Here is a 56,769-nt window from a genome sequence, read left to right as displayed (position 1 = left end):
GAGGTAGTTGGTGGCGCCGGGGACCTGGCGCGTGGACAGCGAGAACGTCGCTTCGTCCTTGTCGCCCGGGATCCACGCGGTGAAGAAGTAGTGCTGCAGCAGCGCGATCCAGCCGCCGGTGACTTTCTTGTCGAGCGTGCCGTCGTCGACGAACTTGTCGTACTTGCGCTTCTCGTACTTGTCGGTCGGGCTGTACCAGGCGGCGCCGTGGAAGGCGAGCGCTTCGGGATTGGTGTAGCCGGACTTCTGCGGCGGCGGGTTGCGCTCGAGCTGGCGGTACACGTAGCCCTGCCACGGCGCGCTGCCGTTGTTGGTGACGTCGTCGCGCACCTGGATGGCGTAGTTGCCGCGGGTGAACGTGTACGTGCGGCGGATGGTCACGCCGTTCGCACCGGTCCAGGTGAACGGCACGCTGAGCGTGTTCGCGCCGGGCTGCATCGTGTAGCTGCGCGCGGCTTCGGCGGGCACGAATCCGTCGACGTGGCTCGGCGCGGGGCTGTTGCCGGTGGCGACCCAACCGCTCTGCGCTTCGAAGAAATTCTCCGGGCGCGCGTCGAGCAACTGCACGCTCTCGCTGCCGGCCTTCGCTTCGGTCGGATAACGCAGGAGCTGCGCGGTGTGCACGCTGCCGCCATCGAGCGTGAGGCGCAGCAGGTCGGTGTTGACGGTGACGATCGGCGCGGCGGAAGGCGTCGCGGTGGTCACGGCGCCCGGTGCGGTCGGCGTGGCCGACGAGAGGGCGGTCGACGCGCTCGGCGCGACGGGAATCGCGGGTGCGGCGGTGGCGGCCGAGGCGGTCGTGGTGGTCGGCACCACGCTCGGGGCGTGTTCCTTCGTCCACTCCATGTAGAGCAGCGTCGCCACGGCGATCCAGGCGAAGAGGAGGAACATGCGGGTCTGGTTCATGCAGGCACTCGGGCAGCAATCGGAACGGCGCGGCGCCAGGCGCAGCGCGCGAAGTTCAAGGGGATGGGGGCGGAGCGCCCGGTGGGCAAGCGGCGGGCATTGTGCCGGTGGGGCCGGCGGGCGGCAACGCGCCTGCGCGGCGCAGCAGCGAGGAAAACGCGGTGCGCAGCGCTTCCGCGTTCGCATTGCGCGCGGACGGGCGCGCGACGAGCACGTAATCGCCGCCCGGCAGCAGCAGGCGGCAATGACGGAATTCGCTGCGGAGCAAGCGCTTGATGCGGTTGCGGCCGACGGCGCGCGGATCGACCTTGCGCGACACGGCAAGCCCGAGCCTCGCAGGCGATTCGCTGCGAAGCCAATGGAGGCTCATGAGGGGATCTGCGTTGCGAAGACCGTCGGCGAAGACCCGGTCGAAGTCCTTCCCGATGCGGACGCGTGCGCTGCGCGGCAGGCCGGCGTCCACGGGAGTTGTCACGCTGAAGCGAACACGGGCGGCCGCGAAGGCCGACGCGTCAGACAGTCAGGCGACGGCGACCCTTCGCGCGACGACGCGCGAGGACCTTGCGGCCGTCGGCGGTCTTCATGCGCGCACGGAAGCCGTGGTCGCGCTTGCGCTTGAGGTTGCTGGGCTGGTAGGTGCGCTTGGTGGCCATGATTCGACTCGCGAACGAGTTTTCGGCAGAAAAGAGGCGGGAGTCTATGGGGTTGCGCGGGGTCGGTCAACCTCGGCGAACGATTGCGTGCGTGATGCGCGGGCTGCCGACGATCGCACTTGCCATGCCTCGGGGCGGTGGTAGTCTGCCTCGCCCCCCAACTTATCCACAGCGCGATCCCCGTGGTCGCGCCGCTGGGTCGTCGACGAGATCCGCTGCTTTATGGAAGCCTGGCCACGTTGTCTCGAGCGTCTCGAAGCCGAATTCCCGGCCGAGGACGTGCACACCTGGCTCAAGCCCCTGCAGGCCCGGCTCAATGACGAGGGGCTGGTGCTCTACGCGCCCAACGCCTTCGTGATGGAGGAAGTGCGGGAGCGTTACCTGCCCCGCATCCGCGAGCTGGTGGCCCATTTCGCCGGCGACGCCGGGGTGAGCCTGGAAATCGGTGCGATCAAGCGCGCGCCCACCGCCGGCGCCATTTCGATGGGTACGGCGCCGACGATGCGCACGCCGATGGCCGAGGCCTTCCAGGGCAATCTGGATTCGCATTACACGTTCGACAACTTCGTCGAGGGCCGCAGCAACCAGCTGGGCCGCGCGGCCGCGTTGCAGGCCGCCAACAAGCCCGGCGACCGCGCCCACAACCCGTTGCTGCTGTACGGCGGCACGGGCCTCGGCAAGACGCACCTGATGTTCGCCGCCGGCAATTTGATGCGCGAGAACAATCCGCAGGTGCGCGTGATGTATTTGCGCAGCGAGCAGTTCTTCAGCGCGATGATGAAAGCGCTGCAGGACAAGGCCATGGACGGATTCAAGCGGCAATTCCAGCAAGTGGATGCGCTGCTGATCGACGACATCCAGTTTTTCGCGGGGAAAGACCGCACGCAGGAAGAGTTCTTCCACACGTTCAACGCGCTGTTCGACGGCAAGCAGCAGATCATCCTGACGTGCGATCGGTATCCGCGCGAAGTGGAAGGCCTGGAGCCGCGGTTGAAGTCGCGCCTGGCGTGGGGCCTGTCGGTCGCCATCGAACCGCCGGACTTCGAGACGCGCGCGCAGATCGTGCTGTCGAAGGCGCGCGAGCGCGGCGCCAACCTGCCGGAAGACGTGGCGTTTTTGATCGCCAAGAAGATGCGGTCGAACGTGCGCGACCTCGAGGGTGCGCTCAACACGCTGTCGGCGCGCGCCAACTTCACGGGCCGCGCGATCACGCCGGAATTCGCGCAGGAGACGCTGCGCGACCTGCTGCGTGCGCAGCAGCAGGCGATCGGCATCCCCAACATCCAGAAGACCGTGGCAGACTACTACGGCTTGCAACTGAAGGATCTGTTGTCGAAGCGGAGGACGCGTTCGCTGGCTCGTCCGCGCCAGGTGGCCATGGCGCTGACGAAAGAGCTGACCGAACACAGTCTTCCGGAGATTGGCGACGCGTTCGCCGGTCGCGACCACACGACCGTCCTGCACGCCTGCCGGCAGATCAAGGGGCTGATGGAGACCGACGGCAAGCTGCGGGAAGACTGGGACAAGCTGATCCGCAAACTCAGTGAATGAGTGCGGGGGAAGCTGTGGATAAGGCAGGGTGCGACCCAGGGCCTGAAACTTTATCCACAGCTTGTCCCGGAACCGCAGGATCAGTTGTACACGCTTTGCTCACGTCGATAAACGCAACAGGATCAACGAGTTAAGCGAGTTCCACCCAGATTTTCGAAACACCAAGCACCACCAGTTTTTGATTTATCCATCCTTCCAGAGCTTGGATCCGGGGAACCAGACCGCATGCGTTTCAGCCTGCAACGCGAAGTCTTCCTGAAGCCGTTGGCGCAAGTCGTCAATGTCGTCGAACGTCGCCAGACCTTGCCGGTCCTTGCCAACCTGCTGGTGCAGGTCAAGCAGGGCCAGCTCTCGCTGACCGGCACCGACCTGGAAGTGGAAATGGTGGCGCGCCACGCCGTCGACGATGCGCAGGATGGGGAAACCACCATCCCGGCACGCAAATTGTTCGAGATCGTCCGTGCCCTGCCCGATGGCAGCAAGGTCACGGTCTCGCAGTCCGGCGACAAGATCACAGTGTCGGCGGGTCGCAGCCGGTTCACGCTGGCCAGCCTGCCGGCCAACGATTTCCCGTCGGTCGATGAAGTCGAAGCCACCGAGCGCGTGCGCGTGCCGGAGGCCGGGCTGAAGGAACTGATCGAACGCACCGCGTTCGCGATGGCCCAGCAGGACGTGCGCTATTACCTCAACGGCTTGCTGTTCGACCTGCGCGACAAGTCGCTGCGCTGCGTGGCCACCGATGGCCATCGCCTGGCGTTGTGCGAGTTGCCGCTCGAGGGCGGTGCGCAGTCCAAGCGCCAGATCATCGTGCCGCGCAAGGGCGTGCAGGAATTGCAGCGCCTGCTGGAAGGCGGCGACCGCGAGCTCGAACTCGAAGTCGGCCGCAGCCACATCCGCGTCAAGCGCGACGATGTGACGTTCACCAGCAAGCTGATCGACGGCCGTTTCCCGGATTACGAAGCGGTGATCCCGATCGGTGCGGACCGCGAGGTCAAGGTCGATCGCGAAGTCCTGCGTGCGGCCCTGCAGCGCGCAGCCATCCTGTCGAACGAGAAGTACCGCGGCGTCCGCGTCGAGGTATCCCCGGGCCAGCTGCGCATCAACGCGCACAACCCGGAGCAGGAAGAAGCGCAGGAAGAGATCGAAGCCGATACGCGCGTCGACGGCCTGGCGATCGGTTTCAACGTCAATTACCTGCTGGATGCGCTGTCGGCATTGCGCGACGAGCAGGTCGTCCTCCAGCTGCGCGACGCCAACTCTTCCGCCCTCGTCCGCGAGGCGGGCAACGAGAAGTGCCGCCACGTGGTGATGCCGCTCCGGCTCTGATGCGGACGGTTGTGTTCCACGTGGAACGGATGCGAACGCCCGGCCTGGTCCGGGCGTTCTGCTTTGCGCGGGGTGATGTGTGCGCGTGACCCGGCTCGACATCGGTGGATTGCGCCGGTTCGGCCAGGTCACGCTGGCCCCGGGCCCCACGCTAAACCTCATCACGGGCGATAACGGCGCCGGGAAGACCTCGATCCTGGAAGCCATGCACCTGATGGCCTACGGGCGCAGCTTCCGGGGCAGGGTGCGGGATGGGCTGATTCGCGAAGGCGCGCCTGCCGTCGAAATCTTCGTGGAATGGATCGAAGCGGCCGGGCGGATCCGCCGCGCCGGGCTCCGGCATTCCGGCCAGTCGTGGGAAGGCCGCCTGGATGGCGCCTCCGTGGGGCATCTGGGCGAACTCTGCGCGGCCTTGGCCGTCGTGACCTTCGAACCCGGCAGCCACGGCCTGGTGACGGGCCCGGCCGAAACCCGCCGCCGCTTGCTCGATTGGGGCCTGTTCCACGTGGAACTTGATTTCCTCCGGGTCTGGCGGCGGTATGCACGGGCCCTGAAGCAGCGGAACGCTTTGCTAAAGGCCGGCGCAAGGCCCGCTGAACTCGACGGTTGGGAGGCGGAACTCGCCGACAGCGGTGAAACCATCACCCGCAGCCGCGAGGCCTACCTCCAGCAATGGCAGCCGTTGTTCGCCACGGAGGCTGCTTCGCTGGCGCCGGCACTGGGCACGACCTCACTGACCCTCCAGCCCGGGTGGCGCCACGAAGAGATGCGCCTGGCGGATGCGCTGCTGCTGGCCCGCGGCCGCGACCAGCTGGCGGGCTTCACGAGCGTCGGCCCGCATCGCGCGGACTGGAAGATCGGGCTTTCCGCGCTGCCAGGTCGCGAAGCGCTCTCGCGCGGACAGGCGAAGCTCACCGCGCTGGCGCTCCTGTTGTCGCAAGCCCGCCTGCACGCCGAGCTCGCCGGCGAGTGGCCCGTGATCGCGCTCGACGACCTGGCCTCCGAACTCGATCGCCACCACCAGGCCCGCGTCGTGCAGGGCCTCATCGACACCGGCGCGCAGGTCTTCGTCACCGGCACCGAAGCGCCCGCGGCCTTCGAACACCTCACCGAAGCCGGCGGCCATCCGATCGCGCGCTTCCATGTCGAACAGGGCCGGCTGCGCGCTGAAGGCGACGCGCGCTGAGGCGCAGCGGGACGGCCTTGGCGGCCTGCGTTTGGTAGACTGCACGCCATCCATAGCTAATGTGTCTCGACGCGCGCCACGCGCGTCGCGGGAGCCCCAAGCCGAATGTCGCAGCAAGAGCACGATGCGGGCGAAATGCCCAGCGTTCCGAACAGCACGTACGACTCCAGCAAAATCACCGTCCTGCGCGGCCTCGAGGCCGTTCGCAAGCGTCCCGGCATGTACATCGGCGACGTGCACGACGGCACCGGCCTGCACCACATGGTGTTCGAGGTCGTCGACAACTCGATCGACGAAGCGCTCGCCGGCCACGCGACGGAAGTCAACGTCACGCTGCACGAAGACAACTCCGTGTCGGTGTCAGACAACGGGCGCGGCATTCCCGTGGACATCCACAAGGAAGAGGGCATTTCCGCGGCGGAAGTGATCCTCACCGTGCTGCACGCGGGCGGCAAGTTCGACGACAACAGTTACAAGGTGTCGGGCGGCTTGCACGGCGTGGGCGTGTCGGTCGTCAACGCGCTGTCCGAGCACCTGTGGCTCGACATCTGGCGCGACGGCCACCACTACCAGCAGGAATACGCACTCGGCGAATCGCTGTATCCGCTGAAGCAACTCGAGGCCTCGCCCAAGCGCGGCACGCTGCTGCGCTTCAAGCCGGCCAGCGCGATCTTCACCGACGTCGAATTCCACTACGACATCCTGGCCAAGCGCCTGCGCGAACTGTCGTTCCTCAACTCCGGCGTGCGCATCACGCTGACCGACCTGCGCGTGCGCGAGGACGGCAGCGAGGGCAAGCGCGACGTGTTCGAGTACGAGGGCGGCATCCGCTCCTTCGTCGAGCACCTGGCGCAGCTCAAGACGCCGTTGCACCCCAACGTGATCTCCGTGTCCGGCGAAATGAACGGCATCACGGTGGACGTCGCGCTGCAGTGGACGGACTCGTACCAGGAAACGATGTTCTGCTTCACCAACAACATCCCGCAGAAGGATGGCGGCACGCATCTCATCGGCTTCCGTGCCGCACTCACGCGCACGCTGTCGAACTACATCGAACAGAACGGCATCGCCAAGCAGGCCAAGATCACGCTGTCGGGCGACGACATGCGCGAAGGCATGATCGCCGTGCTGTCGGTGAAAGTGCCGGATCCCAGCTTCTCGTCGCAGACCAAGGAGAAGCTGGTCTCGTCCGAGGTTCGCCCCGTCGTTGAGAGCACGTTCGGTGCACGTTTGGAGGAGTTCCTGCAGGAACACCCCAACGAGGCCCGCGCCATCGCCGGCAAGATCGTCGACGCCGCCCGCGCCCGCGAAGCCGCCCGAAAGGCCCGCGACCTGACGCGCCGCAAGGGCGCGCTCGATATCGCCGGCCTGCCCGGCAAGCTCGCCGACTGCCAGGAAAAGGATCCCGCGCTCTCCGAACTCTTCATCGTCGAGGGTGACTCGGCGGGTGGCTCGGCGAAGCAGGGCCGCAACCGCAAGACCCAGGCGATCCTCCCGCTGAAGGGCAAGATCCTCAACGTGGAACGCGCGCGCTTCGACCGCATGCTCGCCAGCGCGGAAGTCGGCACGCTGATCACCGCGCTCGGCACCGGCATCGGCAAGGACGAATACAACCCGGACAAGCTGCGCTACCACCGCATCATCCTGATGACCGACGCCGACGTGGACGGCTCGCACATCCGCACGCTGCTGCTGACGTTCTTCTATCGACAGATGCCGGAGCTGATCGAGCGCGGCCACATCTACATCGGCCTGCCGCCGCTGTACAAGATCAAGCAGGGCAAGAACGAGTTGTACCTGAAGGACGATGCGGCGCTCGACGTCTACCTGGCGAACAACGCGGTCGACGGCGCAACGCTCATCCCCGCCGACGGCGAACCGCCGATCGACGGCGCAGGCCTCGAGAAGTTGCTGCTTGCCTACGCCGGCGCGCGCGATGCGATCTCCCGCAACGCGCATCGCTACGAGTCCGCGCTGCTGGAATCGCTGATCGATTTCGTGCCGCTGGATGCCGCGCAACTCGCCGATCCGGACGCGCTGCGCCCGCAGCTCGACGCGCTCGAACAGCGCCTCAACAAGGGTGGCCTGGGCAAACCGCGCTATCGCCTCGAAGTGCACGGCGCCACCGAAGCGCGTCCGGCCGCGCTCGTCATGCGTCGCATGCACATGGGCGAAGAGCTGGTGCAGATCCTCCCCGTCGCCGCGTTCGAAACCGGCGAGCTGCGTTCGGTGCGCGAAGCCGCGACAATGCTGCACGGCCTGGTGCGCGACGGCGCGCAGATCGTGCGTGGCAATCGCGCGCAACCGATCGCGCGCTTCGCCGATGCGCAGGCATGGCTGATGGACGAAGCGAAAAAGGGTCGCCAGATCCAGCGCTTCAAGGGCCTCGGCGAAATGAATCCCGAGCAGTTGTGGGACACGACGGTCAATCCGGAAACGCGTCGCCTCCTGCAGGTGCGCATCGAGGACGCCGTCGCCGCGGACCAGATCTTCTCGACGCTCATGGGCGACGTTGTCGAACCGCGTCGCGAGTTCATCGAAGACAACGCGTTGAAGGTCGCCAACCTCGACGTGTGATCGCTCGAACCGGGGCCCGCAAGTGGCCCCGACCTGACCGGCCCCCCAACGGGGCCGCTGTCGAAGCGGCGGTTTGACACCGACTTCAGGCCCGTTGGCCTATTAAGCTCCGCATCCCACACTGGAACGGAGTCCCCGACGCCCATGCCGCAGCGCCTGAAGCTTGCCGTCCTCGCCGGTGCCATCGCGATCTCCGTCGTCGCCTGCGCCACCACGACCTCGCCCACCGGGCGCACCCAGTACGTCGGCGGCGTCTCGCAGGAGCAGCTCAACGAGCTCGGCGCGCAGGCCTTCAATGAGGTGAAACAGCAGAAACGGCAGAGCACCGACGCACGCCAGGTGCGCTACGTGCAGTGCGTCGTTTCCACGATCACGCGCCAGCTTCCGCCGAACTGGCAGGGCGGTTGGGAAAGCGCGGTGTTCGTCGATCCGGAACCCAATGCCTTCGCGCTGCCCGGCGGCAAGGTGGGCGTGTACACCGGCATCTTCACCGTCGCGCGCGACCAGGATCAGTTGTCGGCCGTCATCGCGCACGAGATCGGCCACGTCGTCTCGCGCCACCACGACGAACGCATCACGCGCCAGATGGGCGCGCAAGGTGCGGTGCAACTCGTCGGCGCATTGTTAGGTTCCCGTTACGGCGAAGGCGCAGGCAACGCCGCGATGCAGGGCGGCAGCGTGCTCGCGCAGACGGGCTTCCTGTTGCCGGGTTCGCGCGAACAGGAATCGGAAGCCGACATCGTCGGCCAGCAACTCATGGCGCAGGCGGGCTTCGATCCTCGCGGCGCCATCGCGCTGTGGCAGAACATGATTGCGGCCACCAATGGCCAACGACCGCCGCAGTGGCTGTCGACGCACCCGAACCCCGAAAGCCGCATCCGCGAGTTGCAGCAACGCGCTGCGTCGTTGATGCCCGTGTTCGAACAAGCCCGCGCGGCAGGACGTCGTCCCGCCTGCGGGTGAATCTTTCCACCCCCGTCGCGGGCATGGTGCTGTAACTCCGCGACGGCTTTCTGCTAGCGTGACGCCCCCCCGGCCTTGCGCCCCCACCAGCAGCGTCGCTGCCGCATGAGGTTTTCGCCATGACCCGATCCTTCCGCCATCGTCCGCTCGTCATCGCGGCTGGTGTTTTCCTCGCCGCTTCCTTCGTCGCCCCCGTGTTTGCGCAGAACAGCGGCGCCGCCGCGCCGACCATGCGCGAGCAGCGCGAAAAGCGCATGCAGGAACTGGGCAAGGCCAAGGAATCGAAGAAGGAAGCTGCAGCCGAAGCCCAGATGTATCCCAACGCCACGCGCCAGTCGCCGGAAGCGAAGGCGAAGGGCAAGAACCTCAAGGCCCTGCAGGAATTGCAGGACCTTTACGCGAAGGAAGACCACGCCGCCGTGCTCGCGAAGGCCGACCAGATCGCCAACGCGGCCGACGCCAATGCGTACGAGAAGTCCTTCTCGTGGCAGCTCGCCGCCGCCACCGCCGCCGACATGCACGACGACGCGAAGGCCGCCGACTACTTCAAGAAGTCGCTCGACGCCAACGGCCTCGAGAACAACAGCCACTACCAGGTGATGTACAACCTGGCGGTCGAGCAGTACCAGCTCAAGCAGTACGACGCCGCGCTCGCCACGCTCGATCGCTTCTCGGCGGAAACCAAGTCGGACAAGCCGGAACTGCAGCAGATGCGCGCCGGCATCCTCGCCAACCTCGGCCGTACCGATGACGCGGTGAAGGCGTACGAAGACCAGTTGGCGAAGAATCCGAACGACAAGAAGGCGCTGATGAACGCCGTCGCCACGTACCAGCAGGCGAACCAGTTCGACAAGGCGAACGCGTTGCTCGAAGGCGCGTACAAGAAGGGCATGCTCACCGACGCGAAGGAAATCCGCGCGCTGTACGTGGGCTACTTGAACGCCGAGCGCTTCAAGGATGCGCAGGCCGTGATGGAAGAAGGCCAGGCCAAGGGCATCCTCACGCCGGGCCCGGAATTGGCGAAGGATTACATGGTCCTGGGCCAGAACGCTTATTACAAAGGCAGCGACAGCGACGCGATCGGTTTCTACAAGAAAGCCGCGTCGATGGCGAAGGATGGCGAGGCCGATCTCAACATGGCGAAGATCCTCCGCGACCAGGGCAAGACGGCCGAAGCGAAGGCTGCTGCTCAGGCTGCGCTCTCCAAGGGTGTCCAGAAACCGCAGGAAGCCAAGGAAATCCTCGGCGGATGAGCACCATCACAGACCGCGGGTTTGGCATTGGTGTCAGCCCGCGGAGTTGGTATATCCTTGGAAATTCCCGCGGCCGCCTACGTGACGGCCTGCATTGCAATCCGGCGCGACCATGGCGTCGGGCCCTCACCCCCGAGCCTCGCGCATGACGGAACACTCGCCGCATACCGACAAGAGCGACCGCCAGTCCCTCAACTGGCCTCGCATTGCCGGCATCTCTTTCGTGATCGCACTGCATGTGGCGGCGCTGATGCTGCTGCTCATGCCGGTGGCCCCCCCGGGCGCCCAGGTGGAGGAGGAGGAAGTGACCCTGGTCAACTTCATCAAGCCGCCGCCGCCGCCCCCGCCGCCGCCGCCGCCGCCGCCGGAACCGCCCAAGACGATCCAGCTCAAGCCGCAGACCGTGCCGAAGCCGAGCCCGTTGCCGCCGCCGCCGGAAGAGCCGCCGGTCGTGTTCGACGAGCCCTCGCCGGTCGACGTGCAGGCCCCGCCGCCGGCGCCGCCCGCGCCGCCGGCCGCGCCCGCAGGTCCTGCACGCGATTCGAGCGACTTGCGTGCGAGCATCTGCGTGATGCCCCCGCTGGCACCGTTGCAGGCCGCAGTCGGCCGTGCGCGGATCCAGGGTTCGATGAAGCTGCTGCTGGCCTTCCAGGCCGACGGCACCGTCACCAGCGCCGAAGTCCAGCAGAGCAGTCGCGACCGCAACGTGGACCGTGCCGCACAGAGCTGGGCCCGCCGTATCAAGTTGTGCCCGGGCGCTCCTGGCTCGGGTGTGTTGCCGCTGGACCTCAAGTAACTTTGCTCCCCTCGTAATTCCATTCTTTCCAGACAGAAGGTAAGCGTCATGCTGCAGGAAACCACCAACGCCGTTGCTGCGACCGGAAGCAACGCCGACGCGCTCAAGCAGATGGGCGTCGACCATCTGGCCCGCGAGATGCTTGCGCATCCGGGTGACTACGTCGTCCAGCTGGTCGTGGCCACCACCCTCGTGATCATGTCCGCGATGTCGTGGTACTGGATCGTGATCAACCTCATCAAGAACGTCCGCCTGCGTGGCAGCGCCGATCGTGTCGTCACCACGTTCTGGGAAACCCCGAACGCGCAGGACGCGATCCGCTTCATGGAAGAGCAGAACAAGAGCGAACCGTTCTCGAAGATCGCGCTCGACGCTGCCCAGGCCGCCGCGCACCACCAGCGTCACGAAGGTTCGCGCCTCGTCGAGTCGCTGAACCGCTCGGAGTTCGTTGACCGCGCGCTGCGCCAGGGCGTGACCCGCGAATCCTCGCGCCTCGAGAACGGCCTGACCGTGCTCGCCACCGTCGGTTCGACCGCGCCGTTCGTCGGCCTGCTCGGTACCGTGTGGGGCATCTACGGCGCGCTGATCAAGATCGGTGCCACCGGCCAGGCGTCGATCGACGCGGTCGCCGGCCCCGTGGGTGAAGCGCTGATCATGACCGCCGTCGGTCTGTTCGTCGCCATCCCGGCGGTGCTCGCGTACAACTTCTTCGTGCGCCTCAACCGCGTCACGAACAGCAAGTTCGACACGTTCGCGCATGACCTGCACGACTTCTTCGCCACCGGCGCGCGCGTCGGCGAAATCCCGGTCAAGCGCTGAGCAGTCGAGCAACCTGACGGAGTACGCCCATGGCCTTCAGTTCTGGCAACGAAAGCGGCGGCCCCATGGCCGAAATCAATGTGACGCCCCTCGTGGACGTCATGTTGGTGCTGCTGATCATCTTCATGATCACCGCGCCCTTGATGTCGCATAAGGTCAAGGTGGAGTTGCCCAAGGCGACGCTCAACAACATCGAGACCAAGCCGATTGTCGTGCAGCCGATCACCATCACGGTGACGGAGGCCGGCAACCTGTACTGGAACGATCAGCCGACCACGAAGGACCAGGTCGAGAGCAAGCTCTCGGTCGAGGCCCAGAAGACCCCGCAGCCGCCCATCAACGTGCGCGGCGACCGGACCACGAAGTACCGCGTGGTGCAGGAAATCGTGCAGATCGCCCAGAACCAGGGCATGCGCAAGGTCGGCTTCGTCGCCGAGAAAGAACGGCAGTGAGCCGGGAGGAATAAGACATGGCATTTAGTTCCGGTGGCGGCGGTGGCCCGATGGCCGATATCAACGTCACGCCGCTCGTCGACGTGATGCTGGTGCTGCTGATCATCTTCATGGTGACGGCGCCCACGTTGTCGTACCCGATCGACATCGACCTCCCGCAGAAGTCGACCAACCCGCCGCCGCAGACCAAGGAACCGCCGCCGCCGATCGCCCTGCGCATCGACGCTTCGGGCCAGGTGTTCTGGAACGAAGCGGCGCAGCCGATCTCGGCGCTCGAAAACCTGATGGAGGTCGAAGTGAATCGCGACCCCACCAACCAGCCGCAGCTTGAAATCGATACGAGCCCGGACGCCGATTACGGCGTGCTGGCCAAGGTCCTGGCCTCCGCGAAGAACGCGGGCATGATCAAGATCGGTTTCGTGCAGAAGGGCTGACGCACCAAACACAGACGCATACGCTTTACCTATCTGGTTTCGACGCCGCCGCAAGGCGGCGTCTTTTTTTGTGCGCGCGACGGAATCCCGTGTCGCACAAGCGCACGCGCCTCACCCGTGCGCGATCGCTTCCAGGTAACGTCGCACTGTCGCATCCAGCCCGGCATACAAGGCATCGCCGATCAGCGCGTGCCCGATCGACACCTCGAGCACGTCCGGCACGCCCTGCAGGAACGCCGCGAGATTCCCTTGGCTCAAGTCATGCCCGGCATTGACGCCAAGCCCCACGGCCTGCGCACGCCGCGCCGTTTCCGCGCACAACGCGATCGCCGCGCGCGCATCGCCGCCCGCATGCGCCGCCGCGAACGGCCCCGTATACAACTCGATGCGCTGCGCGCCGACTTCAGCGGCGCGCTCCACGTCCGGGCATCCCGCATCGACGAACAAACTCACGCGACATCCCAACGCACGCAGCTCCGCGACGCGTTCGCGCAACGCGCCCAGGTCGCCTGAAAAATCGAACCCGTGGTCCGACGTGATCTGCCCGTCCGAATCCGGCACCAACGTCGCCTGCGCCGGGCGGACATCGCCGCACAAGGCCGCGAACCCCGGATATCCCACGCGCGGCGGCGCGAACGGATTGCCTTCGAGATTGAATTCCACGCCGCGCGATTGCGTGAGCACCGCGAGCGCGTAGACGTCTTCTGCGCGGATGTGCCGCGCATCGGGCCGCGGATGCACCGTGATCCCGTGTGCGCCCGCATCCAGGCACGTGCTGGCCGCACGCACGACATCCGGCTCGTCGCCGCCGCGCGAATTGCGCAGCACCGCAATCTTGTTGACGTTGACGCTCAGCTGGGTCGGCATGGCGCGGAGCTTACCGCGCCGCGGAACTCACGACGCGGGCGGCTCGGCCTGCGAGGCGGCGGCCTTGCGCGCTTCGGCCTGCTCGCGCAGTCGGCGCAGTTCGACCGGATCGATCATCGCGATGTCGTCGCGGCTGCGGGCGCCGGCGCGCGCCGCGTACAGGCCCAGCACCCACGCGACCATCAGCAGCAGCGCGGCCAGCAGGCACACGCCCATCAGCACGCCGGAGCTCGTCGTGGCAGCGACCGCCATGGCCCCGATCGCCAACGCCAACATCAGCCAATGCATGTGGTGACCCCTCGTCTGGACGGGTCGGAGTTTACGCCGCTCACAGCAGGGGCGACACCAGCCGGGCGAGCGCTTCCGGCAATCGTGACCGCCATAACGGACGCGCCCGGTCGTCGCGCACGCGGGGCGCCAGGGCGAAATCCAGTTCGATCACCCGTTCCAGTTCCGAGGCCACCCGCGCGTCGTGGAACAGCAGCGACACCTCGAAGTTGAGCCGGAAACTGCGGTGGTCGAAATTGGCGCTGCCGATGATGGCCAGCGTGTCGTCGACCAGCAGCGTCTTGCTGTGGAGCAGGCGCGGGCCGTATTCGTACACGCGCACGCCCGCGGCCAGCAGGTCGTCGAAATACGACCGCGCCGCGTAGGTCACCAGCTTCGAATCGCTCATCTTCGGCACGAGCAAGCGCACGTCCAGACCGCCCAGCGCCGCGGAGGTCAGCGCCATCATCGCTGCCTCGCCCGGCACGAAATACGGCGTGGTCAGCCACACGCGGCGCTGCGCGGAATGGATCGCGCCCACGTGCAACCGGTGGATCGCCTCCCACGGCGAATCCGGGCCCGAGGCCACCACCTGCACCGGATAGTCGCCCGTCGCGAACGCCGGCGCCGGCGGCATCACCGGCGGATGCCCGGTGGCATACGCCCAGTCTTCTACGAACACCGCCTGCAGCGCGCGCGTCACTTCGCCTTCGACGCGCACGTGCACGTCGCGATACGCATCGCTGCGCAGGCGCTCGTCCTCTTCGTCGGTGACGTTGATGCCACCCGTGTAGCCGATGCATCCGTCGATCACGACGATCTTGCGATGCGTGCGCATGTTGAGCCACGGCCGGCGCCAGAACCGCCCGAGCCGCATCGGATGGAACCACGAGAACTGCCCGCCCGCTTCGAGCAGCGGGTCGAAGAAGCGCGACTTCGTCTTCGCCGAGCCCACCGCATCCAGCAGCAAGCGCACCTGCACGCCTGCAGCAGCGCGTTCGATCAAGGCATCGCGCAGCGCCGTGCCGGTGCGATCGGCCAGGAAAATGTAGTACTCGACATCGATCGAATGCTGCGCCTTCGCGACGTCCTCCAGCAGCGCGGTGTACTTCGCACCACCATCGAGCAGCAGGCGCACGTCGGTCGCGGTGGTCGGCGGCAGGCTGGTGGTCGACACGCCCAGGCGCGACAACTCGCGCGCGATGAGGTCGCCCGGCGTCGTCGCCGACAGCTTCGGCGCACGGCTGCGCGCGCGCCGGATCCGGTGCCGCGTGATCCGCTGCGGCCCGAGGTAGTGGTAGATGATGAAGCCCACGTACGGCAGCAGCGCCAGGCCCAGCAGCCAGCTCATCGTCGCCGCCGGCTCGCGTTTCTGCAGCACGATCCAGCTGCCCAGGCCCACGAGGTACGCCGCCCAGCCCACCGTCAGGTAGACGCCGAGGTTCGGGATCGCGAGCAGCCAGTGCCAGGCAGCGACGAGGGTGGCGAGCATGAAAGGTTCAGGCGTGTCGCACGCGTTGCGACCGCGCGAGCGTACCCTAGCGCCGTGGACGACGCGCGCAAGGCAACCGCGCCGATCAAGGGCCGGGGTGCGGCCTCGCGGGTGGCGGGACGGTTCGAGAAAACGACCCGTACCGGCGAGGACGATGGCTGGGGATCGGTGTACGACGAATCGATCGACGGCAGCGATGCGCTGCCGCCGCACCCCGCCACGCACGTCACCGAAGAACGCGCGCGCTCCATCGTCACGCGCAACGACTCGCCTGACGTCGGCTTCAACGTCTCGCTCAATCCCTATCGCGGCTGCGAGCACGGATGCGTGTACTGCTTCGCGCGTCCCTCGCATGCGTACCTGGATCTCTCGCCCGGCCTCGATTTCGAAACGAAGCTCTACGCGAAGACCAACGCCGTCGAACGCCTGCGCGCGGAACTCGCCAAACCCGGTTACGTCGCCGAACCGATGGCCCTCGGCATCAACACCGATGCCTACCAGCCCATCGAGCGCCGCTACCACATCACGCGCGATGTCCTGGAAGTGCTCGCCGAAACGAAACACCCCGTCAGCTTCGTCACCAAGAGCGGCCTGATCGAACGCGACGTCGACCTGCTCGCCCGCATGGCGAAGGACCGCCTCGTCAGCGTGTACTTCTCGATCACAACGCTCGACAACCACCTGGCATCGAAGATGGAACCGCGCGCCACCGCACCGCACGGCAAGCTGCGCGCGATGCGTGCGCTGCACGAGGCCGGCGTGCCGGTCGGCGTCATGGTGGCGCCCGTCATTCCGATGATCACGGACCACGAACTCGAACACATCCTCGAAGCCGCGAAGGATCACGGCGCCGGCGCCGCGGGCTACACGCTGCTGCGCCTGCCGCACGAGCTCAAGGACGTGTGGCGCGAATGGCTCGAGCTGCACTATCCCGAGCGCGCCGCGCACGTGATGAGCCTGATCCGCCAGATGCGTGGCGGCAAGGACTACGACAGTCGGTTCGGCACGCGCATGCGCGGCGAAGGTCCGTTCGCCCAGCTGCTCCAGCAGCGTTTCCGCAAGGCGCATGCGCGGCTCGGGTTCGGGCGCCTGCCGCCCCTGGATGCCAGCCACTTCGTCCCGCCGCGCAAGCCGTCGCCGCAGGCCGAATTGTTCTGAGGCCACCCCGGCCGCGCGCCGGTTGCGTACACTCGGGCCTTCGTCGTCGCCGGCCCCCACCGTGACTTCGCACCTTCCGCCGCAAACCGATGCCTTCACCGACGCCGCGCTCGCCGACCGCGTGCGCGCGCTCGAAGCCGAATGCGCCGCCCTGCGCGCCGAACACGCCACGCTCGCGCTGGGCCTGTCGCACGACCTGCGTGCACCGCTGCGCACCATCGACAGCTTCGCGTACCTGGTCGAACAACGCAGCGGCGACGCATTGGACGACACCGCGCGCGACCACCTGCGCCGCGTGCGCGACGCCGGCGCGCGCATCGCGCGGCTCACCGCGCGCCTGCAGGCCTACCTCAATGCCGGCAGCGCCCCGATGCAACGTGCGCCCGTCGACCTGACATTGCTCGCCGACTGGTGCGTCGCCGAACTGCGCGACGCCAGGCCCGCGCGCGACGCCGACATCGCGATCGCCCCCGGCCTGCAGGCGATCGGCGACGAACGCCTGCTGAAGACCGCGCTGCACGAACTGCTCCACAACGCGTGGACCTACGCGCGCCCAGACGCCCCCGTCGCCTTGCGCATCGACGGCGAACGCACGCCGGACGGCATGCGCCTGCACATCCGCGACGCGGGCATCGGCTTCGACATGCAGCACGCGGGGAAGCTCGGCGAGCCGTTCCAGCGCTTGCACGCCGCCGATTTTCCGAACGGCGCCGGCCTCGGCCTCGCCATCGCGCGCCGCATCCTCGCGCGGCACGGCGGCACGCTCGCGCTCGAAGGCGTGCCGAACGGTGGCGTGCACGTGCAGGCGTGGCTGCCCGATGGAGACGCGTCGTGACGCTCGCACCCGTGCTGCTCGTCGAAGACAACCTCGACGACATCGAACTCACGCGCCTGGCGTTCGACGAAGCCGGCATCGTGCATCCGCTGGTGGTCGTGCACGACGGCGCGCTGGCGCTCGACTGGCTGTTCGCGCGCGGCGTGCATGCCGGCCGCGATCGCACACTGAAGCCCGCGCTCGTGTTGCTGGACCTCAACCTGCCCAAGCTGGACGGCCGCGACGTGATGCAGGCCATCCGCGCGGAAGACGCCTTCCGCGACCTTCCGGTGGTCGCGCTGAGCAGCAGCGGCGAACCCTTCGACATCGACACCAGCTTCGCGTCCGGCGTCGACAGTTACCTGCAGAAACCCGTGGACTTCGCACGCTTCGTCGAAGACATGCGGCGCCTCAAGGGGCAGTGGCTGGAAGACTAGCCGCCGAGGTCACGCGACCGCGGGCGCGCCCTTGGCGTCGTGCGCGCGATGGTACTGCGTCGCCGCTTCCACTTCCTCGCGCGAGCCCAGGAACACCGGCACGCGCTGGTGCAGGTGCGTGGGCGCGACATCCAGCAAACGCGTGCGGCCGTCGGTGGCGGCGCCTCCGGCCTGTTCGATCAGGAGGCTCATCGGGTTGGCTTCGTACATCAGCCGCAGCTTGCCGGCCTTCGACGGATCCTTGCGATCCCACGGATAGATGAAGATGCCGCCGCGCGTGAGGATGCGATGGACGTCGGCGACCATGCTGGCGATCCAGCGCATGTTGAAGTTCTTGCCGCGCGGGCCGGTCTCGCCCGCGAGCAGGTCGCGCACGTAGTCCTGCATCGGCGCTTCCCAGTGGCGCTGGTTCGACATGTTGATCGCGAATTCCTTCGTCGCCGCCGGCACGCGCATGTCGCGCGTGGTGAGCACGAACGACCCCTGCTCGCGATCCAGCGTGAACGCATGCGTGCCGTGGCCGATCGTCAGCACGAGCATCGTGCTCGGCCCGTAGATGCAGTAGCCGGCCGCGACCTGCGCGGTGCCGGGCTGCAGGAAGTGCACGTCTTCCGGCTGCGTCACGCCGTCCGGGCAACGCAGCACCGAGAAGATGGTGCCCACCGACACGTTGACGTCGATGTTGCTGCTGCCGTCGAGGGGATCGAACAGCAACAGGTACGCGCCGCGCGGATAGACGTCCGGGATCGGCTGGCAGTGGTCCATCTCTTCCGACGCACACGCGGCGAGATGGCCGCCCCATGCATTGGCTTCGAGCAGCACGTCGTTGGCGATGACGTCGAGCTTCTTCTGCGCCTCGCCCTGGATGTTGCCGCTGCCGGCTTCGCCGAGCACGCCACCGAGCGCGCCCTTGGCGACGGATACCGAGATCGACTTGCACGCACGCGCGACGACTTCGATCAGCAGGCGCAGGTCGGCCTGGATGTGGCCGGCGCGCTCTTCCTCGATGAGGTGGCGGGTCAGCGAGATGGAAGGAACGGAGCGGGGCGTATCAACCATCGGCGTGGTCTCGGGGGCGGCGTGGGACGCCTATTGTCGCCCAGCCCGCGGCCCCGGTGCCTCGCGTCGCCGTGATCCTCAGCCGGCCGGCGGGTGCACGCGGAACACCGCGCGGTCCCGGTACGGCGGCAGCGGGTCCACCACGTACCCGGCCGCTTCGATGCGGGCGCGGATGGCCGGCCACGTGGCAAGCTTGCAGATCCAGACCGAGCCCGCCTCGTGCTCGGCCAGTTCCTGCTCCAGCAGTTCGTCGTAGACGCGGTTGAACGGCGACTGCGGCAGCGGCGCGAGCGCGATCTTCTCGATGTGCGTGCCCGTGCCCAGGTGCAGGTGCATCCCGTAGCGCGCCATGTCTTCGACGAACACCACTTCGTGCACCGGCCCGCCGTTGCGTTCGCGGATGGCATCGGCCCACTTCGCCGCATCCTTGTGCGTGGGCCACAGCCCGGCGGCGAACTGCACGCCCAGCAACAGCACCACCCACGCCCCGATCCAGCGCAGGCGCGGCAGCGGCCGGCCTTCGCGCGTGCGCTGCATCCCGACCAGCAACGCCAGCGGCGCGAACAGCGGCAGGATGTACAGCGGCATGCGCGAACGCGCGATGCAGAACACGAGCAGCGGCACCAGCACCCACAACGCCAGCAGCAACCACGGCGCATCGGTGGCGCGCGCTTGCGGCTCGCGCCACCAGCGCCGCACGCTCGCGGGCAGCGTGCGCGCCCAGCGCAGCAACGTCATCGTCCACGGCAGCGTGCCCACCAGCAGCGTCGGCACGTAGATCGCGGCCCATCCGTACCATTCGCCGTGGCGCGCGAATTCGTTGGTGGTGACGCGATTCACCACTTCATCGCCGATGAAGTAATGGAACAACCCCGGATTGTTGAGCACCACCGCGACATACCAGGGCAGCGCCAGCAACGCGAACACCAGCAGGCCCGACCACTGGAACAGGCGATGCATCTGCCGCCCCGGCATCACCAGGTCGTACGCCAGCAACGCGAGCATCGGCAGCAGCGCAGGCGGGCCCTTCGTGAGGAACGCGAGCGCGAAGCCCGCCCACATCGTCGCCAGCCACCAGCGTGGATGCGCGCTGCCGAAGCGCGCCTGCACGAACCCATGGATCGCCAGCGTCGAACACGCCGCGAGGATGAAATCGGTGGTGATCAGCCCCGCTGCACCGATCGGCAGCAACATCGTCGCGTACGCGAGCGCGGCCGGCGCTTCGCTGCCGGGTGCGATGCGGCGTCCCATGCGCCACACCAGCCACGCGCACAACAGGAACGACACCGCCGACGGCAGGCGCGCGGCCCAGGGGTTCGGACCGAACACCGCAACGCTGGATGCGATCGCCCAGTACGTGAGCGGTGGCTTGGTCCAGTGCCCGACTTCTTCGTTGCGACGTGGATTGAGCCAGTCGCCGCTGTCGAGCATGTTGAGCGCGACGTTGGTGTAGCGGCCTTCGTCCGGATCCCAGATGCCGCGCTGGCCGAGGAACAACAACCCGAGCACGAGCGCGATGGCCGCGATCCAGATGGCGGGCCTGCCCAGCACGGCGTTGCGAATATCGGTCACCCGGTTCAACCCTGCGCGATCTGGGAGAACCATTCTTGCAGGTTGTAGTGGTCGCTGACCCGCTGGATGCGTCCGTCGCGCAGTGCGAAGAACGCGGCGCCCGGCATCCGATAACGCTGGCTGTTCGCGGGTGGCATGCCGATGTCGTCCGCGATGTATTCGCCGACGACCGTGTATTCGGCGGCCGCGTGCGTGCCGTCGGCCGAGGCGAGCAGGCGGATGTCCACCAGCTGCTCGAGGTAGCAGTACTCCATGCGCTGCAGGAATTCGCGGAACGCGGCCTTGCCGACTTCGCGCGGGCCCTGGTTGAGCTCGTGCACCACGTCTTCGGCAAGCATCGCCACCGCACCGGCGGGGTCGTGCCGGTTGAGCGCTTCGTAATACGCGCGCAGCGTGGTGAGCGCGCGCGCGTGCGGATCCGGGTGGCCGGCGTCGTTCACGCGCGGCTCGCGAACCACGTCGCGGCGGCAGCCAGGTCGACGTTGCCGCCCGAGAGGATGGCGCCGACGCGCAGGCCCTGCAGCCGTTGCCGATGTTGCAGCAGCGCAGCGAGCACGGTGGCCGACGAAGGTTCGACGACTTGCTTCAACCGCGTCCACAACAGGCGCATCGCGTCGATCGTCGCGGCGTCGTCGACGACCAGCACCTGCGGTGCATGCGCCTGCAGCAACGCGAAGTTCGGTTCGCCGAGCGTGCCGCGCAGGCCATCGCAGATGGTGTCCGGGGTGAAATCGACGACGCGATGTCCCGCGGCAAGCGACGCCGCGGTTTCCGCCGCGCCCGCGGGCTCGGCGAGGAACAACATCGACTGCGGCGCCATCGCGCGCAAGGCGAGCGCGGTGCCGGACGCAAGACCGCCGCCACCGACGGGCACGATCACCGCGTCGAGCGCGCCGTCGCACTGGTTGAGCAGTTCGAGCGCGGCGGTGCCCTGGCCGGCGATCACGCGCGGATCGGTGTACGGATGCACGAGGACCGCGCCGGTGTCGCGCTGCACGGCGGCGCAGGCGGCTTCGCGCGCGGCGATCGTCGCGGCGCAGTGGTGCAACGTGGCGCCGTAGGCTTCGATCGCGACCAATTTCGACAGCACCGCGCCCTCGGGCACGACCACGTGGCACGCGATCCCGCGCGAACGCGCGGCCAGCGCGAGTGCCGCGCCATGGTTGCCGGAGGAATGCGTGACCACGCCGCGCGCGGCCTGTTCGTCGGTCAGCGACCACACCGCATTGCACGCGCCGCGGAACTTGAAGGCGCCGCCACGTTGCAGGTGTTCGGCCTTCCAGTGGACTTCCGCGCCGATCAGCGTGTCCAGGGTGCGCGAACGCAGCACCGGGGTGACACTGGCGAACGGCACGATCCGCGCCGCGGCGGCGAGGACGTCGCCGAACGCCGGCAAGGTCTGGGCTGGGGGGTTCATGGCTCCGAATGCTAAACGCTGATCACACGAAGCAGGGAGTACAACGGCGTTGCCGGGAAAAATTAAGCACGGATTCAACGCCCCGGGCGGAACCTCCGTCCACGAACAGGGGATCGACATGACCATCCAGAGAATCCTGCCGCTCGCGGCCGCCCTATTCCTCGGCGGCTGCGCGGGGGCCTACACCTACCAGTCCGGCAACGGCAGCGGCGACTACTACTACGGCGACCCGCGCGTGGAATACCGCTACCACACGCCCAGCGGCGTCTACGGCAGCTACAGCCCGTATGGCTACGGCTACGGTTACGGCGCCTATGGCTACGGCTACGGCGGGTACTACGGCGCCTGGGATCCCTATCGTCATTCGCGCCACTACGTCGGTCCGCGCTACTACCACGGGCCCTACGTGTACGGGCCTTATGGCTACCCCTCCGGATACACGGGTCCGAACCACTACTACCCGCAGCAACGCTACGTCCCGCGCCAGCCGCGCCCGAACCACGGCTATCGCCCATATCGCCCGCCGGGCGTGACCGGGCCGAACATCGGTGTCTCCCCGCCGCCCCCGCCGCCGTCCTTCCCGGCGCCGCAGTCGTTCCCGACCCCGCAGTCGTTCCCGACGCCGCGCAGCCAGGGCAATGCGGCCGAAGGTCGCACCGAACGCGCAAAGATCCGGACCGAAGGCAAGGAAGAGTGACGCAGGAGGGTTGCACCCGGGGGAAGACAGTCGCACAGTAGGCCCCGAGTGACCGGCTACGTCGCTTTGCGACGCAAGCCGCGGCAGGCCGCCCATGTCGACGCCCCTCGGGGACCCACGGATCCCCCCTGTTCCGCACCTCGCGGGGCGTCGGCCACCCAACGCGCAAGGCGGCCCTGCGCGCATCGCGCCTGGTGCCAGGCAAATCGCAGACAAAAAAAGGGGCCGAACGTCCCCCGACATTCGGCCCCGCGCTTCCCCTACATGTAACGCTGCCGGCCCCTGTTCCAATCCGGCGGCGCACTGGGCGCCTTGTCATGTCGGGTGCATGGGATATGTCGCAGGAAGCGTGCCAACTTTTTCGCAAGCACGTTCAGCAACCTTGACGCACACGCGCGGGACTAGAATGCGCGCGCCCGGAGCCTTTCGTTTTCGCCATGACGTCCCCTTTCTTCCGCCATGACGTGATCGTGATCGGCGGCGGCCACGCCGGCACCGAAGCCGCGCTCGCGGCCGCCCGCGCCGGCGCACGCACGCTGTTGCTCACGCACAACGTCGAGACGGTCGGCGCGATGAGCTGCAACCCCGCGGTCGGCGGCATCGGCAAGGGACACCTGGTCAAGGAAATCGACGCACTCGGTGGCGCGATGGCGCGCGCCGCCGATGCCGCCGGCATCCAGTGGCGCACGCTGAATGCGTCGAAGGGTCCCGCCGTGCGCGCCACGCGGTGCCAGGCCGATCGTTCGCTGTATCGCGCCGCGATCCGCCGCATCGTCGAAACGCAGCCCAACCTCACCGTCTTCCAGGCGGCCGTCGACGACCTGTTGATCGACGGCGACACCGTCCGCGGCGCGATCACGCAAACCGGCCTGCGCTTCGAAGCGCCCGCCGTCGTGCTGACCGCCGGCACCTTCCTCGCCGGCAAGATCCACGTCGGCGAAACGCAGTACGCCGCCGGCCGCGCCGGCGATCCGCCCGCCACCACGCTGGCCGCGCGCCTGCGCGAGCGTCCCTTCGTCGTCGACCGGTTGAAGACCGGCACGCCGCCGCGCATCGACGGCCGCACGCTCGATTACGCGGTGATGGAAGAACAACCCGGCGACGATCCGCGCCCGGTGATGTCCTTCGTCGGTTCGCACGACGACCACCCGCGCCAGGTCTCGTGCTGGATCACGCACACCAGCGAACGCACGCACGACATCATCCGTGGCGCGCTCGATCGCTCGCCGCTGTACACCGGCCAGATCGAAGGCATCGGCCCGCGCTACTGCCCCTCGATCGAAGACAAGGTGGTGCGCTTCGCCGAAAAGGCCTCGCACCAGATCTTCGTCGAGCCCGAAGGCCTCGACGTCGCCGAGATCTATCCCAACGGCATCTCCACGTCGTTGCCGTTCGACGTGCAGCTCGCGCTCGTGCAGTCGATCCGCGGCTTCGAGCGCGCGCACGTCACGCGCGCCGGCTACGCGATCGAATACGACTTCTTCGATCCGCGCGGGCTGAAGGCCTCGCTGGAAACCAAGACCGTGTCCGGCCTGTTCTTCGCCGGCCAGATCAACGGCACCACCGGTTACGAAGAAGCCGCCGCGCAGGGATTGCTCGCCGGCCTCAACGCCGCGCGCCACGTGCAGCAGCGCGACGCGTGGTCGCCGCGCCGCGACGAGGCGTACCTGGGCGTGCTGGTCGACGACCTCGTCACCCACGGCACCAACGAGCCGTACCGCATGTTCACCTCGCGCGCCGAATACCGCCTGCAATTGCGCGAAGACAACGCCGACCTGCGCCTCACGCCGACCGGCCGCGACCTCGGCCTCGTCGACGACGCACGCTGGTCGCGCTTCGAAGCCAAGCGCGAGGCGATCGAACGCGAATCGAATCGCCTGCGCAGCACCTGGGCCACGCCGACCAACGCGCTCGGCCGCGAACTCGAGGCCACCCTCGGCATCACGCTCACGCGCGAAGCCAACGCGCTCGACCTGATGAAGCGGCCCGAGCTCGACTACGCGAAGCTGATGACCGTGCCCGCGCTCGCCCCCGGCGTCGACGACGCCAAGGTCGCCGAGCAGGTCGAAATCGGCGTGAAGTACGCCGGTTACCTGGATCGCCAGCGCGACGAAATCGCGCGCCAGCAGAAACACGAAACCACGCCGATCCCCGACGCGTTCGATTACGCCGGCGTGCGCGGCCTGTCCGCCGAAGTGCAGCAGAAGCTCGCGCGCGTGCGGCCGCAGACGATCGGCCAGGCGCAACGCATCCCCGGCATGACGCCCGCGGCGATCTCCTTGCTGCTCGTGCACCTGTCCCGCGCACGCGCCACGCGCGTCGCCTGATCCTGACGCCGCCTGCGCCGCGGCCGGAGTACGCTCGCGCCATGAACCGACCGGCCCCCGTTTCGATCGCCGCAAGCACGCTCGCCTGCGCGCTGCTCCTCGCCGCCTGCCAGCGCGACGCGGGCACCGCACCCGCCGCCGCGGTCACGCCGGCCACCGCTGCGAAACCCGGCACGCTGGTCGTCAACGAATGGGCGCTGCCCACCGTCGACGGCGCCGCGCAGCCGGATCTCGCCGTCGGCCCCGATGGCCGCCTGCTCCTCAGCTGGATCCGGAAACTCGGCGATCGCAACGCGCTCGTCTATGCCACCTACCTCGGCGACGACACGTGGGAATCGGCGCCAAAGACCATCGTCGTCGGCCGCACGCTCAGCGCCAACTGGGCGAACACGCCGCACATCCTGATGACCGAAGACGGCGGCCTGTGGGCGCACTGGTTGCAGGCGCCGGCCAACGCCGCCTCGCCGCACGCCTCCGACGTGCTGCTCACGCGTTCGCCCGACAACGGCGTGCACTGGTCCGCGCCCGTCGCCGTCAACGACGATGCCACCGGCACCGAACACGGCTTCGTCGCGTTGTGGCCCGCGGGCCAGGACACCCTCGGCATCGCGTGGCTCGATGGCCGCAACACCGCGGGCGCCGGGCACATGCACGGCGGCGAAGCGACGAAGGTTGCGATGTCCACCGCACACGCCGGCCACGACGAACACGACGAGCACGCCGGCGAAATGACCGTCCGCGGCGCGATGTTCGACGCCGCGATGAAGCGCAGCGACGACGTCGAGATCGACGCCTCCACCTGCGACTGCTGCGGCACCGACGTCGCCGCCACGCCGCGCGGCGCCTTGCTCGTGTACCGCGATCGCACCGCGGACGAAATCCGCGACATCGTCGCCGTCCGTCGCGGCGCGAAGGCCTGGGGCACGCCCGTCGTCGTGCATGCCGATGGCTGGAAGATGCCCGCGTGCCCGCTCAACGGCCCCGCGGTCGCGGCCAATGGCAACAACGTCGCGGTCGCCTGGTATACGGCGCCGGGAGAACACCCGATCGTGCGCCTGGCGCGCAGCGCGGATGCGGGCGACCACTTCGACGCCCCGCTCGACGTGGATGCCGGCCCGATGGTGCAGGGCCGCGTCGACGTCGCGATGGACGACAGCGCCACCTGGCTCGTGTGGCTGCGCGAAGACGCCCGCGGCCAGTCGCTCCAGCTCGCGCGCTTCGACGCCAAGGGAAGCAAGCCGCAGCAGATCGAAGTCGCGCGCCTGCAGGGTCGCGGCCGCGGCACCGGATTCCCCAAGCTCGCCGTGCGTCGCGGCGTCGCCTTCGTGGCGTGGACCGACATCGTCGAAGGCCGCACGCGGCTGGCCGGCGCCAAGGTCGGCCTGGCGCCCTGAGCGCGAAAAGCGAGACGCGTCTCCCAGAACCTGACTGCGAGCCACCGACCCATGACCGGTGGCACTGTGACGTTGCGTTTCGCGCAACGGCCTGCTGCGGTGCAACAACGCCCCCGTTAGCACCACGTGAAACGCAAGCGGCTGCTATTGCAGTGCAGCGCCCGTTATTCCTGCAGAAAAAACGGTTTCCCGAGCAACATCCTGTTGCGTCGCGACAAGCGGTTGGATGAACGCGACAGCCGGCGAGCGCGCCCGCGTTGACGATTCGCGCAAACGTCTCCTAGCGTCCGCCGACCGATCGCGACATTTCGAATTAGAAGCGAGCGGGATCCGAGCGACGCAGGTCCGCTGCAGGGGTGGACCGACGACAGGGGCCGGAGGCAGGACCGCAAGGAACGCAAGCCGCGGACTTTTCCGCGGTTCACTTCAAAACACCATTCGGGGGTACCACCTAGTGAATCACCACCATCGCCTGGCAGCGTTGGCTGCTGCCGTTTCCCTCGCGCTCACCGTCGGCAATGCCGCCGCGGCACAGCGCGTGGACCTGCAGAAGCTCAATGCAGGCCAGCTCAACCAGCAGTACAAGGCCGCCTCGGCCCGCATGGGCGTCGCCGCCACCGCGCGCGATCGCCACGCCGAATTCCTCGGCATGGATTCCAACTCCACGCTGCGCGAGCTGAACTCCAGCACCGACCGCGACGGCACCAAGCATTTCCGCTACCAGCAGACCTTCCGCGGCCTGCCGGTGTTCGGTGAGCACGTGGTGGTCACCGAAGGCAAGGACGGCAACGTCCGCAACATGTTCGGCCGCATGGTCAACGGCCTGGCCGGCGAACTCCCGGCGATCGCGCCGAAGATGACCGCCGCCAACGCCCTCGCGCTCGGCAAGAGCGCCGGCCTCGGCAACCGTGTCGGCTTCATGCACACGGAGAACGAGAAGTCCGAGCAGATGATCTTCATCGACGACAACGACCGCGCGCACGTCGCGTACGTCGTGTCGTTCTATGCCGACACCGCCGGCGGTGGTTCGCCGACGCGTCCGTTCGTGATCATCGACGCCAACAGCGGCCGCATCCTCAAGCAGTGGGACGGCCTGACGCACGCACTCATCGGCACCGGCCCCGGCGGCAACGCCAAGACCGGCCAGTACGAGTACACCGGCGCGACCGGCCTGCACCCGTACCTGGACGTCTCGCAGTCGGGCACGACCTGCACGATGAACAACGCGCAGGTGAAGTCGGTCGACCTGGCCGGCACCACCGGCACCAAGGTCACCGCGTTCACGTACACCTGCCCGCGCAACACCTACAAGACCATCAACGGCGCGTACTCGCCGATCAACGACGCCCACTTCTTCGGCGGCGTGATCCAGAACATGTACAACGCCTACACCGGCGGCAATGCGCTGTCCTTCCAGCTGATCATGCGCGTGCACTACGGCAGCAGCTACGAGAACGCGTTCTGGAACGGCTCGTACATGTCCTTCGGCGACGGCGCCAGCACGTTCTATCCGCTGGTCAACGCCGACGTGTCGGGCCACGAGGTCTCGCACGGTTACACCGAGCAGCACTCCAACCTGACCTACTCCGGCCAGTCCGGCGGCATGAATGAAGCCTTCTCCGACATGGGCGGCGAAGCGACCGAGTTCTACTGGAAGGGCACGAACGACTTCGACGTCGGCCGTGAAATCTTCAAGTCGCCGACCGGTGCGCTGCGCTACATGTGCAACCCGCCGCAGGACGGTGGCTCGATCGACAACGCGTCGCAGTACACGAGCAGCCTCGACGTGCACTACTCCTCGGGCGTCTACAACAAGGCGTTCTGCCTCCTGGCCAAGACGGCCGGCTGGGATACGCCGAAGGCGTTCAAGGTGATGGCGCGCGCCAACGCCCTGTACTGGACCCCGAGCAGCACGTTCAACTCCGGCGCGTGCGGCGTCGAAACCGCGGCGACCGACCTGGGTTACACCAAGGCCGACGTCACGGCGGCGTTCGCTGCGGTCGGCGTCTCTTGCGCGGGCGGCGGTGGCGGTGGTGGCGGCACGACGGCGCTGACCAAGGGCGTCACGGTCACCGGCATCGGCGCTGCGACCGGCGCGTATGCCAAGTACTCGCTGGTGGTCCCGGCGGGCGCGACCAACCTGACGTTCACCATGTCGGGCGGCACGGGCGATGCGGACATGTACGTGAAGTTCGGCAGCGCGCCGACCGACACCGTGTACGACTGCCGTCCGTACAAGACCGGCAATGCCGAGTCCTGCACGTTCGCGACCGCTTCGGCGGGCACGTACTACGTCAACCTCAAGGCGTACTCGACCTTCTCGGGCGTCAGCCTGACGGGCGACTACACCACTGGTGGCGGCGGCGGTTCGACGCAGACCTACACCAACGGCACCGACGTGGCGATCGGCGACAACACCACGGTCAGCAGCCCGATCACGGTGTCCGGTCGCACGGGCAACGCGCCGAGCAACGCGCAGGTCGCGGTCAACATCGTCCACACGTACATCGGCGACCTGAAGGTCGACCTGGTCGCGCCGGACGGTTCGGTCTACGTGCTGAGCAACCGTGCTGGCGGCAGCACGGACAACATCAACACCACCTACACGGTGAACCTGTCCACCGAAGCGCTGAACGGCACGTGGAACCTTCGCGTGAACGACAACGCCGCGGGCGACACCGGTTACATCAACTCGTGGTCGGTGACGTTCTGATCGGATAACAAATCCAACGCAACTCCTGCGGATCCCAAGGATCCGCTTCGACCCCGGGCCGCAAGGTCCGGGGTCTTTCTTTGCGCGGTTACTTCTCCTTCCGCCAGTTCACCGAGCCGCGGTTCTCGACCGTGCTCGACTCGATCTGGATGTCGAAGCCCTTGCGCAGCAGGTACTTCAGCGTGAGCACCTGGCCGGTGCCGAGCAGCGACACGCCGTAGCCGACGTACAACTTCGGCGAGAGGTACTTGCCCACGCCGAACACACTGCCGCCCAAGGTGCGCGAATCCATCACCCCGGCATCGTCCAGGCCGATGCGCGCACCGAGTTGCGACGCCAGCAGGCTGCCGCCGGCGGACAACGCCGCGGACGCGGCATTCAACTGCTTGCCTTCCTCGTTGCTCGCCGTGCTGATGGGGCGGCCGAGGGCGAGATACGACAGCGCTTCGGATTCGTCCATCGCCGGATCCGACCACACCTCCGCCTGCGGCGCCGTCGCGCGCCCGCGCACCTGGATGCCGGCGGTGATGTCGCCGACCTGGCGTTCGGCGCGGATGTCGAGCAGCGGGTTGGCGATCGCGGAATTCGACCAGGTGAGTTCACCGCGCGAGATCTCGAGCTCCTGGCCGTACGCCTTGTAGCGCCCCGACACATCGAGCGTGCCGCTGGCGATCATCTCGGTGCCCGGGCGCTGGCGCACGTGCAGCTGGCCATCGAGCGCGCCCGTGAGCCCGAAGCCCGACAACGCGACCGCGTCCTCCGGCAGCACCAGCGTGAGATCGAGCGCGACCGGGGTTGCGACCTGTCGTTCGGGATCGGCGGGATCCAGCACGACGACATCGGGTGAACTCGCCGTGCCGCTGTCGAGGCGTTCCAGGTCGAGCCGCGCCGACGGCACGCGCACCGTGCCCGTCACTTCGAGCGGCTTGCCCGCTGCATAACGCACCACGACGTTCGGATCGATCACCGCACGCAGGTCGCGCGTATCGGCGGCGAGCACGTTCTGCCCGGTGACGTTGAGCACCAGCGGCGTGTCTTCGCCGCGCCAGCCCAGCGTGCCGTCGAGCCGCAGCGTGCCTTCGCCCGAATGCAGGCTGCCATTGATGCGCGCGGTGCCGTCGGGTTGCGCATCCAGGCGCACGTCGCCATCCGACAACGCGATCGCGAGCGCAGGCAACTCGGTCGCGAAGTTCGACAGGTGCGCCTGCCCGCCGAGCGAGGGTTGCGCGCGGGTGCCGCCCAATGCGACGTGGCCTTCCAGCAGGCCGGTGGGCTCGACGATGTCGGGGGAAAGCAGCTCCATCCACGTCAGTGCGTCGGTGCGGATCGCGATGTCGCCATCGAGCGGTGCGTAATCGTCCCAGCCGGTGGCGATGCGCGCGTCGAGGCGGCCGTCTTCGTTGACGCGCGCGCCGACGACGACGGAGATGCGTTGCGGATCGAATTGCGCGTCGAGCGACAGGTCCTGGTACGAGAGCAGGTCGCGACGCGAACGCTCGCTGTTCTTCATGCCGCCGTCGACGGACGTGACGCGCGCGGTGCCGCGCCATGCGTTGCCGACGGGTCGCACCTGGCCGACGAGCGCGATCTCGCCATGCAGCAGCCACGGGCGGCCGTCGGTGCGTTCGGGCAGCCATGGGGTCGCGAGCGTGAGCGGCAAGCGATCGGCGCGGACGTCGAGGCCATGGCGCGGCCAGTCCGCGTTCGCGCACAGGCTGCCGCCGCCGGCCGCGTTGAGGCACGCATTCGACAACGCGCCGTTGCGACCATCCCAGCGCCATTGCGCCGCGTGGTCGAGCGTCCATGGACCGCCCTTTGCCGGCGCGAGCCGCAGGGATGCGAGCGTGCCGCTCCATTGCGCGCCGCGCTTGACCGCATCACCGGAGAGCGTGGCCTGCACCATCGGCGCGGCGATGCTCGCATCCAGCGAGAGCCGTTCGAACGCACCGCGCGCATCGATCACCGCGCGGTCGATCGCAAGGCCCGCCTGCACGTCCGCCGCTTCCACGTGCAGCGTGCCGGCGCCGTTGCGCCACGGCAGGCGACCATGTGCGCGCAACGTGCCGGCGCGCCAGTCGCCCCAGTGCAGGCCGGTGCCGTCGAGGTCGGCGGCGATGTCGGGCGCATCGCGCGCGCCGCGCAGCGTGGCGGTGCCGCGCAGTGCGCCGCCGGCGCCAGGCAACAGGTCGTCGAGGCGCAACGGATCGAACTTCGCATCCAGCGACAGCGTGCGGCCGTACGTGCCCTTCGCGCTCGCATGGCTGCCGCCGAGCGAGAGCACCACGTCGCCTTCGAACTCGTCGCCGTGCATCGCGACGTTGGCATGCGCATCCAGCGCGCGCCCGCGCAAGGTGCCGCGCAGTTGCGGTGCATCGAGCGTGGCATCGAAACCGCCGCCCTTGCGTGCGCGGCCCCGCGTCTCCAGCGTGCCCTCGATGCGGCCCGGGAAGTCCGGCACGAAATAGCCCGGATCGAAGCCCGCCAGCTGCGCGTCGAATTGCCACGCCAGCGCCGGCGACCAATGCACGTCGCCATTCGCCTCCAGCGTGCCCTCCGGCATCTGCGCGTCGAGCTTGCGCAGCAACGCGTGCGTCGTGTCGCCGCGCGCATCGAACTGCACCGTCGCGCGACGATCCTCGCGCAGCAACCTTGCATTGCCGATCGCGGCCCAGGATTCCAGCCGGCCGGCAACACCGAAGTCCGCATCGCCGATCACCGCCGGCGCCGTCGGCGTGCCGCCCCAGCGGAAGCCGCGCGCATTCACCGAGAAGCGCAGCACGCGCCGCGCCGCATCGCGCAGGTCCGCGTAACCGCGCAACGTCGCGCGGCCTTGCAGCGCATCGATCACCAGCGGTTCGACGGTGAGCACGCGATCTTCCAGGCGCACGTTCGACGGTTGCACATCGATGCGCATGTCGCCTTGCACGACGTGTCCCTGCACGCGCGCGCGTCCGCCGGTGCCGTCGGCGATCAGGTCGAACGCATACGGTTCCGCCGCGGGCGGCGCGCCGGTGAACACCGCGGGATCGAACGCCGACGCGACCGCGCGGACATGCCAGCGCGGATCGGGTTCGCCGCGCAGCACCAGCGTGGCGCGCAGCGGCGCCGGGGCGCGGCCTGCGATCGCGACGTCCAGGCGCGCGACATCCCCGCGCGCGACCATCGCAAGGCGCGGCGCCGTCGAACCCGCCGGTGCAGGCAACACCGCGGTGGCGAGGAGGTCGGTGCGGTAGCGCTGGCGCGGCACGTAATCGCCGTGCAGCGTGAAGTGGCCGCGGTCGCTGTCCACCGTCAGGTGTTCGACATGCAGGCGTCCTTGCGATGCCTGCAGGCCGGCGCGCGCGCTGCGGATGTCGATCAGGGGCGCGCCTTCCTGCGACACGCGGAAGCCATCGATGCGGATCGTGTCGGCGATCAGCGCCATCGGCGGCGCGATGTGCGGCAGGGATTCGGGCCAGCGCGGGAACTGGAACGGTTCGTCACTCACCGGCAGGTCGAGCGTCGCACCGCGCACGTCGAGTGCGTCGAGCCGCAGCGTGCGCCCCAGCAGCGGACGCAATGCGGGATCGAGCACCAGCGTCTGCGCGGTGAACACCATGCGCTTCGCGGGCTGCTTCGGATCGGATGCGTAAGCAAAACGCACGCCGTGCAACGTCAGCGGCCCGGACGCCGGCCCCTCCGCGCTCGTCCACGTCAGCGTCGCCCCCGGCGGCAACCGCGACACGATCTGCGACAGCAACACATCGCGCCCGCCGATCGTCGTGAGCAACCAGTACAGCAAGGCGACCACCACGACGCCGAGCGCGAGCGCCAGGATCGACGAGCGGATCGCCACCCGCCGCGCCAGCGCCTTGCGCGCCGCCGTGCGCTGCGCGCGCTGTTCCGGCGTGAGCGGCACGCCCCTCACAGGTCCGCCCCGATGTTGAAGTGCAGCGTGAAGCCCGCATCGGGTCCGTTCAATCCGCGCGCGACGTCCACGCGCACCGGGCCCACCGGCGAGCGCCAGCGCACGCCGATGCCGACGCCGGTGTGGAAGTCCGGCTTCTCGCTGTCGAACGCATCACCGGTATCGACGAACACCGCGCCGCCCCATTCCTTCGTGAAGTAGCGTTCGTATTCGATGCTGCCGGTGATGACGTTCTTCGCGCCGGTGGCCAGGTCGCCGTTGCGCGGGCCGATCTCGCGCCAGCCGTAGCCGCGCACGCTGCGATCGCCGCCGGCGAAGAAGCGCAGGCTCAACGGCATCTCGACGAGCGCGTTGGTGAAGGTGTGCCCGAGTTCGCCGCGCACGAGCAGGCGATCGGTGGGCCCCAGGCCATGGAACCAGCGCGCCGTCGTGTGGATCTGCACGAACGTCGCGTCCGACGCGACGCCTTCCACCGCGCCGCGCAGCAGCACCGTGCCGCCGAGCGCGCGGCGCGGATACAGGCGATCGTCGGCGTCGATGTATTCCGCGCTCACCGACGGGAACAGCATCGATGCGTACTTGTAGTCCTCGATCGGCGCCAGCGGGTCCGAAGACAGGAATCGCCAGCGCTCGCGCAGCACGTGCAACGCGACGACCGCGGTCAGGTACTTGTTGACCTCGCCGCTGCGGCTGCCCACGAGTTCGAGGCGGCGCGTGTCCGAGTCGTCGGTCTGTTCGTCCGCCGCCTGCAGGCTGGCGGTGTACCAACCGTCGAGCCACAGGAACGCGGGCACGCGGTACTGCACCGTCGCGGTCTTGCGGCGCGTCGCGTAGTCGATCTGCGCGAGCAGCTTGTGGCCGCGATCGTTGACGTAACGGCGCTCCAGGCCCAGGCGCACGCCGCCGCCGCTGTCGGTGCCGTAGCTCACGCCGGCGGTGTAGATGTCGCGCTTGGCCGGCGTGAGGTGCACGTCCACCGGCACCTGGCCGTCCACGGCATCTTCGGGCCGCGGCTGGATCTCGATGCGCGAGAAGTAATCCAGCGACGTGAGCGACTTGCGCAGGCGATCCAGTCGGCCCTGGTGGTAGTACTCGCCGGGTTTCCAGTACACGAGTTTCTGCAGCAGGCTGTCGCGCACCACGCGCTTCGGTTTCTGGTCGAAGCCGATCACGCCCATGTCGTAGCGGCGGCCGCTGGTCCAGCGCAGCGAGATGTCGGCCGCGTGGTCGGCGCGCGTGACCTCCACCTTGCGCGTGGCGAAGTCCGCGTCGAAGTACCCGCGTTCGGCCAGGCGCCGCGTGATGCGCGCCTTGGAGTCCTCGTACACGACGTGTTCGAACACATCGCCGTGCTTCGGCTTGAACGCTGCGATCTCTGCGCTGAGGTAATGGTCGCTGGCGCCGTCGCCCGAGATGCCCACGTCGCTGTTGCGCACGCGCACCGGCGTGCCGGGCTGCACGGTGATCGTGACGGTGACCGGCGCATCGTCCGCGCCGCGCGTGCGCTGCACGTCGATGACCGGCGAGTAGTAACCGAAGGGTTCGAGGGCTTCGCGCGTTTCGGCTTCTGCCTCGCGCACGAGATAGGCGAGGCGGCGGCCCGAGACGTCCTTGCCGATGGCATCCACCAGCGACAGCGAGCCGCGCACGTTCTCGGTCATCGCCGGATCCAGGCCTTTCACCTGCACCTGCGCGACCTTGGCCGCCCACGCGGGCAGCACCACGCTCGCGAGGAGCGCGGCGAGGCAAAGGCGTGCGAAAACCGGGCGGGGGACCGGGGGCATTGGCGGCAGGATACCCGGTGGGCTTGTCCTTGCCGCGATCACACGCCCCCGGGGGCTTACGTCGAGAGGTGCTCGATCGCCGCCACGCTGCCCAGGCGATCCGACAGGCGCTGCAGCAACGCCAGCCGGTTGTTGCGCACGGCCACGTCGTCGACGTTCACCATCACGCCGTCGAAGAACGCATCCACCTGCGGACGCAGGCGCGCCAGGCGGCCGAGCACCGAGACGTAATCGCGCGACTGGAGCGACGCGTCGGTGTCGGTGATCGCCGCATCGACGGCCTGGCCGAGATCGCGCTCGGCCGCTTCGGAATACAGCGCCGCATCCACGCGCGAGGGCACGTCGCCTTCCACCTTGCGCAGGATGTTGCGGATGCGCTTGTTGGCGGCGGCGAGCGCGCCGGCTTCCGGCAAGGTCGCGAATTCCGCGATCGCGCGCAGGCGGCGGTCGAAGTCGAGCAGCGACACCGGCCGCAGCGCGGCGACCGCTTCGAACTGCTGCGGCGGCACGCCCTGGTCGGCGTAGTACGCGCGCAGGCGGTCGACGATGAACTCCATCAGCTCGTTGACGTCGGCCGTCGTGGTCGCGCCCTTTTCGCCGGGCACGGCGCCGACGCCATCGCGCGCGCGTTCGAGCAGGCGCACGAGGTCCAGGTCCAGCCCCCCTTCGATCAACGTGCGCGCCAGGCCCAGCGCATTGCGCCGCAGCGCGAACGCATCCTTGTTGCCGGTGGGCTTGAGCCCCGCGGCGAAACCGCCGGCCAGCGTGTCCAGTCGCTCGGCGATCGCGAGCACGCGGCCCAGCATCGACGGCGCCACCGCATCGCCCGCGAAGCGCGGCATGTAGGCCTCGTCGATCGCATTGGCGACAGCGACCGGTTCGCCTTCCACCGCGGCGTAATAACGGCCGGCGATGCCCTGCAATTCCGGGAATTCATTCACGAGGCGCGACTGCAGGTCGGCCTTCGACAGTTCGGCGGCGCGGCGCGCCTGCGTAGCATCGGCGCCCGCATCGCGCGCGATGCCTTCGGCCAGCGCCGCGACGCGCGCGACCTTGTCCGCGACCGAACCGAGCCTGGCCTGGTACGTCACCGTGCGCAGGCCGTCGTGCATCGACGCCAGGCCCTGCTTCATGTCTTCGGCGAAGAAGAACTTGGCATCGGCGAAGCGCGGGCGGATCACGCGTTCGTAGCCCTTGCGGACCTGCGCGACGTCCTTCGACACGATGTTGGCGATGCCGATGAAGTGCGGCGTGAGCTTGCCGTCGCCGTCGAGCACCGGGAAGAACTTCTGGTTGGCTTCCATCGTCGCGACCAACGCTTCCTGCGGCACGGCGAGGAATTCCGCTTCGAAGTCGCACAGCACCGCGCTGGGCCATTCCACCAGGCAATTGACCTGCGCCAGGTTGGTGTCGTCGATGCGCGCGGTTCCGCCCGCCTGCGCGGCGGCGTGTTCGACTTCGCGCACGATCTGCGAACGGCGCTCGTCCGGATCCACCAGCACCTTCGCACCGCGCAGCGCATCCACGTAATCGCCGGGCGCGCCGATCCACACGGGCTTGTCGTGCAGGAAGCGATGGCCGCGGGAATTGCGCCCGGCATTCACGCCGAGGACTTCGCCTTCGATGACGTCCGCACCCAGCAGCAGCACCAGCCAGTGCACCGGCCGCGCGAACGCATGCGTGTGCGCGCCCCAGCGCATCGGCTTGGGGATCGGCATCGCGGCAATGGCTTCGCGCACGACTTCCGGCAGCAGCGTGGCGGTCTGCGCGCCCGGCTTCACCGCGCGATGGACGAAACGCTCGCCCTTCGCGTCGCTGGTGCGTTCCAGCGCGGTCCATTCCACGCCGGCCTTCTGCGCGAAACCTTGCAGCGCGCGCGTGGGCTGGCCGTCGGCATCGAGCGCGACGTTGAGGTACGGGCCCAGCACTTCGCTGCGCTGTTCGTCCTGGCCCACGGCCACGCCCGGCAACAGCACGGCGAGGCGGCGCGGCGAATACAGCGGCTTGGCGTCGCCGCGATCGAATGCGATGCCACGCTTCGACAACCCGTCGATGACGTTGTCGAACAAGGCCTGCGCCAGGCCCGGCAACGCGTTGACGGGCAGTTCTTCGGTGCCCAGCTCGATCAGCAGCGGAAGGTGCACGGCGCTCATCGCACGGCCTCCGCGGTCTTCAGGCCCGGGAAGCCGAGCTTCTCGCGCTGCGCGTAATACGCCTCGGCCACCGACTGCGACAGCTTGCGCACGCGCAGGATGTAGCGCTGGCGTTCGGTCACGGAGATCGCGCGGCGCGCATCGAGCAGGTTGAAGCTGTGCGAGGCCTTGCAGACCTGGTCGTAGGCCGGCAGCGGCAGGCCGAGTTCGACGAGCTTCATCGCCTCGGCTTCGCAGGCGTCGAAGCGATGGAACAGTTCCGCCACGTCCGCGTGCTCGAAGTTGTAGGCCGACTGCTCGACTTCGTTCTGGTGGTACACGTCGCGGTAGTACACCGGGCCCTGCGGGCCGACGGTCCACACCAGGTCGAACACGTTGTCGACGTTCTGCAGGTACATCGCCAGGCGCTCGAGGCCGTAGGTGATCTCGCCGAGCACCGGGCGGCATTCCAGGCCGCCGGCCTGCTGGAAGTAGGTGAACTGCGTGACTTCCATGCCGTTGAGCCAGACCTCCCAGCCCAGGCCCCATGCGCCGAGGGTGGGGGATTCCCAGTTGTCCTCGACGAAGCGCAGGTCGTGCACCAGCGGGTCAAGGCCCAGCGCCACCAGCGAGCCGAGGTAGAGCTCCTGGATGTTGTCGGGATTGGGCTTCATCACCACCTGGTACTGGTAGTAACGCTGCAGGCGGTTGGGGTTCTCGCCGTAGCGCCCGTCCGCGGGACGGCGGCAGGGCTGCACGTAGGCGGCATTCCACGGCTCGGGGCCGAGCGCGCGCAGGAACGTGGCCGGATGGAAGGTGCCGGCGCCGACTTCGAGGTCGAGCGGCTGGATCAGCACGCAGCCTTGTTCCGCCCAATACGCATTGAGGCGTTGGATCAGGGCCTGGAAAGTGATGGTTCCGGACATTGCGTCGGCTTTCGGGCGCGGAAAAGCGGGCTAGTATAGGTGCCGTCGCCGCCACGCCACGCGCTTTTCCCCCGGCCTTGAACGCGCCGCACGCCAAACTTCCCTTCCTGATCCTCGAGACCGGCCAGCCGGTGGCGTCCATGCGCCGCCACGGCACGTTCCCGCACTGGATCCGCGTCGCCGCCGGCCTGGAGCGCGACGAGGCCATCGTGGCCAACGTCGAACGCGGCGATCCGCTGCCCCCGCGCGCGGGCTTCGCCGGCGTCATCGTCACGGGCTCCGGCGCGATGGTCACCGACCGCCACGCCTGGAGCGAGCGCAGCGCGCAGTGGTTGCGCGAAGCCGCGCACGAAGGCCTGCCGCTGTTCGGCATCTGCTACGGGCACCAGCTGATCGCGCACGCGCTCGGTGGCGAGGTCGGCTACAACCCGACCGGCCGCGAGATGGGCACGATCGGCCTGGAGCTGCATCCGCCCGCGGAGGCCGATCCGCTGTTCGCGGGCCTGCCGCTGCAATTCCCCGCGCAGGCCACGCACCTGCAAAGCGTGTTGCGCACGCCGGAAGGCGCCACGGTGCTCGCGCGTTCGCCGCAGGACGATTGCCACGCCTTCCGCTGGCGCGACCACGTGTGGGGTGTGCAGTTCCATCCCGAATTCAGCGGCACGCACATGCGCGGCTACGTGCAGGCGCGGCATGATGCGCTGGCGCGCGAAGGGCGTTGTTCGAAGCAGCTTTCGCGCAGCATCACCGCGGCGCCGCATGCACGGCGCGTGCTGCGCCGCTTCATCCGCCACGCGCGCCACCTGCAGTCGCGGCGCGCGCCGCACGCCTGATCACGGTCGTCCCCCCATCCACGTGGCGCCTGCGCCACGCACCGGAGTTGCCATGCAAGTTCGCCACGTTCCCGCCCGCCAGGGCCTGGCCTGGTTCCGCGATGCCATCAACCTGGGGTCGCGCAATCCGAAGGCGGTGTTCGGCGCGGCGTTGTTGCTGATCGGCGCGATGTACCTGTTCGTGGTGGTGCTCGGGCTGGCGGCGACGTTGTTCGGCCGCGGCCAGGGCGCGGCGGCGTCGGGCGCGCTCATGGGCGTGGCCGCGGTGATGACGCTCGCGCTGATGATGCTGATGCCCATCCTGCTCGGCGGCCTGATGCACGTGATCCGCGAAGTCGAGGCCGGCCGCCCCGCGCGCGCCACCGATCTGTTCGCCCCGTTCAAGTCAGGGCGCCTGCCGCAGCTGGCGACGCTGGGCGTGCTGCAGGTGGTGGTGGCGATCGTGTTCGGCCTGCTGCTGGTGTCGATCACGGGCACCGACTACGTGAAGGAATACATGGCCGCGATGCGCGACATCAGCACGCTGATGACGATGCCGGAACCGCGCCATCCGATCCTGCTGTTCGTCCTGCAGGTGGGCTACAACTACTTCACCTACGTGGCGATGCTGCTGGCGGTGCCGCTGGTGCTGTTCTCGCGCGTGTCGGTGATGGATGCGGTGCGGGGCGCGCTGCGCGCTTCGGTGAGCAACGTCGCGCCCAACCTGCTGGCCGCGGTGCTGTTCGTGCTCGGCACCGTCGTCGCGGTGGTCGTGGTGGTGCTGGTGGCGGTGTTGCTCGGCGCGCTGGGCGCGCTGGTGCATCCGATCGTGGGCGGCGTGCTGTCGTCGGCGGTGCTGCTCGCATTCGGCACGGCGCTGCTGGTCGTGCTGGCGGGCGGTTCGTACTTCGCGTGGCGCGATACGTTCGAAGGCGAGGGCATGCCGCCGCCGCCGTTCCGCGGCATCGAAGCCTGACGAACGCTTATTCCGCCGGTGGCTCCACGGCCGCCGGCTTCGGCGCGACGAAGCGCGACGCGATGATGCCGGCCTCGTACAGCGCCATCATCGGCAACGCCAGCATCAGCTGCGACACGACATCCGGCGGCGTGATGATCGCGGCCACCACGAAGATGGCGACCACGGCATAGCCGCGCCATTCGGACAGCTGCTTCGGCGACACCCAGCCGAGCAGCACCAGGATCACGAGCGCGACGGGCAATTCGAAGCTCGCACCGAACGCCAGGAAGATCACGAGCACGAAGTCCACGTACTTGCCGAGGTCGGGCGTCATCTGCACGACTTCGGGCGTGAACCGCGTCAGGAAGCCGAACACCGACGGCAGCACCAGGAAGTACGCGAACGCACACCCTGCGTAGAACAGCACGACGGCCGAGGCGAGCAGCGGCATCGCCAGGCGCTTCTCGCGCTGGTACAAGCCCGGCGCCACGAACGCCCACGCCTGGTACAGCAGCCACGGCGCGCTGACGAACAACGCCGCGAAGAACGCCACCTTGACGGGCACGAAGAACCCGCCCGCCACTTCGGTCGCGATGAAATGCCCGCCGGCCGGGAGCTTCTTGATCAACGGGGCCGCGAGTTGGTTGTAGAGCTTCTCCGCGAACGGCAACAACCCGAGCAACACGACCATCAGTCCCGCGACGGCACGCAGCAGGCGCGAGCGCAGTTCGATCAGGTGGTCGATCAGCCGGCTCGGCTGCGTGGTGTCAGCGTCCTGCATGGGCATCGTCGGCGGGGTGCGGCGGCGGGGCGTCGTCGTCGTCCAGGTCGTCGGGCGGCGGCGGTTCGTAGAGCGGTTCGCGCGAGGATTCCAGCGGATATTCGCCGTGGTCGTCGGGGAACAGCGAGGGCGTGTGCGGCTCGGCGCCTTCGGCTTCCGCCTGTTCGGCGGCCACGTGCGCGTGGTCCGGGCGCGGCGCGGCCGGCAGCGCGGCGGCCGCATCGTCGAAGCCCGATTCGATCTGCGTCTTGAACCCGGTGACGCCGCTACGGATCTGGTCTTCGGCGTGGCGCAGCGATTCGCGGGTTTCGCGGAGGCTGCGCTTCAATTCTTCGGAGGCCAGGTCGCGTTCGAATTCCGACTTCACCGAATTCCATTGCGAGCGCGCGCGGCGCACCCACAGGCCCACGAAGTGCGCGGCCTTGGGCAGGCGCTCGGGACCGAGCACCAGCAAGGCCACCACCGCGATGACCAGCAGTTCGCTGAAACCGATGTCGAACATCGACCGTCGCTCCCGGGAGGCGCGAGGGAGCCGGCGCGCTTAGCGCGGCGGCTCGTTGCGGTCGCGTTGTTCCTGCTCGCGGCGCTCGCGCTCGCGCTGGTCGATCTCGTCGCGCGTGTTGTTGGCGTCGGGCAGGCGCGCGGACGGCTTGCTGTCGCTGTCGTCCATGCCCTTCTTGAAGCCTTTCACCGCTTCGCCGAGATCCTTGCCGACGCTGCCGAGGCGCTTGGTGCCGAACACCAGCACCACGATGACCAGCACGATCAGCCAATGCCAGATGCTGAAACCACCCATGTGCGCATGTCCGGTCTTGAGGGGAGCGAAAGGATAGCGCAGCGGATGTGAGAGCCGCCGTAAGTGAATGCGGGTGGCGGCCTCAGGGCGTGGGCGGCAACGACTCCGTGCGCGCGGGCGCCTCGTCGCCGGGCAGCACCGGTTGCGCGGCGGTGGTGCTGCCGGTGCCGTCGGTGGCGACCGGTGCAGGCGTTGCCGGCACGGCCGCGGCGGACGCCGTCACCGTGGTCGAGGTCTGCGCCGTGGCGACCGGCGTGCCGGTGCCGCGGTTGGTGCGCGCGATGAGGCTGGCTTCCTCGAGGCGGTCGCGGAACGCGACGACGGCCTCCGACGGACGGACCGGTGCGCGCCCTTCGAAGATCATGCGGGGCGTCGTGCCTTCGCCGTACACGGCCTGGTTGGCCGCGTCGTCGATGGAGAGCACCGCGCCGTCGAGGGCGACGCCCGCGAACAGGCCGCGCGCGCGCGACCACGACCAGATCTCCGCCTTGAATTCGCCATCCGTCGCCGTGGACGCATTGCGCCCCAGCGGGCCGGCCGCGACGCCCGCATCGGCGCCGAGGGTGAACTTGCCGTTGACGATGGAGTCCAGGCCGCGGTCGCTGCGGAACACCAGCACCACGTCGGCCGACTGCACGCCGGCCTGGAAGCCGATGCTGCCCCCGGTGAGGCTGACGAACGCCGGGTTGGACCAGGTGCCGTCGGGATTCTTCACCGACATCATCCCGTGGCCGCGGCGCCCGCCGATGACCAGGCCGGCCTTGATGGTGTCCGGCACGATGACGACCGCGCGGGCCTCGTCGAGCAGCTTGTCGGGGATCGCGTTCTCGGGGATGGCCTGGATGTCGGTGAGCACGCGCACCGCGTTGCGGGCGCGTTCGTCTTCGTGCGTGCCCGCGAAGGCGGTGGACACGCTGGCGGCGAGGAGGACGGAGGACAGGGCGATGGACAACACGCGGCGCGACGGACGGGACATGGCGGAACTCCGATCGGGGGGGCGGGCAACGCAACGACAGCAAAGGCAACGCAAAAGGCAACTTGGACGCAGGCTAGGCGCGATGCGATGAATCGCGCACCAACCGGAGCCGGTTTTCTTCCTGCGTGACATCCTATGCCCCATGAGCGCAGCAGGCATCCCTTCTTCCGACACCGTGGCCGCTGATACGGCCATCGTCCTCGTCAACCTGGGCACGCCCGACGCGCCCACGCCGGGTGCGGTGCGCCGCTATCTGGCCGAATTCCTGATGGACCGGCGCGTCGTCGCGCTGCCGCGCTGGTTGTGGGCGCCGCTGCTGTTCTGCGTGATCCTGCCGCTGCGCAGCACGCGCGTGGCGAAGAAGTACGCGGCGGTGTGGATGGACGGGGGTTCGCCGCTCGCGGTGCACACGCGCCGCCTCGCCGCCGCCGTGCAGCAGCGGATGCCGCAGGTACGCGTGGTGCATGCGATGCGCTACGGGCAGCCGTCCGTGCAGCAGGTGCTGGAGGAATTGCGTCGCGGCGGAGCGGGCCGCGTCGTCGTGCTGCCGCTGTATCCGCAGTACTCCACGACCACGACGGCCTCGGTCGACGATGTGGTGCGCCGCGTTCCCGGCCTTGCGCCGCGCGTGATCGAGGACTACCACCGCGATCCGGGCTGGGTGCGCGCCGTCGCCGATTCGATCCGCGCCCACTGGGCGGCGCAGGGCCGCGGCGACAAGCTCGTCTTCTCCTTCCACGGCCTGCCGCAACGCCTGGTGGACCAAGGCGACCCCTACGCCGCGCAATGCGAGGCGAGCGTGGCGGCGATCGCGGCGGAGCTGGGCCTGCGCGCGGAAGACTTCCTGCTCACGTACCAGTCGCGCTTCGGCAAGGAGCGGTGGCTGGAACCTGCGACCGCGCTCACCCTGCCCGTCCTCGCGCGCGATGGCGTGCGCACGATCGACATCGTGTGCCCCGGCTTCGCGGTGGATTGCCTGGAGACGCTGGAAGAAATCGCGATCGAGAACGCGAAGATCTTCCGCGATGCGGGGGGCGAAGCGCTGCGCTACATCCCGTGCCTGAACGACGCGCCGGCGCATGCGGACGCACTCGCGGCCATCGCGAGGCGGGCGATGACTTCGTGAGCACCGACTTGCACGAGATCACCCTCGACACGCCCTTCGGCCCGCTCACCGGCTTGCGCGGTGGCACGGGCGTGCCCGTCCTCGCCTTGCATGGCTGGCTCGACAACGCCGCGACCTGGGTGCCGCTGTCCGCACACCTGCAGGGCATCGATCTCGTCGCCCTCGATCTGCCGGGCCACGGCCGCAGCGCGCACCTCGCCCCCGGCGCCGAGTATTCGCTCGCCGGCACCGTGCACACCGTGCTCGATGCGGCCGATGCGCTCGGTTGGGAACGCTTCGCCGTGCTGGGCCATTCGATGGGCGCGGCGATCGGCAGCATCCTCAGCGCCGCAGCGCCCGATCGCGTTGCGCGCTTCCTCGCCATCGAAGCCCTCGGTGCGCTGGCCGATCGCGAAGACCGCACCGCCGCGCGCTTGCGCGAAGCCGTGACCGCGCGGCGCGCGCTCGCCGGCAAGTCGCTGCGCGTGTTCCCCGACCTCGACACCGCGATCCGCGCCCGCATGCAGGCCAACGGATTGAGCGAACCCGTCGCGCGCCTGCTGGTGGAACGCGGCATGCGCGCGGTGCCCGGCGGTTTCGTGTGGAGCAGCGATCCGCGCCTGACGATCACCACCGCCGTGCGCATGACCGAAGGCCAGGTGCAGGACCTGCTGGCCCACATCGATTGCCCCACGCGCGTGCTCTATGCCGATCCCGCCCCGTCATATTTCCCCGAAGCCCTGCGCCGCGAGCGCGCCGCGCGGCTGCCGCACGGGCAGGTGCAGGTGATCGCGGGCGGCCACCACTTGCACATGGAAGATCCCGCCACCATCGCCGCAGCGATCGGTGATTTCCTCACTGCCTGGTCGTGACCTGCACGCCGATCCGCACGCCGCCCTTGCCGGGGTTCTCGGAGATCGACAACGTGGCGTCGCGATTCGCCTTCTCGTAGACGACGACCTGCGACTGCGGCGTCTGCTGCATCGCAACGCGTTGCGTCCAGCCTTCGCTCTTCATCTTCGTCACCGCGGCGGCGAACGTGTCGGTCACGGTGCCCGGCGCTTCGACGTCGACCACCATCGCGCCCGGCATCTCCATCGCGCTGCCCACCTTGTAGCCGGCCGGCAGGTACACGTCCTTCGGGAAATTCGCGGGCAACGTCGCCTGGTCGCCCGAGGTGACCTTCATGTCGCCCTTGTCGGTCTTGAACGTGACCGCGCCCTTGTCGGCGTCGACCTCGGCCTTCTGGCCGGTGCCTGCTTCGATGGCCGCCTCGGCCATTTTCTCGCCGGGCGACTTGCCGCACGCGGCAAGCACGATTGCGACGCACACGGCGCCGGAGATGTGGATGAAGGTGCGCATGGGGCGAGTCCTCGAGTGAAGCACTCGGCAGGAAACGTGCGGAGCGGTTTCAACCGGACAGCAGCGTGCGCAGCGTCGCCTTGACGCGTCGTCCTTCGGCGTGGAAATAGTCGCGCTCGTCGCGCCACGACGGGAACCGCAGTTCCACTTCGCGCCAGAACGCACGCGAATGGTCCGCACGCAGCAAATGGCACAGTTCGTGGACCAGCACGTATTCGAACGCCGACGGGCGCGCGAGCACCAGCGCCAGGTCGAGCGCCACCACGTCATTGGGCGCCAGCGAACCCCACTGCGACGACATCACCTTGAACGCGACACGGCGCGGCGGGCGCGGCAGCGACGGCAGGTATTTCGGCAGCCAGCGGCCCACGTCGGCACGCGCCTGGCCCTCGTAGAAATCGCGCAGCGCGCGGCGCAACGCGGCATCGCCGGCGCGCGCGGGCGCACGGACGATGATTTCGCCGGCCAGCGCGTCGAAATCCACGCACGTGAAACGCCCTTCGGACCAGCGCAACGGGACCTGCGCCCCGCGCAGCGGCAACGTGGTCGTGATGTCGCGCTGCAGCGTCGGCAACCCGTCCAGCGTGTAGCGCGCCAGTTGGTCGGCGAGCCAGTCGCGGTGTTCGGCGAGGAAGCGTTCGCCCGACACCAGGCTTGCGCGCGTGGGCAGCGTCAGCCGCGCGCCGCGCTCATCGACGGAGAGGCGCAGCCGACGCGCGCGGGGATTGCGCACGCGCTGGATTTCCACGCGGCGACCGTCGCCGAGCTCGAGCGACGTGACGTCGCGTTCGAGGATGGGCGCGCGCGGCGCCAGCAGGCGACGGAGCAGTTTCGACATTCGTCGTGCGAGGGGCGTTCGGGCGAAGGGCGCGCTGATTGTAGGCGCGTGGTGCGCCCGCGTGCGGTCAGTCGTCGGCGCGCGAAATCTTCAACGCCGGCTCCAGCACGCTGAACAGCCGCTTGGCTTCCGCCGCCATCAGCGCGAAGCGCGCGTCCAGTTCGGCGCGCACGTCGTCGCGTTCGGTGGATTCCAGCGCATCCACCGCACCATCGAGCAGCTTGAACTTGCGCACGATCAGGTCCTCGCCGAGGACGAACGACACGTGGTCGTCCAGCGTCAGCGCGAGCTTGGTGACCTGCTTGCCGGCTTCCAGGTGCTTGGCGATCTCGTCGGACTGCAGTTCCTGGCGCTGGCACTTCACGACGGCGCCCTTGTCGGCGGCGTCCTTGAGCTCGCATTCGTCGCCGATCGTCAGGCCTTCGGGCAGCGGTTCGCCGGCGATCCAGCCCGTGAGGATGCTGCGCGGCGCGACTTCGGCGTTGATCGGCAGCGCGGGGAAGGAGCCCAGCGCATGGCGGATCTCGCTGACGACGTTCTCCGCGGACTTGCGCGAGGACGAATCGACGATGCACAGGCCGTGGCCCAGGTCGAGCAAGGCATCGGTGCGGCCCGGGCGCACGAACGCGCGCGGCAGCAGCTCGTGCACCAGGTCTTCCTTCAGCCGCTTGCGCGCGCGCCCGCCGGGCTTGCGGCCTTCCTTGCGCTCGATCTCTTCGAGCTTGCGCGCGAGCAGGTCGTTCACGATCGCGCCCGGCAGGAGCTTTTCTTCACTGCCCATGCTGAGCCAGATCGCGTCGCCGATGCGGTGCGACAGCGCTTCGCCGTCGCGGCCGAAGGGCGAGATGAAACCGCGCGAGGACAATTCCAGCGCGCCGACGGGCTTGAGCGCGCATTCGGCGAGGCGGGGTTCGAGTTCGTTGAGGTCGAGCGAGGTGGGGAAGCGGAACAGCGTCAGGTTGCGAAAGAACATCGAAATTCCAGTGAAAGTCCGTCATCCCCGCGAACGCGGGAATCCATGGGACGAGGTTTGGATCAATCGGCGGCGTCGTCGCCGTGCGGGTCGCCCGCCAGCCACGCGTGCGCGTCCGGCATCGGCGCATCGCTGCGCGCACCGAGCGACAGGAAATCGAACAACGTCGGATCGGTCAACTGCGAGGGTCGCACATCGCCGAGGGCGCGCGCGATGTTTTCGATGCGACCCGGCGATTCGCGCTCCCACGTGGCCATCATTTTCTGCACCTGCTTGCGCTGCAGGTTTTCCTGCGAGCCGCACAGCGTGCACGGGATGATGGGGAAATTGCGCGCCGCCGCGTAAGCGGTGATGTCGGCCTCGCGCACGTACGCGAGCGGACGGATCACAACGTGCTTGCCGTCGTCCGAGCGCAGCTTCGGCGGCATGCCGCCCAGCCTGGCGTGGAAGAACATGTTCAGGAAGAACGTGGCCACCAGATCGTCGCGATGGTGGCCCAGCGCGATCTTCGTGAACCCCTCGGCTTCGGCGTGCGCATACAGCGCGCCGCGACGCAGGCGCGAACACAGCGAGCACATCGTCTTGCCTTCCGGCACGACGCGCTTGACCACCGAATACGTGTCCTGTTCCAGGATCGTGTACGGCACGCCGACGGACGCGAGGTACTCCGGCAGCACGTGTTCCGGGAACCCGGGCTGTTTCTGGTCCAGGTTGACCGCAACCAGGTCGAACGCCACCGGCGCCTTCTCGCGCAGTTGCAGCAGCACGTCGAGCATCGTGTAGCTGTCCTTGCCGCCGGACAGGCACACCATCACCTTGTCGCCGTCCTCGATCATCCCGAAGTCGGCGATCGCGCGCCCCACCTGGTGGCGCAGGCGCTTGGCCAGGCGCTGGTGTTCGTGCCCGGCGCGACGCGCGCGCGGCTGGGGCTCGAGCAGGGGAAGGGGCACGGTGGACATGCGCAGGTTCGGCGACGACACGACGGGCGGCCGCGCATTCTACTCCGGCGATTCCGGCTACCAGTGGGCTGGTTTTCGTATGGGTTTGCGGCCGGTGTGGATGCGATCGGGCAGGCGGGAACGCGCGAGTTCTGCGTCGAGCAGGTAGTGCCTGGACCAATCCGCGTTCCCTGTCAGCGATCGGCTGATGCCCCGCTGCGTCGCGGACGCCTCCGGCGGACGCACCGGCGTGACGACGCCGAGGATGATCGCGGGGAAGTCGGACCTGATCGCGGCCAGGGTGGGCGCCGCGTCGCTGTCGTTCGTGCAGACCACCAATTGCCCATAAGCGCCGGAACACGCATCCCGATACATCGCCAGCGCGAGGTTCACGTCCGTCTGTTTCTCCTCCAGCTTCCAGACGCGCACGCGATCCTTTCGGTCATACGGCACGCCCTCGACGAACCGGGGCAGGAGCGTGCCCTTGCGATCGAAGGTGTGCGCGCCCCAGGTCACGTCGAACCGCGCTCCATAGCGTTGGCGCATGGCGCGGTGGTAGTCCTGCTGCGCGATGACCGACGCCGCGCCATGCGACGCAAGCCGCGCGATTGCGGGAGCGGAGAAGTACCGGACCTGCGTGATCAAGGACGCGGGATTCTGGTCATGGATCAAGCGGTCGAAGAGCCCGACGAGATCGAGCCATTTGAACGACGTGCCGCGAATCCGGCCGTAGTAGAGGTTGTGGCCGTCCACGTAGACGGCCGTCGGCAAATCCTTTGCCATGGTTGCGTTCCTTCGGAAATGAAAAAACCGCCCGCAGGCGGTTTTTTCGTCCCGGGCCGTGGAGCCAACCTAATGGCGCGGCAGGGAGGAGTGGTGGCGGAAATCCTAGTCCCGTCGCAGTCGCAGGTTCAAGTCGGAATTGCCTCGACGCTCGGCAAACGAATCGCCCGGATCAGCCCATATTCCAACCATTCGTCGCATGGCAGCGCAACAGTTCCCACGTTAAGCTCGCTGCGTGAACCAGCCCACGGACCCCAGCGAACTCGGGCGCATGGCCCAGCGCGTGATCGAGCTCAAGCTCGAGCACCGCGACCTGGACGCTGCGATCGAACGGCTGCAGGACGCGTCCGACATCGACGACCTCACGATCAAGCGACTGAAGAAACGGCGCCTGCAGCTCAAGGACGCGATCGCGAAGATCGAGTCCGCGATGATCCCCGACGAACCCGCCTGATCACGCCGCCGGCGGCGCGGGCGGTTCCGATGCAGTCGCGTCCGCCACCGGTTCCGCCGCGGCCGCGGGCTTCGCCGCTTCCGGGCTCACCTTCTCGATCGTGTGGCGCAATTCGCGGCCCAGGATCATCCGCGCATCCTTCGCCCACGCATCCAGGCGTTCGTCGAACAGCAACTTGCCGTTCGCATCCGGCCACACCAGGCGCAGTTCGCGCAGCTTCTGGATGAAGCCGCGGAACAACGTGCGGTCGAAGAATTCCGGCGCCGCCGGCGCATACAGCAGCGACAGGCGTTGCGCGGCGAGCTGGCACAGGCTTTCCAGTTCGCCCGACGACAACGTGCCGCCGCCGTTCTTCACCAGCACCGAGATCGCGATGTAATAGCGCTCGAAGGCCTGCTGCAGCGAATGCCCGATCGCGCGCAGGCGGAACACCTCGTCCGTCTGCCCCGCGCTGCGCGACAGGATGCCGCCGTCGTCCTCGCTCACTTGCTTGAGCAGGCCTTCGCGGATGAACACCTCGATCGTGCGATCGATGCGCTCGGCGAATTCGTCCGCATCCCACGGCAGGAACAACTCCGCCTGCAGGAACGGATGCACCGTGCGCCCCAGCCGCAGCACGTGCTGCCGCGCCAGGCGCCGGTTGTTGAGGAAGCACACCGCGATCCACGCCGACGCCGTGAACAGGTGCAGCACGTTGTTGCGGAAATAACTCAGCAGGCCGGCGGTGTCCTCGTCCACGCTGAGCACGTCGCCGAGCGGATGCGCGGTGCGCGACAGCATCGCGATCTCTTCGCCGTGCGCGATGATCTGCTCCGGCGTGTGCGGCGTGACCGTCACGCGGTCGGAGTACGGCACGTCGGCCAGCAGCGTCTTCGACAACGCGATCTGTGCCAGCAGGTCGACTTCGCCCATCGCGTGCTTCGGCGTGGACAGCAGCGCCATCGCGAGCAGGTTGACCGGATTGACGTCGGCGGCGCGGTTAATGTGTTCCTGGATCTTTACCGCCGTGGCATCCACCGTGGTCGACAGCCAGTCCGGGCGATCGTCTTCATGCAGCGGCGTGCCGTCCCACGCCGGCGCGTGTTCGGCCAGCATGTCCGACAGCTTGATGGGCTCGCCGAAATTCACCACGACCTGGCCGTAGTTGCTGCGCAGCACGGCGGGGATGCCCATGAGCAGTTGCCAGATGGATTCCTTCTGCTTCGGCTTGCCGATCAGCTCGTCGAGGTAGCTGTCGCCTTCGAGCAGTTTTTCGTAACCGATGTAGATCGGCTGGAACAGCACCGGGCGCGTGGGCTGGCGCACGAACGCGCGCACCGTCATCGCGACCATGCCGCCCTTCGGCGGCAACAGGCGGCCCGTGCGCGAGCGCCCGCCTTCGATGAAGTATTCGAGCGAATACCCGCCGGCCACCAGCTGCGACACGTATTCGGTGAACACCGCCGAGTACAGCGCGTTGCCGCGGAAGCTGCGTCGCAGGAAGAACGCGCCGCCGCGGCGCAGGATCGGCCCGATCACCGGCAGGTTGAGGTTGATGCCCGCGGCGATGTGCGGCGGCACGATGCCCTTGGTGTAGAGCAAATAACTCAGCAGCAGGTAGTCCATGTGGCTGCGATGGCAGGGCACGTAGACGACTTCGTGCCCCGGCGCGGCCTGCTTGAGCGTGTCGAGGTGGTGCACGAGGACGCCGCGATAGATGCGGTTCCACACCATGTTGAGCAGGAAGCTCGCCGAGCGCACGACCGGATGCGAATAGTCGGCGGCGATCTCGTAGATGTAGGCGTGCGCCTTCTTCCACGCTTCGGCCTTGCCCTTCTCCGGATCCTTGGCGTTCTCGCGGCGCGCCTGGTCGGCGATGGCTTCCTTCACCGAATCGGCGGAGAGCACCTGGTCGGCGAGCAATCGCCGCGTCGAGAGATCGGGCCCGATCACCGCCGCGCGCAGGCGGCGGAAATGCGCGCGCAGCACGCGCGACAACTTGCGCACGGTGCGTTCGGGATCCAGGCCTTCTTCGACCGTGGCGCGCAACGCGATCGGCGGCGCGAACTGCACCGTCGTGCCGCGCCCGTTGAGCAAGATTGCTAGCAGGCGGCGGAAGCGGCCGACGATCGTCCAGTTTTCCGAGAACAGCACCGAGAACCAGCCGCTGTGCTTGTCCGGCGCGCGGCCGACGAAGATCGACACGGGGACCAGCTGCACGTCGAGCGCCGGATCGTCGCGGTGGGCCTGCAGCAAGCGCGCCAGCGAGCCGGAGTGCGTCTTGTGTTCGGGGCCGGGCGTGAGGCCCAGCACCTTCAGCGCGTTCGAATTGCGGCGCGACAGCGCGACGTAGGCCCGCTTGCGACCGAGCGGGTCGCCCGGCATCGGCTGCAGCGGCGACGGCAGCCCGGCTTCGCGGCAGGCGCGCGCCAGGATCAGTGCGTTCGACAGGCCGTAGTCCTCGAGCACGTAGCAGACGGCGCGGCCGTCGGCGTGTTCGGCCGGGGCCTTGGGTTCCAGTTCCAGCTGGATCCACGGGTCGAGCACCTTGCCCATCAGGCGCGCCCACATCGGCGGGCGCGTCGCGACCGGGAGCGACGCGACGGCCGGGGCCGGTGCGGTCTCCGCCGCGGGCGCGGGCGCCGGCGGGGCGAGGGGCAGCTCGGGGGCGTCCGGCGCCGGTTCGCGTTCCGGTTCGATGGTCGGTTCGCGTTCCGCTGCGACCGGGGCATCGGCGGCCGCATCGACGTCGGCCGGCGGCGGCACGGACGGGTCGGCGGGCGGTGCGGGGGTCGCGGCCGCCTGCGGGGCGGGCGGGTCGTCGAAGAGGTTCGGCTGGTTCGGCATCGCCGCCATTATGGCGAAGGTGCCCCGCCGGGGGGCGTCACCCGCTCAGCGGGCCCGGGTGCGCCGGTCGGACGCCGGCATCGCGCGCGCGGCCGGGCGGTCGGGGCCTTCGAGCGAGGCTTCGGCGTTGCGCAGGTAATCCTCGAGGTACCAGCGCCCTTCGATCCGTTGCAGCGTCAGCACCGTGTCGACCGGTTGCTGGCCGAGCTGGTAGCGCACGCGGACGGTGGCGGTGTCGCCGGTCTGCGACACCAGGCGGGCATCGAGCGTCGCGAGCGTGGCATCGAGGTCGAGGCCGTAGGTGGCGAACACCTGCTTGGCGGTCGCGAGGAACGGACCGAGGCGCTCCAGCGATTCCTGCATGCCGAAGCCGGCGAAGTCTTCGTCGTTGTCGATGCCCGTGCGGCGCGCGGCCGTCGTCAGCAACGCGATCGCGCCGCGTGCGCGCTTGCGGTCGGCGAGCGGTGCGTTCGCTGCCCAGCGCGCCACGCCCTGCACGGCCTGCGAATAGTGATCGCGTTCGGCGACGCTGTAGTCGCCTTCCTTGCGGATGTACTGCACGCCGAACAGGCCGAGGGACGTGGCGGCCGAATGCAGTTCCTCGGCATTGTTCGCGAACTGCTTTTCGAACACCTGCTGCAATTCCACCGCCGCGTTCGGACGTGACAGCGCGGCGAGCATCGCGGGCAGGCGATCGTCGAGCGGCAGTTCGTCCAGCGGCCAGCGACTGCGCCCGGTGCGCCAGGCCGTTTCCAGTCGCGCATGCAGTGCGGGCGGGACCGCGACGGTGGCGTAACCCGCCGCGTCATTCGCCCGCAGGCGTTGCGCGAGCAGCAACACCGCCTGCGTGGGACGTTCGCCGCCGGGGGTGGGCGGCGGGGCGCGATCGCACGCGGCCAGCAGCACGAAGGCGAGCGCGAGCCCGGCGAGGCGGACGTTCCGGAAGACGGCGGGCGGCGTGCGCGGCATGGGGCGGATCATGCCCGAGCCGCGGCCCGGGCTGGAAACCGCCCGCAACGCCTTGATTCAACGAGCGTCGTCGAGCGCGGCTTCCTTCGCGGCGCGGCGTGCTTCCTCGGGCTGGCGCCAGTTGTTGTCGAACAGCGCCGGTTCCCAGGACCCGTACATCGGGTTGGGCAGCACCCACCAGCGCTCGCCGATCCAGTCGGCGTAGGGGGCGATCGCCGCCTTCCGTCCCTCGACCGTGTTGCCGAGGATCTGCACGAAGTCGCCGACCTGGTCGCCGAACTGCATCACCACGCGATGCGTGCGTCCGACCAGCTGGCGGCGGCACGACTTCTCCGACCCTTCCTGTTCGCAACCATCGACGACGGTGCCGAGGCCGAGGACCTGGTCGTCGCTGGCGACCGGGAAGCCCGCGCTGCGCAGGTTTGCGATCGTCGCTTCGGTGAGGCTCGCATCGCGATTGGTGATGTAGAAGACGGTGACGCCCTGCTTCGCCGCCGACTGCAGGAATTCCACCGCGCCCGGCAACGGCTTCGCCGCGCGCTGCGCCACCCACTCGCCCCACTTGGCTTCGTCGAAGCCGCGGCCTTCGCGGATCTGGCGCACGTTGTTCGGCGCGTTGTCGAGCACGGTCTCGTCGACGTCCACGATGATCGCGGGCTTCAGGCCCTTCACCGGCGTGTTGCGGTCTTCCTTCGGCAACGCGTCCCATGCCTTGTCGGCGAGCGCGGTGCGCAGCTGGCGGCCGGCGGCGCGATACACCTCGGTGTAGACGAGGTCGCGTTCGGCGGCGGTCTGGAACCACGCGGTCGCGTTGAGCGAATCATCGGCCGCGGGGCCGGCGGGCGCGGGCGAGGCGACGGGTGCATCGGGATTGGCAGGCGGCGCGACCGGCGCGGTGGTGGCGCAGGCGGCGAGCGTGGCGCTGAGCGCGACGGCGAGGAGGCAGGGACGCATCGGCGGGTCCGGTCGGGGCGAAGGCCGGCGAGTGTAGCCGAGCAAAAACGACGATTGCGTGTCGCTCAGGCGGTTGCGCACTGCAGCGACACGCGCTTGCCGCCCGGCAGCGCCTGGGTGCCGACTTCGACGAACCCGTGGCGCGCGTGGAATCGCCGCGAGGCTTCATTGGGCGGCTCCACATCGAACTCGCACGTCACGCGCGGCACGCCGGCGTCGCGCGCGAACGCGAACAGGTCCGCGTACAGCAACGCGCCGAAGCCGCGGCCCTGGCAGGCGCTCGAGACGACGACGCGATCCACGTAGAGGAAGGCGTCATAGTGCGCATCGAACCAGCGATAGTTGACGCTGTCGTAGTCCGCGCGTTCGCGGAAGGCCATGAGGAAGGCGACGACGGCGCCGGCGTCCTCGATCACGCGCAGGTACGCCGCGTGGGCGCGCAACCTTTCGAAGCGTGCCGCGCCCATCGGGCTCAGTACCGCTTCCGATTCGAGGTTCAACGCAACGATGGCAGCCGCATCGGCTTCCACCGCATCGCGCGCGCGCGCGCTCATGCGTCGAGCATCGCGCGGATGGCGGCGAAGCCCGCGCTCGCGCGCTCCTTCTTCTGCACCGCGTCGGCTTCCGGATCCGCACCGTCGCGCTGCACTTCGGCGGCGGGCAGTTCGTCGATGAAGCGGCTCGGCAGCAGGCGCTGCCGTTCGCCCCAGCGCTGCGCCTCGCGCGAATGCGAGAGCCACAGCTGTTCCTTCGCACGCGTGATGCCGACGTACATCAGGCGGCGCTCTTCATCCAGGCGCCCTTCCTCGATCGACGCTTCGTGCGGCAGGTTGCCGTCTTCCACGCCGACGATGAAGACGTAACGGAACTCCAGGCCCTTCGCCGCATGCAGCGACATCAGGCGCACCTGGTTGCCGGCGTCGCCCTTGTCGGCGTGCGACAGCAGTGCGAGCGCGGCCGCGAGTTCGCCCGGGCCGGACGTCTTCGGGCCGTCGAACCAGTCCGCGAGTTCGTCCAGGTTCTGCCGACGGCGCTGGAACGTCGCCTCGTCCTTGCACTGCGCGCGCACCATCGCGAGCAGGCCGGAGCGTTCGTTGAGCTTGCGCACGAGTTCGGCGGGCGGCAAACGCGCCGCGTCCTGGCGCAAGCCGCGCAGCAGGTCGGCAAATGCTTGCAGCGAATTGGCCGCGCGCGGTTGCAGCTGCTTCAACAACCCCACCGATTCCGCAGCGCGCGACAACGGCAGGTGCGCGTGCTGCGCGAGTTCGGCCAGCTTGGCGAGCGTGGTCGCGCCCACTTCGCGCTTGGGCGATTGCACCGAACGCAGGAAGGCCGCGTCGTCTTCCGGGTTGGCGATGCAGCGCAGCCACGCCATCGCATCCTTCACTTCGCCGCGGTCGAGGAACGCCGTGCCGCCCGTGAGGTGGTACGGCACGCGCAGCAACTGCATCGCCTTCTCGAGCGCGCGCGACTGGTGGTTGCCGCGGAACAGCACGCAGAAATCGCTCCATGGCGCGCCGCGCGACTGGTTGAGGAAGTGGATCTGGTCGGCGACCTTCTCCGCTTCGTGCGCCGAATCCTTGCACTCCCACACGCGGATGCGTTCGCCGTCGGCCTGGTCGCTCCACAGCGTCTTGGGATGTTCGTGCGGATTGTTGGCGATCAGCGCGTTGGCCGCGCGCAGCACGCGGTTGCTGCAGCGGTAGTTCTGTTCGAGCTTGACGATCTTCAGCGCGGGGTAGTCCGTGCCGAGCGAAAGCAGATTGTCCGGATTCGCACCGCGCCAGGCATAGATCGACTGGTCGTCGTCGCCCACGCAGGTGAAGTCGCCGCGCGGGCCCGCGATCGCCTTCAGCAAGCGGTACTGCGCGTCGTTGGTGTCCTGGCACTCGTCGACCAGCAGGTAGCCGATGCGTTCGCGCCAGGCCATCACGCACTCTTCGTCCGACTCCAGCAACTGCACGGGCAGGCGGATCAGGTCGTCGAAGTCCACCGCGTTGAAGGCGGTCAGCCGCGCCTGGTAGCGCGCGTACAGCGCGGCCGCCTCGCGTTCCCGCACGGACTGCGCGGCCTCGGCGGCCTGCTCGGGCGACAGGCCCAGGTTCTTCGCGCGGGAGATGAGGTTGCGCGCCGCGTCCACGACGTCCGGCTTGCTGCCCGGGGGCAGCAGGTCCTTGATCTGCGCGTTGCTGTCGTCCGAATCGAAGATCGAAAACCCGCGGCGCAGCCCGAGCTTGGCGTGCTCGATCTGCAGCAGGCGCAGGCCGAGCGCGTGGAAGGTGCAGATCGTGAGGCCTTCGGCCGCGTCGCCCTTGATGCGCTTGGCGACGCGCTCGCGCATTTCGCGCGCCGACTTGTTGGTGAAGGTGATCGCCGCGATGCGCCGCGCCGGCATGCGCCCGGAGGCGACCAGGTGCGCGATCTTCTCCACGATGACACGCGTCTTGCCGCTGCCCGCGCCGGCCAGCACCAGCAAGGGTCCCTCGACGTGCAGCACGGCCTGGCGTTGCGGAGGATTGAGGCCGTGCAAGGGAGGGTCCGGGTGGGGCGAAACGAGGACGGATTCTAATCGACTGCATTCAAATTTACGGCCGGCGCATTGCGCGGCCATAATCGCGTCCATGGCCAAGCTCTATTTCTACTACTCCGCCATGAATGCGGGGAAGACCACCACGTTGCTGCAATCGGCGCACAACTACAGCGAGCGCGGGATGCGCGTGCTGATCTTCACCCCGGCGTTCGACAACCGCGCCGGCGCGGCCGGCATCGTCGCCTCGCGCATCGGCCTGCAGGCCCAGGGCATCGCCTTCGAGGGCAACGACGACCTCGAGGAACGCGTGCTCGCGGACATCGCCGCGCACGGCAAGCTCGATTGCGTGCTGGTGGACGAGGCGCAGTTCCTGCGCAAGCCGCAGGTCTGGCAACTGAGCGAAGTGGTCGACAAGCTGCGCATCCCCGTCCTGTGCTACGGGCTGCGCACGGATTTCCGCGGCGAACTGTTCGAGGGCAGCCAGTACCTGCTGGCCTGGGCCGACGAGCTGAGCGAGATCAAGACGATCTGCCACACCGGCAAGAAGGCCACGATGACCGTGCGCGTGGACGCAGGCGGGCATGCGATGCAGGCCGGCCCGCAGGTGGAGATCGGCGGCAACGATCGCTACGTGTCGGTGTCGCGCGCGGAGTTCAAGAAGATCATGCGCGGCGAAGGCACGATCGAACCGATGCAGCCCTCGCTGCTGGATTGATCGCCGCGCTCAGTGCACCGCAAGCCCGGTGCACGCGGCGCGGATGGCATCCACCTCGCGCGGCAGGCGCCCGCCCTGCGGCAGGCCCACGCGCACTTCGTTCGACAGCACGTCCAGCGC

General features: G+C 68.4%; 52 protein-coding genes (2 of these 52 only partly in view). 23 read left to right on the top strand and 29 right to left on the bottom strand.

Annotated elements, in window-relative coordinates:
- The 3 genes in view from yidC to rpmH are tightly spaced (at most 55 nt apart) and all read right to left on the bottom strand, a layout consistent with a single transcriptional unit that may run on beyond the window.
- Positions 1-906, bottom strand: partial view of a membrane protein insertase YidC gene (yidC, locus tag LYSHEL_RS06320; protein ID WP_213436813.1) — the 5' portion only. The gene continues 792 nt to the left of window position 1, outside the view; the window shows 906 of its 1,698 coding nt (coding positions 1-906); the start codon lies at positions 904-906; its stop codon lies beyond the left edge, outside the window.
- A 55-nt stretch (positions 907-961) separates the two neighbouring features.
- A complete protein-coding gene (gene rnpA / locus LYSHEL_RS06315) occupies positions 962-1,381 on the bottom strand; it encodes a ribonuclease P protein component (protein WP_213436811.1) in 420 nt (139 codons plus the stop codon).
- Positions 1,382-1,418: 37 nt separating this feature from the next.
- Positions 1,419-1,559 (bottom strand): 50S ribosomal protein L34, encoded by a 141-nt coding sequence (gene rpmH, locus LYSHEL_RS06310; protein WP_156640208.1) that lies wholly within the window; start codon positions 1,557-1,559, stop codon positions 1,419-1,421.
- Positions 1,560-1,781: 222 nt separating this feature from the next.
- Here rpmH and dnaA point away from each other — a divergent pair, with 222 nt between their 5' ends.
- The 10 genes from dnaA (at position 1,782) to LYSHEL_RS06260 (ending at position 12,916) form a co-directional block, all read left to right on the top strand.
- On the top strand, positions 1,782-3,110 hold the full coding sequence (gene dnaA, locus LYSHEL_RS06305; RefSeq protein ID WP_213436809.1) for a chromosomal replication initiator protein DnaA: 1,329 nt from the start codon (positions 1,782-1,784) through the stop codon (positions 3,108-3,110).
- Between the two features lie 225 nt (positions 3,111-3,335).
- Positions 3,336-4,436 (top strand): DNA polymerase III subunit beta, encoded by a 1,101-nt coding sequence (dnaN, locus tag LYSHEL_RS06300; protein ID WP_213436807.1) that lies wholly within the window; start codon positions 3,336-3,338, stop codon positions 4,434-4,436.
- 79 nt (positions 4,437-4,515) lie between these two features.
- Positions 4,516-5,622 (top strand): DNA replication/repair protein RecF, encoded by a 1,107-nt coding sequence (gene recF / locus LYSHEL_RS06295; protein ID WP_213436805.1) that lies wholly within the window; start codon positions 4,516-4,518, stop codon positions 5,620-5,622.
- Between the two features lie 135 nt (positions 5,623-5,757).
- On the top strand, positions 5,758-8,199 hold the full coding sequence (gene gyrB, locus LYSHEL_RS06290) for a DNA topoisomerase (ATP-hydrolyzing) subunit B (protein WP_407075176.1): 2,442 nt from the start codon (positions 5,758-5,760) through the stop codon (positions 8,197-8,199).
- Between the two features lie 156 nt (positions 8,200-8,355).
- Complete coding sequence (locus LYSHEL_RS06285) at positions 8,356-9,162, top strand: M48 family metallopeptidase (protein ID WP_407075175.1); 807 nt, start codon at positions 8,356-8,358, stop codon at positions 9,160-9,162.
- Between the two features lie 119 nt (positions 9,163-9,281).
- Complete coding sequence (locus LYSHEL_RS06280; protein WP_213436799.1) at positions 9,282-10,415, top strand: tetratricopeptide repeat protein; 1,134 nt, start codon at positions 9,282-9,284, stop codon at positions 10,413-10,415.
- 145 nt (positions 10,416-10,560) lie between these two features.
- The gene (locus LYSHEL_RS16070) at positions 10,561-11,211 is read left to right on the top strand and encodes an energy transducer TonB family protein (protein ID WP_213498477.1); all 651 of its coding nucleotides are present in this window, start codon (positions 10,561-10,563) and stop codon (positions 11,209-11,211) included.
- Between the two features lie 48 nt (positions 11,212-11,259).
- On the top strand, positions 11,260-12,030 hold the full coding sequence (locus LYSHEL_RS06270) for a MotA/TolQ/ExbB proton channel family protein (RefSeq protein ID WP_213436794.1): 771 nt from the start codon (positions 11,260-11,262) through the stop codon (positions 12,028-12,030).
- A 29-nt stretch (positions 12,031-12,059) separates the two neighbouring features.
- Positions 12,060-12,482, top strand: coding sequence for an ExbD/TolR family protein (locus LYSHEL_RS06265; RefSeq protein WP_213436792.1), 423 nt, complete (start codon positions 12,060-12,062; stop codon positions 12,480-12,482).
- Between the two features lie 17 nt (positions 12,483-12,499).
- A complete protein-coding gene (locus LYSHEL_RS06260) occupies positions 12,500-12,916 on the top strand; it encodes an ExbD/TolR family protein (RefSeq protein WP_213436790.1) in 417 nt (138 codons plus the stop codon).
- Between the two features lie 111 nt (positions 12,917-13,027).
- On the opposite strand, the gene LYSHEL_RS06255 is transcribed toward LYSHEL_RS06260, so the two are convergent.
- Genes LYSHEL_RS06255 through cls form a run of 3 tightly spaced genes read right to left on the bottom strand, consistent with a single transcriptional unit; the run spans position 13,028 to position 15,542 of the window.
- On the bottom strand, positions 13,028-13,783 hold the full coding sequence (locus LYSHEL_RS06255) for a pyridoxine 5'-phosphate synthase (RefSeq protein ID WP_213436788.1): 756 nt from the start codon (positions 13,781-13,783) through the stop codon (positions 13,028-13,030).
- 27 nt (positions 13,784-13,810) lie between these two features.
- Complete coding sequence (locus tag LYSHEL_RS06250; RefSeq protein ID WP_213436786.1) at positions 13,811-14,071, bottom strand: hypothetical protein; 261 nt, start codon at positions 14,069-14,071, stop codon at positions 13,811-13,813.
- 40 nt (positions 14,072-14,111) lie between these two features.
- The gene (gene cls / locus LYSHEL_RS06245; protein ID WP_213436784.1) at positions 14,112-15,542 is read right to left on the bottom strand and encodes a cardiolipin synthase; all 1,431 of its coding nucleotides are present in this window, start codon (positions 15,540-15,542) and stop codon (positions 14,112-14,114) included.
- A 54-nt stretch (positions 15,543-15,596) separates the two neighbouring features.
- Here cls and LYSHEL_RS06240 point away from each other — a divergent pair, with 54 nt between their 5' ends.
- From LYSHEL_RS06240 to LYSHEL_RS06230, 3 genes are all read left to right on the top strand, one after another.
- Positions 15,597-16,700, top strand: coding sequence for a PA0069 family radical SAM protein (locus LYSHEL_RS06240; RefSeq protein WP_213436782.1), 1,104 nt, complete (start codon positions 15,597-15,599; stop codon positions 16,698-16,700).
- A gap of 61 nt (positions 16,701-16,761) precedes the next feature.
- The gene (locus tag LYSHEL_RS06235; protein ID WP_213436780.1) at positions 16,762-17,535 is read left to right on the top strand and encodes a sensor histidine kinase; all 774 of its coding nucleotides are present in this window, start codon (positions 16,762-16,764) and stop codon (positions 17,533-17,535) included.
- Entirely contained in the window at positions 17,532-17,951 is a 420-nt protein-coding gene (locus tag LYSHEL_RS06230) for a response regulator (protein WP_213436778.1), read from the top strand. Before LYSHEL_RS06235 ends, LYSHEL_RS06230 begins: the two co-directional genes overlap by 4 nt.
- Before the next feature lie 9 nt (positions 17,952-17,960).
- Here the strand turns inward: LYSHEL_RS06230 and LYSHEL_RS06225 are convergent, their stop codons facing one another.
- The 4 genes from LYSHEL_RS06225 to LYSHEL_RS06210 all read right to left on the bottom strand — a co-directional run bounded on the left by LYSHEL_RS06225 (position 17,961) and on the right by LYSHEL_RS06210 (position 21,999).
- The gene (locus LYSHEL_RS06225) at positions 17,961-19,010 is read right to left on the bottom strand and encodes a class 1 fructose-bisphosphatase (RefSeq protein ID WP_213436776.1); all 1,050 of its coding nucleotides are present in this window, start codon (positions 19,008-19,010) and stop codon (positions 17,961-17,963) included.
- A 78-nt stretch (positions 19,011-19,088) separates the two neighbouring features.
- Positions 19,089-20,582: an ArnT family glycosyltransferase gene (locus LYSHEL_RS06220; protein WP_244858690.1), complete on the bottom strand. Its 1,494-nt coding sequence runs from the start codon at positions 20,580-20,582 to the stop codon at positions 19,089-19,091.
- Between the two features lie 5 nt (positions 20,583-20,587).
- Positions 20,588-21,022 carry a ketosteroid isomerase-related protein gene (locus LYSHEL_RS06215; RefSeq protein WP_213436772.1) on the bottom strand — a complete coding sequence of 145 codons (435 nt, stop codon included), beginning with the start codon at positions 21,020-21,022 and terminating at the stop codon, positions 20,588-20,590.
- The gene (locus LYSHEL_RS06210) at positions 21,019-21,999 is read right to left on the bottom strand and encodes a threonine/serine dehydratase family protein (RefSeq protein ID WP_213436770.1); all 981 of its coding nucleotides are present in this window, start codon (positions 21,997-21,999) and stop codon (positions 21,019-21,021) included. Before LYSHEL_RS06210 ends, LYSHEL_RS06215 begins: the two co-directional genes overlap by 4 nt.
- A gap of 118 nt (positions 22,000-22,117) precedes the next feature.
- Between LYSHEL_RS06210 and LYSHEL_RS06205 the strand changes: the two genes are divergently transcribed.
- From LYSHEL_RS06205 to LYSHEL_RS06190, 4 genes are all read left to right on the top strand, one after another.
- Positions 22,118-22,696 carry a hypothetical protein gene (locus tag LYSHEL_RS06205; RefSeq protein WP_213436768.1) on the top strand — a complete coding sequence of 193 codons (579 nt, stop codon included), beginning with the start codon at positions 22,118-22,120 and terminating at the stop codon, positions 22,694-22,696.
- Positions 22,697-23,133: 437 nt separating this feature from the next.
- Positions 23,134-25,023: a tRNA uridine-5-carboxymethylaminomethyl(34) synthesis enzyme MnmG gene (gene mnmG, locus LYSHEL_RS06200; protein WP_213436766.1), complete on the top strand. Its 1,890-nt coding sequence runs from the start codon at positions 23,134-23,136 to the stop codon at positions 25,021-25,023.
- A 41-nt stretch (positions 25,024-25,064) separates the two neighbouring features.
- Positions 25,065-26,417, top strand: coding sequence for a hypothetical protein (locus LYSHEL_RS06195; protein ID WP_213436764.1), 1,353 nt, complete (start codon positions 25,065-25,067; stop codon positions 26,415-26,417).
- Positions 26,418-26,898: 481 nt separating this feature from the next.
- The gene (locus LYSHEL_RS06190) at positions 26,899-29,130 is read left to right on the top strand and encodes a M4 family metallopeptidase (protein WP_213436762.1); all 2,232 of its coding nucleotides are present in this window, start codon (positions 26,899-26,901) and stop codon (positions 29,128-29,130) included.
- A gap of 88 nt (positions 29,131-29,218) precedes the next feature.
- Here the strand turns inward: LYSHEL_RS06190 and LYSHEL_RS06185 are convergent, their stop codons facing one another.
- From LYSHEL_RS06185 to glyQ, 4 genes are read right to left on the bottom strand one after another with little or no spacing between them, the layout of a single operon-like run.
- Positions 29,219-33,028 carry a translocation/assembly module TamB domain-containing protein gene (locus LYSHEL_RS06185; RefSeq protein ID WP_213436760.1) on the bottom strand — a complete coding sequence of 1,270 codons (3,810 nt, stop codon included), beginning with the start codon at positions 33,026-33,028 and terminating at the stop codon, positions 29,219-29,221.
- A gap of 5 nt (positions 33,029-33,033) precedes the next feature.
- The gene (locus LYSHEL_RS06180) at positions 33,034-34,821 is read right to left on the bottom strand and encodes an autotransporter assembly complex protein TamA (RefSeq protein ID WP_213436758.1); all 1,788 of its coding nucleotides are present in this window, start codon (positions 34,819-34,821) and stop codon (positions 33,034-33,036) included.
- 56 nt (positions 34,822-34,877) lie between these two features.
- Positions 34,878-36,974, bottom strand: coding sequence for a glycine--tRNA ligase subunit beta (gene glyS / locus LYSHEL_RS06175; protein ID WP_213436756.1), 2,097 nt, complete (start codon positions 36,972-36,974; stop codon positions 34,878-34,880).
- On the bottom strand, positions 36,971-37,879 hold the full coding sequence (gene glyQ, locus LYSHEL_RS06170) for a glycine--tRNA ligase subunit alpha (protein ID WP_213436754.1): 909 nt from the start codon (positions 37,877-37,879) through the stop codon (positions 36,971-36,973). Before glyQ ends, glyS begins: the two co-directional genes overlap by 4 nt.
- Before the next feature lie 140 nt (positions 37,880-38,019).
- Between glyQ and LYSHEL_RS06165 the strand changes: the two genes are divergently transcribed.
- Together LYSHEL_RS06165 and LYSHEL_RS06160 are read left to right on the top strand one after the other, a co-directional pair.
- Complete coding sequence (locus LYSHEL_RS06165) at positions 38,020-38,712, top strand: glutamine amidotransferase (RefSeq protein ID WP_213437635.1); 693 nt, start codon at positions 38,020-38,022, stop codon at positions 38,710-38,712.
- Positions 38,713-38,764: 52 nt separating this feature from the next.
- Positions 38,765-39,667, top strand: a complete 903-nt coding sequence (locus tag LYSHEL_RS06160) for a BPSS1780 family membrane protein (RefSeq protein ID WP_213436753.1) — start codon at positions 38,765-38,767, stop codon at positions 39,665-39,667.
- Positions 39,668-39,674: 7 nt separating this feature from the next.
- Here LYSHEL_RS06160 and tatC read toward each other — a convergent pair whose 3' ends face one another.
- The 4 genes from tatC to LYSHEL_RS06140 all read right to left on the bottom strand — a co-directional run bounded on the left by tatC (position 39,675) and on the right by LYSHEL_RS06140 (position 42,202).
- Positions 39,675-40,436, bottom strand: a complete 762-nt coding sequence (gene tatC, locus LYSHEL_RS06155; protein ID WP_407075164.1) for a twin-arginine translocase subunit TatC — start codon at positions 40,434-40,436, stop codon at positions 39,675-39,677.
- The gene (gene tatB, locus LYSHEL_RS16135; protein ID WP_213436743.1) at positions 40,417-40,932 is read right to left on the bottom strand and encodes a Sec-independent protein translocase protein TatB; all 516 of its coding nucleotides are present in this window, start codon (positions 40,930-40,932) and stop codon (positions 40,417-40,419) included. Before tatB ends, tatC begins: the two co-directional genes overlap by 20 nt.
- A gap of 39 nt (positions 40,933-40,971) precedes the next feature.
- Entirely contained in the window at positions 40,972-41,226 is a 255-nt protein-coding gene (gene tatA / locus LYSHEL_RS06145) for a Sec-independent protein translocase subunit TatA (protein WP_213436741.1), read from the bottom strand.
- 82 nt (positions 41,227-41,308) lie between these two features.
- Positions 41,309-42,202 carry a lipid-binding SYLF domain-containing protein gene (locus tag LYSHEL_RS06140; protein WP_213436739.1) on the bottom strand — a complete coding sequence of 298 codons (894 nt, stop codon included), beginning with the start codon at positions 42,200-42,202 and terminating at the stop codon, positions 41,309-41,311.
- A 142-nt stretch (positions 42,203-42,344) separates the two neighbouring features.
- On the opposite strand from LYSHEL_RS06140, the gene hemH reads away from it, so the two are divergent.
- Both hemH and LYSHEL_RS06130 read left to right on the top strand, forming a co-directional pair.
- On the top strand, positions 42,345-43,328 hold the full coding sequence (hemH, locus tag LYSHEL_RS06135; protein ID WP_213436737.1) for a ferrochelatase: 984 nt from the start codon (positions 42,345-42,347) through the stop codon (positions 43,326-43,328).
- The gene (locus LYSHEL_RS06130; protein WP_213436735.1) at positions 43,325-44,179 is read left to right on the top strand and encodes an alpha/beta fold hydrolase; all 855 of its coding nucleotides are present in this window, start codon (positions 43,325-43,327) and stop codon (positions 44,177-44,179) included. Before hemH ends, LYSHEL_RS06130 begins: the two co-directional genes overlap by 4 nt.
- Here the strand turns inward: LYSHEL_RS06130 and LYSHEL_RS06125 are convergent.
- The 5 genes from LYSHEL_RS06125 to LYSHEL_RS15985 all read right to left on the bottom strand — a co-directional run bounded on the left by LYSHEL_RS06125 (position 44,163) and on the right by LYSHEL_RS15985 (position 48,201).
- A complete protein-coding gene (locus tag LYSHEL_RS06125; protein WP_213436733.1) occupies positions 44,163-44,669 on the bottom strand; it encodes a hypothetical protein in 507 nt (168 codons plus the stop codon). The genes LYSHEL_RS06130 and LYSHEL_RS06125 overlap by 17 nt on opposite strands.
- A 49-nt stretch (positions 44,670-44,718) precedes the next feature.
- Positions 44,719-45,507 carry a YgjP family zinc-dependent metalloprotease gene (locus LYSHEL_RS06120; RefSeq protein ID WP_213436731.1) on the bottom strand — a complete coding sequence of 263 codons (789 nt, stop codon included), beginning with the start codon at positions 45,505-45,507 and terminating at the stop codon, positions 44,719-44,721.
- 67 nt (positions 45,508-45,574) lie between these two features.
- The gene (locus tag LYSHEL_RS06115; RefSeq protein WP_213436729.1) at positions 45,575-46,480 is read right to left on the bottom strand and encodes a recombination-associated protein RdgC; all 906 of its coding nucleotides are present in this window, start codon (positions 46,478-46,480) and stop codon (positions 45,575-45,577) included.
- A 62-nt stretch (positions 46,481-46,542) separates the two neighbouring features.
- Positions 46,543-47,439: a tRNA 2-thiocytidine(32) synthetase TtcA gene (gene ttcA, locus LYSHEL_RS06110; RefSeq protein WP_213436727.1), complete on the bottom strand. Its 897-nt coding sequence runs from the start codon at positions 47,437-47,439 to the stop codon at positions 46,543-46,545.
- Positions 47,440-47,496: 57 nt separating this feature from the next.
- Positions 47,497-48,201, bottom strand: a complete 705-nt coding sequence (locus LYSHEL_RS15985) for an NYN domain-containing protein (RefSeq protein ID WP_244858688.1) — start codon at positions 48,199-48,201, stop codon at positions 47,497-47,499.
- Between the two features lie 235 nt (positions 48,202-48,436).
- On the opposite strand from LYSHEL_RS15985, the gene LYSHEL_RS06100 reads away from it, so the two are divergent.
- Entirely contained in the window at positions 48,437-48,655 is a 219-nt protein-coding gene (locus LYSHEL_RS06100; RefSeq protein WP_407075163.1) for a YdcH family protein, read from the top strand.
- Here the strand turns inward: LYSHEL_RS06100 and plsB are convergent, their stop codons facing one another.
- From plsB to LYSHEL_RS06075, 5 genes are all read right to left on the bottom strand, one after another.
- Complete coding sequence (gene plsB, locus LYSHEL_RS06095; protein WP_213436725.1) at positions 48,656-51,481, bottom strand: glycerol-3-phosphate 1-O-acyltransferase PlsB; 2,826 nt, start codon at positions 51,479-51,481, stop codon at positions 48,656-48,658.
- A 45-nt stretch (positions 51,482-51,526) separates the two neighbouring features.
- On the bottom strand, positions 51,527-52,450 hold the full coding sequence (locus LYSHEL_RS06090; protein WP_213436723.1) for a hypothetical protein: 924 nt from the start codon (positions 52,448-52,450) through the stop codon (positions 51,527-51,529).
- 57 nt (positions 52,451-52,507) lie between these two features.
- Positions 52,508-53,404 (bottom strand): 5'-nucleotidase, lipoprotein e(P4) family, encoded by an 897-nt coding sequence (locus LYSHEL_RS06085; RefSeq protein ID WP_213436721.1) that lies wholly within the window; start codon positions 53,402-53,404, stop codon positions 52,508-52,510.
- A gap of 65 nt (positions 53,405-53,469) precedes the next feature.
- Complete coding sequence (locus tag LYSHEL_RS06080; protein ID WP_213436719.1) at positions 53,470-53,958, bottom strand: GNAT family N-acetyltransferase; 489 nt, start codon at positions 53,956-53,958, stop codon at positions 53,470-53,472.
- Complete coding sequence (locus LYSHEL_RS06075; RefSeq protein ID WP_213436717.1) at positions 53,955-55,934, bottom strand: UvrD-helicase domain-containing protein; 1,980 nt, start codon at positions 55,932-55,934, stop codon at positions 53,955-53,957. The genes LYSHEL_RS06080 and LYSHEL_RS06075 overlap by 4 nt, the downstream gene beginning before the upstream one ends.
- A 91-nt stretch (positions 55,935-56,025) precedes the next feature.
- Between LYSHEL_RS06075 and LYSHEL_RS06070 the strand changes: the two genes are divergently transcribed.
- Positions 56,026-56,649: a thymidine kinase gene (locus LYSHEL_RS06070; protein WP_213436715.1), complete on the top strand. Its 624-nt coding sequence runs from the start codon at positions 56,026-56,028 to the stop codon at positions 56,647-56,649.
- 9 nt (positions 56,650-56,658) lie between these two features.
- On the opposite strand, the gene LYSHEL_RS06065 is transcribed toward LYSHEL_RS06070, so the two are convergent.
- Positions 56,659-56,769: the 3' portion of a serine/threonine-protein kinase gene (locus tag LYSHEL_RS06065; RefSeq protein ID WP_213436713.1), read on the bottom strand. Its footprint extends 2,712 nt past the window's final position; the window shows 111 of its 2,823 coding nt (coding positions 2,713-2,823); its start codon lies off the right edge, out of view — the gene reads right to left on this strand; the stop codon is at positions 56,659-56,661.

It is taken from the genome of Lysobacter helvus (genome assembly GCF_018406645.1).
In the GTDB taxonomy this organism is placed as follows: Bacteria; Pseudomonadota; Gammaproteobacteria; order Xanthomonadales; family Xanthomonadaceae; genus Noviluteimonas; species Noviluteimonas caseinilytica.
The sequence above is the reverse complement of the archived record's forward strand: the minus strand, read 5'-3'. Positions and strand labels throughout refer to the sequence as shown.

What these genes read in the sequence shown, in the direction of transcription:
- rpmH (WP_156640208.1), bottom strand. Translation starts at nt 1,559, where the DNA reads ATGGCCACCAAGCGCACCTACCAGCCCAGCAACCTCAAGCGCAAGCGC.
- dnaA (WP_213436809.1), top strand. Translation starts at nt 1,782, where the DNA reads ATGGAAGCCTGGCCACGTTGTCTCGAGCGTCTCGAAGCCGAATTCCCG.
- dnaN (WP_213436807.1), top strand. Translation starts at nt 3,336, where the DNA reads ATGCGTTTCAGCCTGCAACGCGAAGTCTTCCTGAAGCCGTTGGCGCAA.
- gyrB (WP_407075176.1), top strand. Translation starts at nt 5,758, where the DNA reads ATGCCCAGCGTTCCGAACAGCACGTACGACTCCAGCAAAATCACCGTC.
- LYSHEL_RS06280 (WP_213436799.1), top strand. Translation starts at nt 9,282, where the DNA reads ATGACCCGATCCTTCCGCCATCGTCCGCTCGTCATCGCGGCTGGTGTT.
- LYSHEL_RS16070 (WP_213498477.1), top strand. Translation starts at nt 10,561, where the DNA reads ATGACGGAACACTCGCCGCATACCGACAAGAGCGACCGCCAGTCCCTC.
- LYSHEL_RS06270 (WP_213436794.1), top strand. Translation starts at nt 11,260, where the DNA reads ATGCTGCAGGAAACCACCAACGCCGTTGCTGCGACCGGAAGCAACGCC.
- LYSHEL_RS06265 (WP_213436792.1), top strand. Translation starts at nt 12,060, where the DNA reads ATGGCCTTCAGTTCTGGCAACGAAAGCGGCGGCCCCATGGCCGAAATC.
- LYSHEL_RS06260 (WP_213436790.1), top strand. Translation starts at nt 12,500, where the DNA reads ATGGCATTTAGTTCCGGTGGCGGCGGTGGCCCGATGGCCGATATCAAC.
- LYSHEL_RS06255 (WP_213436788.1), bottom strand. Translation starts at nt 13,783, where the DNA reads ATGCCGACCCAGCTGAGCGTCAACGTCAACAAGATTGCGGTGCTGCGC.
- LYSHEL_RS06250 (WP_213436786.1), bottom strand. Translation starts at nt 14,071, where the DNA reads ATGCATTGGCTGATGTTGGCGTTGGCGATCGGGGCCATGGCGGTCGCT.
- cls (WP_213436784.1), bottom strand. Translation starts at nt 15,542, where the DNA reads ATGCTCGCCACCCTCGTCGCTGCCTGGCACTGGCTGCTCGCGATCCCG.
- LYSHEL_RS06225 (WP_213436776.1), bottom strand. Translation starts at nt 19,010, where the DNA reads ATGGTTGATACGCCCCGCTCCGTTCCTTCCATCTCGCTGACCCGCCAC.
- LYSHEL_RS06210 (WP_213436770.1), bottom strand. Translation starts at nt 21,999, where the DNA reads ATGAACCCCCCAGCCCAGACCTTGCCGGCGTTCGGCGACGTCCTCGCC.
- LYSHEL_RS06205 (WP_213436768.1), top strand. Translation starts at nt 22,118, where the DNA reads ATGACCATCCAGAGAATCCTGCCGCTCGCGGCCGCCCTATTCCTCGGC.
- mnmG (WP_213436766.1), top strand. Translation starts at nt 23,134, where the DNA reads ATGACGTCCCCTTTCTTCCGCCATGACGTGATCGTGATCGGCGGCGGC.
- LYSHEL_RS06195 (WP_213436764.1), top strand. Translation starts at nt 25,065, where the DNA reads ATGAACCGACCGGCCCCCGTTTCGATCGCCGCAAGCACGCTCGCCTGC.
- LYSHEL_RS06180 (WP_213436758.1), bottom strand. Translation starts at nt 34,821, where the DNA reads ATGCCCCCGGTCCCCCGCCCGGTTTTCGCACGCCTTTGCCTCGCCGCG.
- glyS (WP_213436756.1), bottom strand. Translation starts at nt 36,974, where the DNA reads ATGAGCGCCGTGCACCTTCCGCTGCTGATCGAGCTGGGCACCGAAGAA.
- glyQ (WP_213436754.1), bottom strand. Translation starts at nt 37,879, where the DNA reads ATGTCCGGAACCATCACTTTCCAGGCCCTGATCCAACGCCTCAATGCG.
- LYSHEL_RS06165 (WP_213437635.1), top strand. Translation starts at nt 38,020, where the DNA reads ATGCGCCGCCACGGCACGTTCCCGCACTGGATCCGCGTCGCCGCCGGC.
- LYSHEL_RS06160 (WP_213436753.1), top strand. Translation starts at nt 38,765, where the DNA reads ATGCAAGTTCGCCACGTTCCCGCCCGCCAGGGCCTGGCCTGGTTCCGC.
- tatC (WP_407075164.1), bottom strand. Translation starts at nt 40,436, where the DNA reads ATGCCCATGCAGGACGCTGACACCACGCAGCCGAGCCGGCTGATCGAC.
- tatB (WP_213436743.1), bottom strand. Translation starts at nt 40,932, where the DNA reads ATGTTCGACATCGGTTTCAGCGAACTGCTGGTCATCGCGGTGGTGGCC.
- tatA (WP_213436741.1), bottom strand. Translation starts at nt 41,226, where the DNA reads ATGGGTGGTTTCAGCATCTGGCATTGGCTGATCGTGCTGGTCATCGTG.
- LYSHEL_RS06140 (WP_213436739.1), bottom strand. Translation starts at nt 42,202, where the DNA reads ATGTCCCGTCCGTCGCGCCGCGTGTTGTCCATCGCCCTGTCCTCCGTC.
- hemH (WP_213436737.1), top strand. Translation starts at nt 42,345, where the DNA reads ATGAGCGCAGCAGGCATCCCTTCTTCCGACACCGTGGCCGCTGATACG.
- LYSHEL_RS06125 (WP_213436733.1), bottom strand. Translation starts at nt 44,669, where the DNA reads ATGCGCACCTTCATCCACATCTCCGGCGCCGTGTGCGTCGCAATCGTG.
- LYSHEL_RS06120 (WP_213436731.1), bottom strand. Translation starts at nt 45,507, where the DNA reads ATGTCGAAACTGCTCCGTCGCCTGCTGGCGCCGCGCGCGCCCATCCTC.
- LYSHEL_RS06115 (WP_213436729.1), bottom strand. Translation starts at nt 46,480, where the DNA reads ATGTTCTTTCGCAACCTGACGCTGTTCCGCTTCCCCACCTCGCTCGAC.
- ttcA (WP_213436727.1), bottom strand. Translation starts at nt 47,439, where the DNA reads ATGTCCACCGTGCCCCTTCCCCTGCTCGAGCCCCAGCCGCGCGCGCGT.
- LYSHEL_RS15985 (WP_244858688.1), bottom strand. Translation starts at nt 48,201, where the DNA reads ATGGCAAAGGATTTGCCGACGGCCGTCTACGTGGACGGCCACAACCTC.
- plsB (WP_213436725.1), bottom strand. Translation starts at nt 51,481, where the DNA reads ATGCCGAACCAGCCGAACCTCTTCGACGACCCGCCCGCCCCGCAGGCG.
- LYSHEL_RS06090 (WP_213436723.1), bottom strand. Translation starts at nt 52,450, where the DNA reads ATGCCGCGCACGCCGCCCGCCGTCTTCCGGAACGTCCGCCTCGCCGGG.
- LYSHEL_RS06085 (WP_213436721.1), bottom strand. Translation starts at nt 53,404, where the DNA reads ATGCGTCCCTGCCTCCTCGCCGTCGCGCTCAGCGCCACGCTCGCCGCC.
- LYSHEL_RS06080 (WP_213436719.1), bottom strand. Translation starts at nt 53,958, where the DNA reads ATGAGCGCGCGCGCGCGCGATGCGGTGGAAGCCGATGCGGCTGCCATC.
- LYSHEL_RS06070 (WP_213436715.1), top strand. Translation starts at nt 56,026, where the DNA reads ATGGCCAAGCTCTATTTCTACTACTCCGCCATGAATGCGGGGAAGACC.